The following is a 56,120-nucleotide window of genomic DNA, read 5'->3' as shown; positions in this document are numbered from 1 at the left end:
CGAGTACATCGCTCTGGTGCTCTCGCAGGGCGCCGCGGCGGTGCTGGTCGGCGTGCTCCTGCCGCCCACCGCGGCCTGGCTCTGGCGGCGCCTGGAGAAGGACCTGCGGATGCGCGTGGTGCAAGCCATCAGCGGCAGGCTCGCCGGCCTGGGCGCGACCTTCGAGAGCGCCACCCGCGACCTGATGAACCAGGCCTACGGCCTCGCCGCGCGCCGCCCGGACGTGCAGCGCAGCCTGCTGCGCTGGATGTTCCTGGTGCTGGAAGTGGGCCACTCGATCATCGAGCTGCGCGAAGAGCAGGAGCGGCTGCCCGACGAGCCCTGCTACGCCGAGGACATGCCCTGGCGCCAGGCCATCCGCAGCATGGGCCGCGCGCTGATCCGCCTGTTCGTGCAGCCGGGCGAGGCCAACCGTGAGCGCGCCCTGGCCGCCGTGGAACATGCCATCCTCACCACCAAGGCCACCGAGGAGCCGTGCGCGCCGGACTTCGAGAGTTCGCCCCTGCGCCGGGTGGTCAGCTACCTGCACTTCATCCGCACCACGCTGCTCGACCCGCAGTCGCCGCTGCGTGATGCCAGCCAAGGAACCGCCAGCCATGCTGCTTGACGACCTGCCGCGGGAAATCGCCTTCCACGGCGTCTACATGCCGACCCTCACCGTGCTCTTCGTGGTCGCGGCGGTGATCTGCTGGGGCATCGACCGCGTCTTCGCCTCCATCGGCCTGTACCGCTTCACCTGGCACCCGGCGCTGTTCCGCGTGTGCCTGTTCGCCTGCCTGTTCGGCGGCCTGTCCCTGACCGTCTACCGATAACGAGCCAGTTACCCATGACCTTGAAATCCGTCTTCAGCCTGCTGGCGACCCTGATCATCCTGGTGGTCGCCGTGTTCATCGGCCGCACCCTCTGGGTGAACTACATGGACACCCCCTGGACCCGCGACGGCCGCGTGCGTGCCGACATCATCAACGTCGCCCCGGACGTGTCCGGCGTGGTGGTCGAGGTGCCGGTGCGCGACAACCAGCAGGTGAAGAAGGGCGACCTGCTGATGCAGATCGACCCCGACCACTACCGCATCGCCGTGAAGCAGGCCGAGGCCCAGGTCGCCTCGCGCCTGGCCACGCTGAAGATGCGCCAGCTCAACGCCAGGCGCCGCGCCGCGATGGACAACGAAGTGGTGTCCCGCGAGAGCCTGGACGATGCCAGCAACACCGCCGCCGCCGCCGAGGCCGACTACCAGCAGGCCCTGGCCGCGCTGGACGCCGCCAAGCTGAACCTGGAGCGCACCCAGGTGCGCGCCTCGGTGGACGGTTACGTGACCAACCTCAACGTGCACCGCGGCGACTACGCCCGCGCCGGCGAGGCGAAGATGGCGGTGGTCGACGAGAATTCCTACTGGGTCTACGGCTACTTCGAGGAAACCAAGCTGCCGCACATCGCCGTGGGCGACCCGGCCGAGCTGCAGCTGATGAGCGGCCAGCGCCTGAAGGGCCACGTGGAAAGCATCGCCCGCGCCATCTACGACCGCGACAACCCGGAAAGCCGCGAGCTGGTCGCCGACGTCAACCCGACCTTCAACTGGGTGCGCCTGGCCCAGCGCGTGCCGGTGCGCATCCACATCGACGAAGTGCCGGAAGGTGTGCTGCTGGCGGCGGGCATCACCACCACGGTGATCGTCAACCCAGGCAGCCAGGACGCGACGGCGCAGTGAGCGCAATGCGCGTCAGGTAAAAAAACGGGGGCTTCGGCCCCCGTTCGTTTTTCCCGGCGCAGGGTGCGAAATGGTGCGGGTGGACAGCGTATAGGCGCGGATCTTATCCGCGAACCGCGCCGGGACGTCCGGCTATCGCGGACAAGGTCCGCTACGGGGGAGGAATGCCGTGCTTCCCGGCAACCTGTAGGAGCGGGCCCTGCCCGCGAAATCGCGCGCAGGGCGCGCTCCTACAATGGGAATGGCGCGGGTGGGGCGGCGGATCTCATCCGCGAACCGCGCCGGGACGTCCGGCCATCGCGGACAAGGTCCGCGGGGGAGGAATACCGTGCTTCCCGGCAACCTGTAGGAGCGGGCCCTGCCCGCGAAATCGCGCGCAGGGCGCGCTCCTACAATGGGAATGGCGTGGGTGGGGCAGCGTAGGAGCGGATCTTATCCGCGAACCGCGGCGGGACGTCCGGCTATCGCGGACAAGGTCCGCTCCTACGGGGAGGAATACCGTGTTTCCCGGCAACCCGTAGGAGCGGGCCCTGCCCGCGAAATCGCGCGCAGGGCGCGCTCCTACAATGGGAATGGCGTGGGTGGGGCGGCGTAGGAGCGGATCTTATCCGCGAACCGCGCCGGAACCTCCGGCCATCGCGGAGAAGCCCGTAGGATGGGTTGAGCGAAGCGATACCCATCACCATGACCGCATGGGTATCGCAAGCTCAACCCATCCTACGAAAAGCGCCTCAGCGCTTGGCCAGGGTGGCGCTGCGCCCCAGGTTCTGCGCCTTGGCCACGCTGCAGCTGGCGCCGGCGAGGAATTGCGAGTTGCTCAGCCATTCCTGCTGCGGGTAATAGGCGAACACGTAGCTGCCTTTTTGCAGGGTGTCGATCAGCTTCTGCGCCACTTGCGGGCGCACCGCCGGGCAGCCCTGGCTGCGGCCCAGGCGGCCGAGGCCGGGGACCACCCTGGGATCGGCGTAGGCTGCCGCGTGCATGACGATGGCGCGCTCTTCGCTGTTGTCGTTGAAGCCCGGCTCCAGGCCCAGCAGGCGCAGCGAGCGGCCGTGCTTGCCGCGGTAGGTCTGGCCGGTCTGGTACAGGCCGATGGACGACTGGTAGCTGTTCGGGCGGTTGGAGAAGGAGGTGGCGAGGTCGTCGCCGCTGTTCTTGCCGTGGGCCACCCACTCCTCGAACAGCAGCTTGCGCCGCTGCAGGTCGAACACCCACAGGCGCTTGTCGCGCGAGGCCTTGGAGTAGTCGATGACGGTCAGCAGTTCGTCGCGCCCGCCCAGTTGCGCGGCGTTGGCGCACTGGTAGGCGCTGAGCGCCAGGCGCAGGGCTTGCAGGTTGGTGGCCGGGGCCAGGCGGTGGAGTTCCTCGGCGCTGGGCAGCGCCGCTTGGGCGAGGCTGCTGCCGAGCGCGTAGAGCGCGCCCACGGCGAGCAGCGGCCGGAGTTTCCCCCAGACGGTGGATATGGACGGCATGGCGCCGTTCCCCCCTTTGTCACTTCCTAAGGTCTGTTTTCGATTGCGCATGCAAGTGCGCGAAATTAGGGGGGATTCTCGCTCATTTTTTGACCGGTGCCGGTACCGCTTGTCGGTCGTTGGTGGTGATCACCGTGAAGTCCGGGTTGCTGCGCGTCTCGCGGCTGGACGGCAGGTCGGTGATGACCAGGGTGCTGCCGACGTCCATGGCCAGCAGCAGCGAGTGCAGGAAGTGCGCGTCCATGCTGAACTGGCCGAGCTGTTCGGCGGGGGTCAGGCCGGCCTGCGGGTTGCTCACCTGTACCGCGCTCCAGCGCAGGTTGGGGCTGGCGCTGGCCAGCTGTTCCGGGGTGGGCCGCTCCAGCAGCGAGAAGGCCGCCACGCCGGTGCGCGCGCCGGGGTTGTCGAGGGCCACCGGGGCGCTGCCGATCTGGGTGCCGCCGCGGTACACGTAGGCGCGGCGGTCGGCGCGGCTGATCAGCACCGAGATCGGCCCGAGGCTTTCGCCCGGGTCGCTCCAGTAGGGCTCCACCGCCGGACTGGCCGGGCCGCTGGCCTTGCCTTCGCTCACCTGCGGGGCGAGCAGGCCGGGGTGGTAGACCTCCACCGGCGAGCTCCTGGCGTCGGAGATGATCACCGTGGTGTTGCTGAAGCCGGTGACCTCGTAGAGCTTCTTGGCGAAGGCCATGGGCAGGCGGATGCAGCCGTGGGAGGCGGGGTAGCCGGGCAGGTTGCCGGCGTGCAGGGCGATGCCGTCCCAGGTCAGGCGCTGCATGTAGGGCATGGGCGCGCTGTCGTACAGGTCGGAGTGGTACTCCACCTTCTTCTGCAGGATGGTGAACACGCCGGTGGGGGTTTCCTTGCCGCGCTTGCCGGTGCTGACCGTGGCCACGCCGATGGCGATGCCGTTGCGGTACACGTAGGCGCGCTGTTCGGTGAGGCTGACCACCACCGTGACCGGGCCCTGCGGGGAAATCTCCGGGTACCAGAGGAACTGCCCGGGCTTGAGCTTCTTCAGCGCCGCCTGCAGGTCGTTGAGCGGCGAGGCGTGGCTGGAGTTGGCCTCGACGGGGAGGGCGACCAGGCTGAACAGCAGCAGGGCGAAAGACAGGATCTTCATCGTATTCCTTCGATGCGCGGGCGTCCTCGCAGCTTAGTCGGGGCCGAGCCGCCCCTGCAATTCGCGATGCCGGACGGCAGGCCTCAGCCCAGCGCGGCCAGCTCGGCGGCGCTCAGGGCTCGGTACTGGCCCGGCGCCAGCTGCGGGTCCAGGGCCAGGCCGCCCATGCGTTCGCGGTGCAGGCGGGTGACCTTGTTCTGGAAGTGCCCGAACATGCGCTTGACCTGGTGGTAGCGGCCTTCATGGAGGGTCAGGCGCGCCGCGCGCGGGGCGAGGATCTCCAGCTGCGCGGGGAGGGTGGTGAGGTCCTCGTAGCGGAAGTACAGGCCGCGGGCGAAGACTTCGGCGTAGTGCGCCTCGATCGGCTGCTCGGTCTCCACGTAGTAGACCTTGGGCAGTTTGCGCCCGGGCAGGGTCATGCGCCGCGACCACTGGCCGTCGTTGGTGATCAGCAGCAGGCCGGTGGTGTTGAAGTCCAGCCGCCCGCCGATGTGCAGTTCGTGCTTGTCCGGCTCGTCGAGCAGGTCGAGCACGGTGCGGTGCTCCGGGTCGCGGGTGGCGCTGACGCAGCCGGCGGGCTTGTGCAGCATGAAGTAGCGCGCCGGGCGGCCGGCCTGCAGCACCTCGCCATCCAGCTCCACGCGGCTGAACTCGCGCACCTCGTGGCGGCCGTCGCGGACCACTGCGCCGTCCACCGTCAGGCGTCCGGCGGCCAGCAGCAGGCGCGCGTCCTGGCGGCTGAAGCGGGGCAGGTTGGTGAGGAAGCGGTCCAGGCGCATCAGGCGGGTTCGTCGTCGGGCGGCAGGCTCTGCGCGCAGCGCGGGCACAGGCAGGCGCGGTCGAGCAGCTGCGGCGGGACGCGGGCCAGGGCGGCGGGGTCGATGCGCGTCTGGAAGCACCAGCAGAGCGTCCCGTCGGCGTCCGGGTCGGCCTGGCTGCAGCTGTTGCGCTGGCCGCAGAGGGGGCAACGGGTGGGATCGGGGGTGTCGGTCATGGTGCGGGTCGGTGCTTTGCCGGGGGCACAGGGTGCAGCGGGCGGCGCCGGGGTGCAAGGGGAATCGGATGCCTGGGGGTGTTCATGCCACCGGGGTGTCCGGCGTGGCCGGCAAGCACGAGACCCGTAGGATGGTGTTGAGCGAAGCGATACCCGTCAGCGCCACGGCATGGGTATCGCAAGCTCAACCCATCCTACGAAGAGCCCCCCGGCGCGGCTTGCAAGACAGTTGCTCCTACGCCCGCGATTCGGCAGATAACGCCATAGGCGCCTGGAGCCCAAATAAAAAATGCCGTTTCTCCCAGGGGAAGAAACGGCATTCTCTGCAAAGCCCCGCCTTGCAGGCCAGGGCTTTCCTCACGCCGAAAGGCTTAGGCTTGAACGACCGGAATCTTGGCGTTCGCAGCAGCTTCCTTGAACTCGGCGATCTGGTCGAAGCTCAGGTAGCGGTAGATATCGGCAGACATGCTGTCGATATCCTTCGCGTAGGCCATGTACTCCTCGACGGTCGGCAGCTTGCCGATGATCGAAGCCACGGCGGCCAGCTCCGCCGACGCCAGGAACACGTCGGTGGAATCGCCCAGGCGGTTCGGGAAGTTACGGGTGGAGGTGGAGACCACGGTGGAACCGGTCTGTACGCGCGCCTGGTTACCCATGCACAGCGAGCAGCCCGGCATTTCCATGCGCGCGCCAGCCTTGCCGTAGATGCCGTAGTAGCCTTCCTCGGTCAGCTGGTGGGCGTCCATCTTGGTCGGCGGGGCCAGCCACAGACGGGTCGGAATGCCACCCTTGACCTTGTCCAGCAGCTTGCCGGCAGCGCGGAAGTGACCGATGTTGGTCATGCACGAACCGATGAATACCTCGTCGATCTTGCGGCCTTGCACGCTGGACAGCAGGCGGGCGTCGTCCGGGTCGTTCGGGGCGCAGAGCACCGGCTCCTTGACGTCGGCCAGGTCGATCTCGATGACCGCGGCGTATTCGGCGTCCTTGTCGGCTTCCAGCAGTTGCGGGTTGGCCAGCCAGGCTTCCATCGCTTGCGCGCGGCGCTCCAGGGTGCGGGCGTCGCCGTAGCCTTCGCCGATCATCCAGCGCAGCAGGGTGATGTTCGACTTCAGGTATTCGGCGATGGCCTGTTCCGGCAGCTTGATGGTGCAACCGGCGGCGGAACGTTCGGCCGAGGCGTCGGACAGCTCGAAGGCTTGCTCGACGGTCAGGTCGTTGAGGCCTTCGATCTCGAGGATGCGGCCGGAGAAGATGTTCTTCTTGCCTTTCTTCTCGACGGTCAGCAGGCCCTGCTGGATGGCGTAGTAGGGGATGGCGTGGACCAGGTCACGCAGGGTGATGCCCGGTTGCAGCTTGCCCTTGAAGCGCACCAGGACCGATTCGGGCATGTCCAGCGGCATTACGCCGGTGGCGGCGGCGAAGGCCACCAGGCCGGAACCTGCCGGGAAGCTGATGCCGATCGGGAAGCGGGTGTGCGAGTCGCCGCCGGTGCCGACGGTGTCGGGCAGCAGCATGCGGTTCAGCCAGCTGTGGATGATGCCGTCGCCCGGACGCAGGGACACGCCGCCGCGGGTCATGATGAAGTCCGGCAGGGTGTGGTGGGTCTTGACGTCGATCGGCTTCGGATAGGCCGCGGTGTGGCAGAAGGACTGCATCACCAGGTCGGCGGAGAAGCCCAGGCAGGCCAGGTCCTTCAGCTCGTCGCGGGTCATCGGGCCGGTGGTGTCCTGGGAACCGACGGTGGTCATCTTCGGTTCGCAGTAGGTGCCCGGACGCACGCCTTTGCCTTCCGGCAGGCCGCAGGCGCGACCGACCATCTTCTGCGCCAGGGTGTAGCCCTTGCCGCTGTCGGCGGGGGCTTCGGGCTTCTTGAACAGCTCGGACGGGGCCAGGCCCAGTTCGGCGCGGGCCTTCTCGGTCAGGCCACGGCCGACGATCAGCGGGATACGGCCGCCGGCGCGGACTTCGTCCAGCAGCACGGGGGTCTTCAGCTCGAAGGTGGTGACCAGTTCGCCGCTGTCATGACGCACGACCTTGCCTTCGTAGGGGTACACGTCGATGACGTCGCCCATGGCCAGGTTGGTGCAGTCGAACTCGATCGGCAGGGCGCCGGCGTCTTCCATGGTGTTGTAGAAGATCGGGGCGATCTTGGTGCCGAAGCAGAAGCCGCCTGCGCGCTTGTTCGGCACGTAGGGGATGTCGTCGCCGAAGAACCACAGCACCGAGTTGGTGGCGGATTTACGCGAGGAGCCGGTGCCGACCACGTCGCCGACGTAGGCGACCGGGAAGCCCTTGGCCTTGACCGCTTCGATCTGCTTCAGCGGGCCGACGGCGCCGGGTTGTACCGGCTCGATGCCGTCGCGGGCCATCTTCAGCATGGCCAGGGCGTGCAGCGGGATGTCCGGGCGCGACCAGGCGTCGGGGGCCGGGGACAGGTCGTCGGTGTTGGTTTCGCCGGGCACCTTGAACACGGTCAGGGTGATCTTCTCGGCGACCGCCGGGCGGGCCTGGAACCACTCGCCGTCGGCCCAGGACTGCAGCACGGCCTTGGCGGCGGCGTTGCCTTTCTTGGCGCGTTCGGAAACGTCGTGGAAGGCGTCGAACATCAGCAGGGTGTGCTTCAGTTGCGCGGCGGCGACTTCGGCCAGCTCGGCGCTGTCCAGCAGTTCGACCAGGGTGGCGATGTTGTAGCCGCCCTGCATGGTGCCCAGCAGCTCGACGGCGCGGGCCTTGCTGATCAGCGGGGAGGTGGCTTCGCCCTTGGCGACGGCGGAGAGGAAGCCGGCCTTGACGTAGGCGGCCTCGTCCACGCCCGGCGGGACGCGGTTGGTGATCAGGTCGAGGAGGAATTCTTCTTCGCCGGCCGGCGGGTTCTTCAGGAGTTCGACCAGACCGGCGGTCTGTTCGGCGTTCAGCGGCTGGGGCACGACACCCTGGGCGGCACGCTCTTCTACGTGTTTGCGGTAGGCTTCAAGCACAGTATTTCCCTCATCAGTGGTCCCGTGGGACGCGTATCCAGGAGACCTCGCCGATCCATTCGTCAGGCATGGTGGACGGTAATCCACGGACCTACGACGGCACCGGCAGCCTCCAGACAGAAGCTGTTTTCAAAGTTTTACGCCGGAGGGCCTGGGACGAGGGGGACTGGGCGCTTGAGGGGGGCGCCCAGACCGCGCGGCTGCCGGAATCTGTGCTTCGTGACGCTTTGAAAACAGCTTCGAACGGGCATTGCGCCTTGTGAAAGGCGGGCTGATTCTACTGGAATTCATTGCCGAAAGTAAGCGGCAATGCTGGGCAGGCAAGGGTGATATTGCCTAGACAAAGGGCTAAGATGCCGCACTGCCTTATGCCTCAAGAAGCTGTTCCGCCCATGTCCTCCCAGCGCATCAAGACCCCCTGTGTCGGCCTCTGTTCCACCGTCTACGGCGACCTCGTGTGCCGTGGCTGCAAGCGTTTCCACCACGAGGTGGTGAACTGGAACCTGTACGGCGAGGAGGAGAAGCGCGCGGTGTGGAAGCGCCTGGAGGTGCTGCTGGTGCAGGTGATGGTGGCCAAGCTGGAGGTGTTCGACGCGCCGCGGCTGCGCGCCCAGCTGGAACAGCGGCAGATCCGCTTCGTCCCCGAGCAGTCGCCGTACTGCTGGGCCTACCAGTTGATCGCCCGCGGCTCGCGGCTGATCCAGAACCTCGATGCCTACGGCGTGGCCCTGCTGCCGGAGTTCCGCGAGCGGCCGCTGCCGGAGCTGCGCGACGCCATCGACCGCGAGTTCTTCCTGCTTTCCGAGGCCCATTACGACCGCTACATCGCCCCGCGCTTCCTCCGCGAGGGCATGGACCTGCGCGTCTGAACCGGCGCCCGCCGCGCGGGCGCCGTTCGTCGGCTCAGCGCCGCGCCTGCTTCAGCGTCTCGGCGATGAGGAAGGCCAGCTCCAGCGACTGGTCGGCGTTCAGCCGCGGGTCGCAGTGGGTGTGGTAGCGGTCGCTGAGCCCGGCCTCGGTGATCGGCCGCGCGCCGCCGATGCACTCGGTGACGTTCTGTCCGGTCATCTCGATGTGGATGCCGCCGGCGTGGCTGCCCTCGGCCTTGTGCACCTCGAAGAACTGCCGCACCTCGGCGAGGATGCGCGCGAAGTCGCGGGTCTTGTAGCCGCTGGAGGCCTTGATGGTGTTGCCGTGCATCGGGTCGCAGCTCCACAGCACCTGGCGGCCTTCGCGCTGCACGGTGCGGATCAGCCGCGGCAGGCCGTCGCCGACCTTGTCGGCGCCCATGCGCACGATCAGGTTGAGGCGGCCGGGGTCGTTGTCCGGGTTGAGGATGTCGATCAGCCGCAGCAGCTCCTCGTCGCCCATGCTCGGCCCGACCTTGACGCCGATGGGGTTGCCCACCCCGCGCAGCATCTCGACGTGGGCGCCGTCCAACTGGCGGGTGCGGTCGCCGATCCAGAGCATGTGCGCCGAGCAGTCGTACCAGCCGCCGGTCAGGCTGTCGCGGCGGATGAAGGCTTCCTCGTAGTTCAGCAGCAGCGCCTCGTGGGCGGTGAAGAAGCTCACCTCGCGCAGTTGCGGGGCCGTGTCCAGGCCGCAGGCGCGCATGAAGGCGAGGGTTTCGTCGATGCGCCCGGCGAGCTGGCTGTATTTTTCCGCCAGGGCCGAGTTGGCGATGAAGTCGAGGTTCCACTGGTGCACTTCGTGGAGGTCGGCGAAGCCGCCCTGGGCGAAGGCGCGCAGCAGGTTGAGGGTGGCGGTGGACTGGTGGTAGGCCTGCAGCAGGCGCTGCGGGTCCGGCACGCGGTTGGCCTCGTCGAAGCCGATGCCGTTGACGATGTCGCCGCGGTAGGCCGGCAGGGTCAGGTCGCCCACGGTTTCCTCGCCGCAGGAGCGCGGCTTGGCGAACTGCCCGGCCATGCGCCCGACCTTCACCACCGGGCAGCCGGCGGCGAAGGTCATGACAACCGCCATCTGCAGCAGCACCTTGAAGGTGTCGCGGATCTTCGCCGCGGAGAACTCGGCGAAGCTCTCGGCGCAGTCGCCGCCCTGCAGCAGGAAGGCGCGCCCGGCGGTGACCTCGGCGAACTGCCGGCGCAACTCGCGGGCCTCGCCGGCGAACACCAGCGGCGGGTAGCTGGCGAGCGTCTGCTCGACCTGCTGCAGGCGCGCGGCGTCGGGGTAGACGGGTTGCTGCTGGATGGGGCGGCTTCTCCAGCTGTCGGGGCTCCAGGTCTGGCTCATCGGGGGCTCGCGGGGCAATGGCGGGTAGTCGCCCATGGTAACACCGGGCGCGGCCACCTTCAGCGCGGCGGCCCTGGTATCCTTCGCCTTCCATGAGCCCGCGGCCGTCGCCGTCCTTGCCCTGCGGAGAGCCCGCGTGTACCAGAGCCTGCCTTCCAATACCCTTCCGCATCGCCGGCCGCGCGCTGGCGCCCTTCGCCGTGGCCGGGGGCGCCGGGCATGAGCGAGGACCTGCTGATAGCCGAGGAGCGCGACGCCTACGGGGTGATCCGCGTGGTGGAGCAGGGCGGCTACCGCTACCTGGAGTTCGGCGAGGAAGTGGAGCAGAGCTGCGTGCGCATCGGCGACCCGGCCTGGCTGGAGTACGACTATTCCCGCGCCATGCTGCTGGGCGCACTGTGCCATCCCGCGCCGCGCCGCGCGCTGTTCCTCGGCTTCGGCGCCGGCAGCCTGACCCAGGCCTGCCTGAAGCACCTGGCGCTGGACGAGGCGGAGGCCGTCGAACTGCGCCCGGCGATCCCGCGCCTGGCCCGCGAGCACCTGGGCCTGGTGGACGAGCCGCGCCTGCGGCTGCGCATCGGCGATGCTGTGGAGGAGCTGGGCAACTGCGCGCCGGCCGACCTGATCTTCCTCGACCTCTACACCGACACCGGGCCCGCGCCGGCGCACCTGGGCTGGGACTTCCTCGGCGCCTGCCGCGACAAGCTGCGCCCCGGCGGCTGGCTGATCATCAACCAGTGGAGCACCGACGACGGCCGCCCGCTGGGCGCGGCCCTGCTGCGCGGGCGCTTCCACCGCCACTACCTGGAATGCCCGGTGCCGGAGGGCAACGTTATCGTCTTCGTGCCCGCCGACGTCGAGCAGAGCCTGGAGCCGCGCGGGCTGAAAAAGCGCGCCAAGGCCCTGCAGGGCGACCTGGGCTACGACCTGGGCGTCTACATCGACGCGCTGCGCCCCGCGCAGTAGCGGCGGGGCGTCCTTTCAGGGGAGCTGGTAGCTGAGCGTCAGGTTCAGCCGCGGGCTGCGCTCGTCGTTGTCGATGGCGCGGTCGGCGAACGGCTTGGCCACTTCCACCCCCAGCACGTACTGCTTGCGGTTGGAGAAGCGCACCCCGACGGCGCCGGAACCGAGCTTGGCGCCGGGCTGGCCGTCGGCGTTGTAGTGGGTGCGCGCGCCATCCACCACCAGGTAGGGCTGCAACTGGTTCATCCACTTGTTCTGCCAGAGGAACGAGTAGTTCACCTCGTAGGAGGCGCCCCAGCCCTTGTCGCCGGTGGCCTGGTCGTCCGGGTAGCCGCGGCCGAAGTTGGCGCCGCCGTAGGTGATCTGCTCGGAGTCCGGCAGGCTGTCGTGGGCCCACTGGAAGCTGACGTTGGCCACGCCCTGCATGCGTTCGCCGAACTGGTTCTGCTGGGCGCCGAAGCCGAGCACGCGGGTGAAGTCCTTCTTCGCCGGCGCGGTGCTCTGCGCGTCGAAGGCGTTCAGGCCCTTGTAGACGGCCAGGCTGCCGGCGCGCGCCTGCTTCTCGGCGAACTGCTGGACCAGGGTGTCGACACCCACCACGCGCAACTTGCTGCGCAGCTTCACGCTGTAGGGCGTGGCCGGCGCCAGCAGGTCGTAGCGGCTGCTGTCGTCGACCGTGTAGGCGCGCAGGTTGACGTCCCAGGTGAGGTTGCGGCGCAGCAGCACGGGGATGCCCAGGCCGGCGCTGACCCTTTCGTTCTCGCGCTTGCGCGCGTACTGCAGCGGGCCGATCACCACGCGGTCTTCCAGGCTGGCGTTGTAGTGGCTGTAGCCGGCCATCAGTTGCAGGCCGTTGTCGCCCAGCAACTGGCTGTAGTTCCAGGCGCGGTAGTGCTCCTTGTCGTCGCCGGGCGGGTAGAGGTAGCTGAACTGCAGCTGTTCGCCATGGCCCAGCAGCGAGGCCAGGGTGGCGTTGAACAGCCCGCGCGGGTTGCCGTGGCGCGAGTCGAAGTCGGCGCCGGTGGTGACCATCTCGTGCCTGCCGAGCATCTCCAGCACGGCGCCGCCGTCGGTGGTGGTCGGCGGGTTGAGGACCATGTCCATCTTCAGGCCGGGGATGCGGCTCATGAGCACGCTGAAGCGCTCGAAGCTGGCGCGGGTCAGCGGCTGCTCGGCCTTCAGGCGCTCGATCCAGCGCTCCATGCGGGCCTGGTGCACGCCCAGGTCGCCGGCGCTGCGCACTTCGCGCAGGTGGCCTTCGATCAGCATGATGCGCCCGACGCCGCCGCGGAAATCCTGGTTGGGCACGTAGGCGAAGGAAATGAGGTAGCCGTCGTCCTGATAGCGCCGGGTGATGGCCTTGGCCGCCGCCACCAGTTCGCCGATCTTGATCTCGCGGCGGGTCAGCGGCTCCAGCAAGGGCTTCCAGGTGGCGATGGGGTAGTGGCCGCCGCCGGCGACTTCGATGCGCCGCAGACGGATGCGCCGTTCGAGCAACTGCTGCGGCTGCGCGGCCGCCGGGGTGCTGACCCGCGGCGCCTGGGGGCGCACGTCGCCGCCGGGCAGGTTGGGCCTGGGCAGGCTCTGTTCGATGTCGGAACCGGGCAGTTGGATGGGGCGGTCGGCCCAGGCGAGGGGGCTGGCTAACAACAGCGTTACTACGGTCAGCTTGCGCATGGCTTCTCCCTGAAGCCGTTAAATGAAAGGGCGAAGGGCCGTTGCCGACCCTTCGCCGTTCGCTTTGGCGGGCTTGCCGTCAGTTTCCGGACTTGCCGCCCAGGCTGCCGGTGACGCCGCCGAGCAGGCCGCCCACGGTGCCCAGGGTGCCGCCGAGCAGGCCGCCGTTGCTGGCCAGGCCGTTGCTGCCGACGCTGCCGGTGACGCCGCCCAGGGTGCCGGTGACGCCGGAGAGCAGGCCGCCGACCGGGCTGCTGCCGCCGGTGACGCCGCCCAGGGTGCCGGTAACGCCGGAGAGCAGGCCGCCGACCGGGCTGCTGCTGCCGGTGGCGCCGCCCAGGGTGCCGGTGACGCCGGAGAGCAGGCCGCCGACCGGGTTGCTGCCGCCGGTGACGCCGCCCAGGGTGCCGGTGACGCCGGAGAGCAGGCCGCCGACCGGATTGCTGCTGCTGGTGGCGCCGCCCAGGGCGCCGGTGACGCCCGAGAGCAGCCCGCCGATCGGGTTGCCGGGGCTGCTGCCGGCCGGTGCGTTGACCAGGCCGCCCGTCGCGCTCACGGCTTCGCCGACGTTGGTCACGACGCTGCCCACCGGCGCGAGGACCGGCGTGGCGCTGCCGAGCTGGGTGCCGACCTGGCCCACCAGGCCGCCGACCGTGGTCACCAGGTTGTTCACCGGCGCGCCCAGGCCGGTGGTGGCGCCGACCTGCTGGGTCACGCCTTCGACCTGGCCGACCAGGCCGGCGGTGGTGGCGCTGAGCTGCTTGGTCAGCGGGCTGAGCGGGCCGCTGGTGACGGCGCCGCTGATGGAATCGCCGAGCATGCTGATCTGCCCGCCGACGCCATCGACCACGCCGCCCAGGGTGGCGGTCACCGGTTTCAGCGGGGTGTTGGCGCCCACCGCGGCGACGGTGCCGCCCAGGTCGCTGACCGCGTTGCCGACGCTGCTCACCGTGCCGGTGGCGCCGGCGACCGTGGTGCCCAGGGCGTTGGGGTTGCTGCCGAGCTGGCCGATGCCGTTGGTGATGCCGCTGCCCAGGCTGTTCACGCCCTGGCCGACGTCCTGGATGACGTTGCCGGCGCCTTCGCTCACGCCGCTGCCGACCACCGGCAGGTCAATGCCCTTGACCACGCCGCCGACGCCGTTGACGGTGTTGCCCAGGGCGCTGACCGCTTCGCCGGTATTGCTGAGGATGGTGCTGGTGGTGCTGGGAGTGGTACCGCCGGTTCCGCCGCCATTGTTGCCGCCGTCGCCGCCACCGTTGTTGCCGCCGGTCCCGCCGTCGCCACCGCTGCCGTTGCCGCCAGTACCGCCGGAACCGCTGCCATCGCCACCGCTACCCGAGCCGCCGTCGCCGGCGCCCTGGCCGGAACCGCTCCCGGAACTGGCGACACTGCTGTGATGGCCGCCCTTGCTGCTGCACCCTTGCAGCGACATGGCAACGACCAGAAGAGACAATGCGAATACACGAATGGGACCAGACATCTTGTTGGGCTCCTCCCTGACGGGCTCTGGTGTTTCAGGGGAAGCCTCGATCCGCCAGCGGGAAGAGCGCCTCTCCTGATTTCCGGCACAGTCTTCGTGCTTTGTCGGGAGGGCGAAATTGCCTCTTGTAGATAGTCGTTTGGTCGTTTTCGCCCTGGCGATTCACCGGTGCTTTCAAGGCGATTGGCGGCCTTCGCGGGGCGATTTAATACTTTCGATATAGCGCTTTGCCGGGGTGCGGCGAAGGCGCGCGGGCGTCGTCGCGAAGGGCGGGGCGCCGGGGGCTAGTTGCCGGAGAAGTTGCCTTCGCGTCTTTCCAGCAGCGACTGCAGGCCTTCGCGGGCATCCTCGCTGGCCAGCAGGGCCTTGAGTTGCTGCGGCAACTCGCGGATGGCCTGCGCCGTTCCCTGTTCCTGGGCGCGCCGCGCCGAGGCCAGGGTGGCGCGCACGGCCAGCGGGGCGCGGCGGGCAATGCGCGCGGCCAGCTTCAGGGCTTCGGGCAGCAGCTCTTCCGGCGGGTGGATTTCCTGCACCAGGCCCAGGCGCCAGGCTTCGTGGGCATCGAACTCGTCCCCGCTGAGCAGCCAGCGCATGGCGTTGCCCCAGCCGGCCACCTGCGGCAGGCGCAGGGTGGCGCCGCCCAGGGGCAGCAGGCCGCGGCGCACCTCCATCTGGGCGAAGCGGGCGGTGCTGGCGCACAGGCAGATGTCCGCCGCCAGCATCAGCTCGATGCCGATGGTGTAGCAGTAGCCCTGCACGGCGACCACCAGCGGCTTGCTCAGCCGCGGCCCGCCGAGGGTGCCCCAGGGGTCGACCGCGCCGGCCGGCAGTTGCCAGCCGTCGTGCAGGCGCTGGCTGACGTCGGCCAGGTCGAGGCCGGCGCTGAAGTGTTCGCCGTGGGCGACGATCAGCGCGCAGCGCAGGTCGTCGTCGCGTTCGTAGTCGCCCAGGGCCAGCATCAGTTCGTCGAGCATGCGCTGGTCGAAGGCGTTGCGCTTCTGCGGCCGGTTCAGGCCCAGCAGCAGGAGGTGGCCGCGGCGCGTGACGGTGACGCGGGGTTCGCTGGTAGGGTTCACGGCGCGTGCTCCTGGCAGGTGGCCCTGCTCGGTATAGACGGCGGGTGGCCGATTGTGCAAGTCTTGACCGTTCGGCCAGCGACAGCGGAAAAGCCGCACATCGACGGCATTTTTCCGGTATGATACGCGCCGGCCTGTCACGGCCCTGTTCGGGACCGCATCTTTCGGAGCCTGCACGCTCTGGCTGTGCATCCGCATCCGCGGACTTCCTTGACGTATTCTTCCAACAGTTCAGTTCGCAAATCCCCGCTTCCAGCTGCCTGGGTGACTTCAGTGTCGTACAGGGCATGCGCAGCTCGGCCATTGGGTCTTTGCGGATGTATTTAGAGGCAAAACCCATGACCCAGGAAACCGGCGGCTTCGCCGCGCTCGGCATTCATTCCAATATCCTCGCTGCCATCGCCGCGGTCGGCTACGAAGAGCCATCGCCCATCCAGGCCCAGTCGATCCCGGTGATCCTCGAAGGCCACGACATGATCGGCCAGGCCCAGACCGGCACCGGCAAGACCGCCGCCTTCGCCCTGCCGCTGCTGTCGAAGATCGAACCGACCCGCCGCGAGCCCCAGATGCTGATCCTGGTGCCGACCCGCGAACTGGCCCTGCAGGTGGCCACCGCCTGCGAAACCTACTCCAAGCAGATGCCCGGCGTCGGCGTGGTCGCCGTCTACGGCGGCGCGCCCATGGGCCCGCAACTCAAGGCCCTGCGTCAGGGCGCCCAGGTGCTGGTGGCCACCCCCGGCCGCCTGTGCGACCACCTGCGCCGCGACGAGAACCTGCTGGGCACCGTCGAGCGCCTGGTCCTCGACGAGGCCGACGAGATGCTCAAGCTCGGCTTCATGGACGACCTGGAAGTGATCTTCGAGGCCATGCCGGCCAGCCGCCAGACCGTGCTGTTCTCCGCGACCCTGCCGGCCTCGATCCGCAGCATCGCCGAACGCCACCTGAAAGAACCCAAGCACGTCCGCATCGCCGCCAAGACCCAGACCGTGGCGCGCATCGAGCAGGTCCACCTGATGGTCCATGCCGACCAGAAGGCCGCCTCCATCCTGCGCCTGCTGGAAGTCGAGCAGTTCGACGCGCTGATCGGCTTCGTGCGCACCAAGCAGGCCACCCTGGACATCGCCGAGCTGCTCGAGCGCCAGGGCTACCGCGCCGCCGCGCTGAACGGCGATATCCCGCAGGCCCAGCGCGAGCGCGTCATCGAGTCGCTCAAGGACGGTTCGCTGGACATCGTCATCGCCACCGACGTGGCCGCCCGCGGCCTGGACGTGGCGCGCATCACCCACGTGCTGAACATCGACATGCCGTACGACCCCGAGTCCTACGTGCACCGCATCGGCCGGACCGGCCGCGCCGGCCGCGAAGGCCGCGCGCTGCTGCTGGTGACCCCGCGCGAGCGCCGCATGCTGCAGGTGATCGAGCGCGTCACCGGGCAGAAGGTCGGCGAAGTGCGCCTGCCCGACGCCGACACCGTGCTGGAAGCGCGCCTGGCGCGCCTGGCCGCCGGCCTGCAGCCGCTGCTGGAAACCGCCGTCGCCACCCGTGGCGCCGTGCGCGATGAGCTGTGCCGCCGCCTGGGCACCGATGCCGAAACCCTGTCCGCGGTGCTGCTGGCCAAGCTCACCGAAGGCAAGGCCCTGGACCTGGAATCGGTGCGCCGCGAACAACCGCTGACCCCGGCCGCCCCGCGCGAGCGCAGCGACCGCTACGAGCGTGGCGAACGCGGTGAGCGCAGTGACCGTGGCGAACGCTCCGGCGAGCGCCGCCCGATGGTCGCCCCGGCCGAAGGCAAGGCCCGTTGCCGCACCGCCCTGGGTGCGCGCGACGGCGTGGCGGCGAAGAACCTGCTGGGCGCCATCCTCAACGAGGGCGGCCTGTCCCGCGAGGCCATCGGCCGCATCCAGATCCGCGAGACCTTCAGCCTGATCGAACTGCCCGAAGACGGCCTGGAGCGCCTGCTCGGCAAGCTCAAGGACACCCGCGTCGCCGGCAAGGCCCTGCGCCTGCGCCGCTACCGCGAGGATTGATCCGCGCGCCACGCGCCGCGATCGAATGAAAACGCCGCATCCGGGTGACCGGGTGCGGCGTTTTTGTTTGGAGCAATTGTCTTGCCGGCCGCGCGAGGTGCTTTCGTGGGGTGGGTTGAGCTTGCGAAACCCATGCTGCCATTGGTGATGGGTATCGCTTCGCTCAACCCATCCTACGAAGGCTGTAGGAGGCATGGCGTTCCCACCCGCGCCATTCCCCTGTAGGAGCGCGCCCTGCGCGCGAAATCGCGGGCAGGGCCCGCTCCTACAGTTTGCTGGGAGGCATGGCGTTCTCGCCCGTAGCGGACCTTGTCCGCGATGGCCGGAGATTCCGGCGCGATTCGCGGATGAGATCCGCTACGCCGCTTCACCCGCGCCATTCCCCTGTAGGAGCGCGCCCTGCGCGCGAAATCGCGGGCAGGGCCCGCTCCTACAGTTTGCTGGGAGGCATGGCGTTCTCGCCCGTAGGAGCGGACCTTGTCCGCGATGGCCGGAGGTTCCGGTGCGATTCGCGGATGAGATCCGCTACGCCGCTTCACCCGCGCCATTCCCCTGTAGGAGCGCGCCCTGCGCGCGAAATCGCGGGCAGGGCCCGCTCCTACAGTTTGCTGGGAGGCATGGCGTTCCCCCCGTAGGATGGGTTGAGCGAAGCGATACCCATCGCCCCGCCCGTCTGCTCAGCTGTCTTCCAGCGGCCCCATCACCGTGGTGTTGAAGCCGCCGTCGACGTAGAGGATTTCGCCGCTGATGCCGCTGGCCAGGTCGGAGCAGAGGAAGGCCGCGGCGTTGCCGACTTCTTCGATGGTCACGTTGCGCCGCAGCGGGGTCTGGCGTTCGTTGGCGGCGAGCATCTTGCGGAAGCTCTTGATGCCGGAGGCGGCCAGGGTGCGGATCGGGCCGGCGGACACCGCGTTGACCCGCGTGCCCTCCGGGCCCAGGCTGCCGGCCAGGTAGCGCACGCCGGCTTCCAGGCTGGCCTTGGCCATGCCCATCACGTTGTAGTTGGGCAGGGTGCGTTCGGCGCCCAGGTAGGACAGTGTCAGCAGGCTGCCGTTGCGGCCTTTCATCATCTCGCGGCCGGCCTTGGCCAGGGCGACGAAGCTGTAGGCGCTGATGTCGTGGGCGATGCGGAAGCCGTCGCGGCTGGTGACGCTGGTGAAGTCGCCGTCCAACTGGTCGCCCGGGGCGAAGCCCACCGAGTGGACGATGATGTCCAGGCCGTCCCACTGCTTGCCCAGTTCGTGGAACACCGCTTCGATGTCGGCGTCGTTGGCGACGTCGCAGGGGAAGCACAGCTCGGCGCTGGAGCCCCAGCCGGCGGCGAATTCCTCGACGCGGCCCTTGAGCTTGTCGTTCTGGTAGGTGAAGGCGAGTTGCGCGCCTTCGCGGTGCATCGCCTCGGCGATGCCCGAGGCGATGGACAGCTTGCTGGCCACGCCGACGATCAGCGCGCGTTTACCGGCTAGAAAACCCATGTTCGTCCCTTCCTTGCAGGTCAGTCTTCAAGCGCCGCCGCCGGGGCCATGAAGGCGGCCTCCAGCAGTTGCTGGGTATAGGGGTGCTGCGGCGCGCTGAAGATTTCCTGCGCCGGGCCGCCTTCGACCACCTTGCCCTGGCGGATCACCAGCAACTGGTGGCTCAGGGCCTTGACCACCGCGAGGTCGTGGCTGATGAACAGGTAGGTGAGGTTGTACTTGGCCTGCAACTGGCGCAGCAGGTCGACCACCTGGCGCTGCACCGAGCGGTCCAGCGCCGAGGTCGGCTCGTCCAGCAGGATCAGCGCCGGCTTGAGCACCAGGGCGCGGGCGATGGCGATGCGCTGGCGCTGGCCGCCGGAGAATTCGTGGGGGTAGCGGTGCCGCGCCTGCGGGTCCAGGCCGACTTCCAGCAGCGCATCGATGATGCGCTGCTGCTGTTCCTTCTCGTCGCAGATGCCGTGGACTTCCAGGCCCTCGCCGACGATCTGGCCCACCGACAGGCGCGGGCTGAGGCTGCCGTACGGGTCCTGGAAGACCACCTGCATCTCGCGGCGCAGCGGGCGCACCTCGGCCTGGTTCATGGTGTCCAGGGCGTTGCCCTCGAAGCGAATGCCGCCGCGGCTGTCGATCAGCCGCAGGATGGCCAGGCCCAGGGTGGACTTGCCCGAGCCGCTTTCGCCGACGATGCCCAGGGTCTGCCCGCGGGGCAGGCTGAAGTCGATGCCGTCCACCGCCTTGATGTGGTCGACGGTGCGGCGGAACACGCCCTTCTTGATCGGGAACCACACGCGCAGGTCCTGCACGCTCAGCAGTTCCTCGCCCGGCGGGTTGGACGCCGGCGCGCCGCTGGGTTCGGCGCCGAGCAGTTCGCGGGTGTAGGGGTGCTGCGGGGCTTCGAACAACTGCTCGCAGTCGGCCTGCTCGACGATCTTGCCCTGCTGCATCACGCACACGCGGTGGGCGATGCGCCGCACCAGGTTGAGGTCGTGGGTGATCAGCAGCAAAGCCATGCCCAGGCGCGCCTGCAGTTCGGCCAGCAGGTCGAGGATCTTCAGCTGCACGGTGACGTCCAGCGCCGTGGTCGGCTCGTCGGCGATCAGCAGCTCCGGCTCGTTGGCCAGGGCCATGGCGATCATCACCCGCTGGCGTTGGCCGCCGGACAGCTCGTGGGGGTAGGACTTCAGCCGCGTGGCCGGGTCGGGGATGCCGACCAGGTCGAGCAGTTCGAGGATGCGCGCGCGCGCCGCCTGACCCTGCAGGCCCTTGTGCAGGGCGAGCACTTCGCCGATCTGCTTCTCCACGGTGTGCAGCGGGTTCAGCGAGGTCATGGGCTCCTGGAAGACCATGGCGATGCGGTTGCCGCGGATGCCGCGCAGCTTGCGTTCCGGCGCCTTGAGCAGGTCCAGCCCGGCGTAGCGGACGCTGCCGCCGGGATGGCTGGCCGTGGGGTAGGGCAGCAGGCGCAGGAGGGAAAGGGCGGTGACCGACTTGCCCGAGCCGCTTTCGCCGACCAGGGCCAGGGTCTCGCCGCGGCGGATGTCGAAGCTGACCTGGTCCACCGCGTGGATGGTGTCCTCGCCGCAGGCGAAGTCGACGCAAAGGTCGCGGATTTCCACCAGGTTGTCTTGGGCGCTCTGGCTCATCTCACTTCCTCGGGTCGAAGGCATCGCGGGCGGCCTCGCCGATGAACACCAGCAGGCTGAGCATCAGCGCCAGCACCACGAAGGCGCTGATCCCCAGCCACGGCGCCTGCAGGTTGGACTTGCCCTGGGCGACCAGCTCGCCGAGGGACGGCGAGCCGGCCGGCAGGCCGAAGCCGAGGAAGTCCAGGGAGGTCAGGGTGGCGATGGCGCCGGTGAGGATGAACGGCATGAAGGTCAGGGTGGAGATCATCGCGTTGGGCAGGATGTGGCGGAACATGATCTTGCCGTTCTTCATGCCCAGGGCGCGGGCCGCGCGCACGTATTCCAGGTTGCGCCCGCGAAGGAACTCGGCGCGCACCACGTCCACCAGGCTCATCCAGGAGAACAGCAGCATGATGCCCAGCAGCCACCAGAAGTTCGGCTGCACGAAGCTGGCGAGGATGATCAGCAGGTAGAGCACCGGCAGGCCCGACCAGATTTCCAGGAAGCGCTGGCCGAGCAGGTCGACCCAGCCGCCGTAGAAGCCCTGCAGGGCGCCGACCAATACGCCGATCAGCGAGCTGAGCAGGGTCAGCACCAGGGCGAACAGCACCGAGATGCGGAAGCCGTAGATCACCCGCGCCAGCACGTCGCGGGCCTGGTCGTCGGTGCCCAGCAGGTTCTCCGCGCTGGGTGCCGAGGGCACCGGCACGCGCAGGTCGTAGTTGATGCTGTCGTAGCTGTAGGCGATCGGCGGCCAGAGCACCCAGGCGTCCTTGTCGGCCAGCAGCTGGCGCATGTAGGGCGCCTTGTAGTTGCCCTCCAGGGGGAACTCGCCGCCGAACACGGTCTCCGGGTAGCGCTTGAGCACCGGGAAGTACCACTGGCCGTCGTAGCGCACCGCCAGCGGCTTGTCGTTGGCGATCAGCTCGGCGCCCAGGCTCAGCCCGAACAGCGCGAGGAACAGCCACAGCGACCACCAGCCGCGCTTGTTGGCCTTGAAGCGCGCCCAGCGGCGCTGGTTCATCGGGGACAGGCGCATCGGATCACTCCCGGTTCTCGAAGTCGATGCGCGGATCGACGAGGGTGTAGAGGACGTCGCTGACCAGCTTCATGATCAAACCGAACAGGGTGAAGATGAACAGGGTGCCGAACACCACCGGGTAGTCGCGGTTGAGCGCCGACTCGAAGCTGAGCAGGCCCAGGCCGTCGAGGGAGAAGATCACCTCGATCAGCAGCGAGCCGGTGAAGAACACCCCCAGCAGCGCCGAGGGCAGGCCGGCGATGATCAGCAGCATGGCGTTGCGGAACACGTGGCCGTAGAGCACCTGGCGCTCGGTCAGGCCCTTGGCGCGGGCGGTGACCACGTACTGCTTGCCGATCTCGTCGAGGAAGCTGTTCTTGGTCAGCAGGGTGATGGTGGCGAAGTTGCCGATGACCAGGGCGGTGATCGGCAGGGCCAGGTGCCAGAAGTAGTCCTTTACCTTGCCGAAGGTGCTCAGCTCGTCGAAGTCGTTGGAGGTCAGCCCGCGCAGGGGGAACCAGTCCCAGTAGCTGCCGCCGGCGAACAGCACCACCAGCAGGATGGCGAAGAGGAAGGCGGGGATGGCGTAGCCGATGATGATCGCCGAGCTGGTCCAGATGTCGAACTGGCTGCCGTTGCGCACCGCCTTGGCGATGCCCAGGGGGATGGACACCAGGTACATGATCAGGGTGCTCCACAGCCCCAGGGAGATGGACACCGGCAGCTTCTCGATGATCAGGTCGGTGACCTTGGCGTCGCGGAAGAAGCTGCTGCCGAAGTCCAGGTGCACGTAGTTCTTGAGCATGATCCAGAAGCGCTCGGGCGCCGGCTTGTCGAAGCCGTACATGCGCTCGATCTCCTTCACCAGCTCCGGGTCCAGGCCCTGGCCGCCGCGGTAGTGCGAGCCGCCGGAGGAGGCCAGCTCGCCGCCGGAGCCGGCGATGCGCCCGGTGGCCCCGCCGGCGGCGGCGTTGACGCCTTCGAGCTTGGCGATCATCTGGTCCACCGGCCCGCCGGGGGCGGCCTGGATGATGATGAAGTTGATCAGCAGGATGCCGAACAGCGTCGGCACTATCAGCAGCAGGCGGCGCAGGATGTAGGCGAGCATCAGCGGGTCTCCTGCGCCTGGGCCGCGGCCTGGGTCGGCTCGGCCTTGTCGCGGGCCTGCCACCAGGTCATCAGCGCGTAGCTGTAGGGCGGCAGCTTGGCGGGGTGGGCGATGCGGTTCCAGTAGGCCAGGCGCCAGGTGTCCAGGTACCAGTTGGGCACCACGTAGTGGCCCCACTGCAGGGCGCGGTCCAGGGCGCGGGCGTGGCGCACCAGGGATTCGCGCGAGTCGGCCTTGATCAGGCCGTCCACCAGCTCGTCGATGGCCGGGTCGCGCAGGCCTATGAAGTTGCGGCTGCCGGGGTTGTCGGCGCTGGCCGAATGCCAGAACTCGCGCTGCTCGTTGCCCGGCGAGTTGGACTGCGGCCAGCTGGCGACCATCATGTCGAAGTCCCGCGAGCGCAGGCGGTTGATGTACTGGGAGATGTCCACCACGCGGATCTGCATGTCGATGCCCAGTTCGGCGAGGTTGCGCTTGTAGGGCAGCAGCACGCGCAGGAAGTCGGCCTGCACCAGCATGAATTCGAAGCTCAGCGGCTTGCCGTCGGGGCCGACCATGCGGTCGTCGACGATCTTGTAGCCGGCGTCCAGCAGCAGTTTGTAGGCCTTGCGCTTCTGCTCGCGGATGATGCCGCTGCCGTCGCTGACCGGCGGCTCGTAGACGCTGTCGAAGACCTGTGGCGGCAACTTGCCGCGCAGCGGTTCGAGGATCGCCAGCTCCTGCGCGTCGGGCAGTTCGTGGGCGGCCATCTCGGAGTTCTCGAAGTAGCTGCGGTCGCGCTTGTAGGAGCCGAAGAACAGCTGCTTGTTGGTCCACTCGAAGTCGAACAGCAGGCTGATGGCCTCGCGCACCCGCACGTCCTGGAACACCGGGCGGCGGAGGTTGAAGGCGAAGCCCTGCATGCCCCAGGGGTTGTCGTTGTGCAGCTCCTGGCGGACGATGCGGCCGTCGCGTATCGCCGGCGAGTCGTAGGCGGTGGCCCAGTTCTTCGCGATGCGCTCCTCGTTGAAGTCGAACTGCCCGGCCTTGAAGGCTTCCAGGGCCACGGTCAGGTCGCGGTAGGAGTCCACCACCACGGCGTCGAAGTTGTTGAAGCCACGGTTCACCGGCAGGTCTTTGGCCCAGTAGTCCTTGACCCGCTCGTAGCGGATCGAGCGGCCCGGGTCGACCTTGGCGACGCGGTAGGGGCCGCTGCCCAGCGGCGGCTCCAGGCTGGTCTTGGCGAAGTCGCGGCTGGCCCACCAGTGCCTGGGCAGTATCTGCAACTGGCCGAGGATCAGCGGCAGCTCGCGGTTGCCCGGGCGCTTGAAGTCGAAGCGCACGCGCAGCTTGTCCTCGGCCACCACCTTGTCGACGTCCGCGTAGTAGTTGCGGTACATGGGGTCGCCCTGCTTGATCAGCGTCTGGAAGGTGAAGGCCACGTCGTCGGCGGTGACCGGGGTGCCGTCGTTGAAGCGCGCCTGGGGGCGCAGGTAGAAGCGCACGAAGCGCTGCTCGGGGTCCTTCTCGATCTTCTCGGCGAGCAGGCCGTATTCGGTGAAGGGCTCGTCGAGGGAGTGGAAGGTGAGGGTGTCGTAGATGAGGCTGATCTGCGAGGCCGGGTTGCCCTTGGGGATGAACGGGTTGAGGCTGTCGAAGCCGCCGGTGTCGGAGAGCCGCAGGGTGCCGCCCTTGGGCGCGTCGGGGTTGACGAAGTCGAAGTGGCGGTAGCCGGCCGGGTATTTCGGCGCCTCGTCGTAGAGGGTGATGGCATGTTGCGGCGCGGCCTGCAGGCCGGCGCCCAGGCCGAGCAGGCCGAGCAGGAGGAGGGCGCGGAGCTTCATCGACGGCGCTCCGCCGCCGATCCGGTGGTGGGCGCGGGTGCGGGGCGAGGGGCGCTGGTCGGCATTCTGGGCATGGTCTGCTCGTAGGTGCGTTCGGGCTGGCATCGTTTGTACTGGTTGGGGCCCGTCCCGTGCAAGGGGCGGCAGCGGACGCACGACGCGGCGGGCGACGGCGCGCCGGCGTTTGCACGGGCGTCCCGAGAGGGCCACGGTAACAGCTTGTATTGCGGGGAAAAAGCTCGGGCCGGATGCTTAGGCCGTGCTTTCGGGGAAAAAGTTGCCGGGGGCGGGCGGCTCCGTGCTCGGCGCCGAGGGAGCTGTGGCCAAGGTCAAACGGCGGATAACGCCGTAGGCGTTATGCGCCCTACGCCAGGCCCACCCTGGGCGTAGGGCGAATAACCGTTCGCGGTTATCCGCCGTTACACCGCGCCTGCCGCCAACGCCATGGCTGGGCCGGGCGGAAAATCAACGACTCGCGGTATCGAGATAAAGCGTCAGCGTCTGCCCAGGCTTGAGCGCGTGGGCGCTGCTGCGCGGGTTCCAGCGCTTGATGTGCTGCATCTCGACGTTGAAGCGCTTGGCGATCAGGTACATGGAATCGCCCTGCTTGACCTTGTAGTAGGTCGCCGCTTCCTGCTGCTGCTTGGCCTTGCCGCTGGCGCCGCTGCGCGATGCCAGCTGGGTGGCGCCTTGCAGCTTGAGCACCTGGCCGGGCTTGACGCCGTGGCTGTCCAGGCCGTTCCAGCGCTTCAGGTCGTCGACGCCGACGCCGGTGGCGCGGGCGATCTGCCAGAGGTTGTCGCCGCTCTTGACCTTGTAGCTGCGGGTGGCGTTGGCCAGGCTGGGCGCCTTGGTCGCGCCGGCCTTGGCCACCTGGCGCGCGGGCTCCAGTTCCGGCATGCGGCTGCCCTTGGCCGGGATCAGCAGCGCCTGGCCGTTGCGCACGCGGTTGGAGCTCAGGCGGTTGCTGCTCTTGAGCTCGGCCACGCTGATGCCGTGCTTGGCCGCGATGCTGCGCAGGCTGTCGCCGCGGCGCACCTTGTACTGCTTCCAGCTCACCAGGTCCTGGGGCTGCAGGGAGGCGAGGCCGGCCTTGAGCCGTTCCACCTTCTCCTTGGGCACCAGCAGCTGCTGCGGGCCGTCCATGGTGATGCGGCGCTTGAAGGCCGGGTTGAGCAGGTACAGCTCGTCCTCGTCGAGTTCGGCCAGCGCCGCGACGCGCGACAGGTCCAGGCCGGGCTTGACCTTCACCGCGGCGAAGTAGGATTCGTTGGCGATGGGGTTGAGGTTGATGCCGTAGGCTTCCGGCGACATCACCAGCTGCGACAGGGCCAGCAGCTTGGGCACGTAGTCCTGGGTTTCCTGGGGCAGCGGCAGGTTCCAGTAGTCGGTCGGCAGGCCGAGTTTCTGGTTGCGCTCGATGGCGCGGCTGACGGTACCTTCGCCGGCGTTGTAGGCGGCCAGGGCGAGCAGCCAGTCGCCGTTGAACATGTCGTGCAGGCGGTTCAGGTAGGTCAGCGCCGCGTTGGTCGAGGCCTTGATGTCGCGGCGGCCGTCGTACCAGCTGGTCTGGCGCAGGTTGAAATGGGTGCCGGTGGTGGGGATGAACTGCCACAGGCCCACCGCCTGGGCGCGGGACACGGCCAGGGGGTTGTAGGCGCTCTCGATCATCGGCAGCAGCGCCAGTTCCAGCGGCATCTGCCGCTCTTCCAGGCGCTCCACCACGTAGTGCATGTAGGGGCTGCCGCGCTCGGAGGCCTGCTCGATGAAGGCCTGGTTGCTGACGAACCACAGGCGCTGGCGTTCGATGCGCGGGTTGGTGTCGGTGGCGTCGGCCTGCAGCTGGAAGCCGTGGCGCATGCGCTGCCAGATGTCGCTGTCGGCGTAGGCCGGGTTGAACTGTACGTCCACCGCGCGGCTGGCGGGGCGGTAGGTCAGGGTGTCCTGGTCGGTGCCGCTGTGCTGGCTGGTCTGGCAGCCGGCGAGGGCGCCGGCGCCGAGCAGGACGGAGACTCGTATGGCACGAGCCAATGCGTCTAGATCGCTGGTCTTACTGGTCTTTGGCGGCATTGGCGGATGACTTTGTCCAGGGTAAAAATTTCGGGGATTCTAGAAACCGCGCCGGACGTGGTCAAGATTTCGCCAGACCTCAGAATTTATCTTTCCATTGCCGAATGACCGCAAAAACCTCTGCGGGGCTGGCTACCGGCCCGCCGTTCCGCTCGTCGGCGGCTTTTTTCACGCTGTTTTCCGAGGTGCGCAAAAAGGGGTTGGTGGCCCGTTCCAGGGCGATGCTGGAGGGCAGGCTGATCCGGCCCTGCTCGCGCCAGGCGCTGACCTCGTCGAAGCGCGCGGCCAGCTCGGCGTTGCCGGGCTCCACCGCGCGGGCGAAGCGCAGGTTGCTCAGGGTGTATTCGTGGGCGCAGTACACGCCGGTGGCGCCCGGCAGCGCGGCGAGTCGGCCCAGGGAGGCGTGCATCTGCGCCGGGGTGCCCTCGAACAGGCGGCCGCAGCCGCCGGCGAACAGGGTGTCGCCGCAGAACAGCAGGGGCGCGTCGGCGTCCGCATGGTAGTAGGCGATGTGCCCGAGGGTGTGGCCGGGCACTTCGATGACCTCGAAGCCCAGTCCCAGCACTTCGACCTGCTCGCCGTCGCGCAGCGCCAGGTCGATGGCCGGGATACGCTCGCCGGCCGGGCCCAGCACGCGGGCGCCGCTGGTCTGTTTCAGGCGCGCCACGCCGCCGACGTGGTCCTGGTGGTGGTGGGTGACCAGGATGTCGGCCAGGCGCCAGCCCGGGTGCGCGGCCAGCCAGGCCTCCACCGGCGCGGCGTCGCCCGGGTCGACCACCGCGCAGGTCCGGGTGGTCACATCCTGCAACAGCCAGATGTAGTTGTCGGAAAAGGCGGGTAGCACGTCGATCTGTATCATGGCCGGATGTCGCTAAGCGGAATAGGTTGGCGCATAGTAGTGCGAATGTGCCGTCCTGTGTTCGCCGAACGGCGTCGACCGCCCTCCCGGCGGCGACAGCCAACCTGTTTCAGGGGGTGGTGAGAATGGAACGAGAACCCTTCGCCCAGGCCGATGCCGACTGGCTGGAGCTGATCGCCGAGGCGCGCGACTGGTTCGCCGGGCCGCTGGGCGCCATGATGCTGGCCGAGGAGCAGCGCCTGCTCTGCGACGAGCTGCAGCGCTACTTCGGCGGTTACCTGGTGCACTACGGCCCGCACGCCGAGTTGCCGGAGAGCACCGGCAACATCCAGCGCGGCGTGCGCCTGGGGCCGCCGCTGCCGGGCGTGGAGATCGCCTGCGACGAATGCGCCTGGCCGCTGGGCGAGCACGCCGCCGACGTGGTGCTGCTGCAGCACGGCCTGGACTTCTGCCTGTCGCCGCACCGCCTGCTGCGTGAAGCCGCGCGCAGCGTGCGCCCCGGCGGGCACCTGCTGGTGATCGGCGTCAACCCGCGCAGCGCCTGGGGCCTGCGGCATTATTTCGCCTCCGACGGCCTGGGCCGGGCGCGCTGCATTTCCCCCGGGCGCGTCTGCGACTGGCTCAACCTGCTGGGCTTCGCGCTGGAGAAACGCCGCTTCGGGTGCTATCGTCCGCCGCTTGCCTCGGCTGCCTGGCAGACGCGCCTGGCGCGCATGGAAGGCTGGGGCGCGGGCCTGAAGGGCACCGGCGCCGGCTTCTACCTGCTGGTGGCGCGCAAGCTGGTGGTCGGCCTGCGGCCATTGCGCCAGGCCCGCCGCGAGGCCCGCGGCCAACTGGTGCCGCTGCCGGTGGCCAAGGTCAGCCGGCGCGATTCCGAAATCTAGCGACGGCCTTCGCCAGTCCCTCGTGCCACCATCCCGGGGCGGGACGCCGTGGGCCGTACTGAAGGTGATATGAGCGAAGAAGAGAAGGTCGTCATCTATACCGACGGCGCCTGCAAGGGCAACCCCGGCCGCGGTGGCTGGGGCGCGGTGCTGTTCTACAAGGGCGCCGAGCGCGAACTCTGGGGCGGCGAGCTGGAGACCACCAACAACCGCATGGAGCTGACGGCGGCCATCATGGCCCTGGCGGCGCTCAAGCGGTCCTGCGAGATCCGCCTGGTCACCGACTCCGAGTACGTGATGAAAGGCATCAAGGAATGGCTGCCGAACTGGAAGAAGCGCGGCTGGAAGACCGCCGCCAAGCAGCCGGTGAAGAATGCCGACCTGTGGCAGGCGCTGGACGAGCAGGTCAACCGGCATAATGTCGAATGGCAGTGGGTGCGCGGCCACACCGGGCACCCCGGCAACGAGCGCGCCGACATGCTCGCCAACCGCGGCGTCGCCGAACTGCCACGCTGAATATTGCAACGGGCGCCCTCGGGCGCCCTCCCTGGTCAAAGCAACAAGGTCCCGAAATGCGCAGCGTCGTACTGGATACCGAAACCACCGGCATGCCGGTCACCGATGGCCACCGGATCATCGAGATCGGCTGCGTCGAGCTGGAAGGCCGCCGCCTCACCGGCCGCCACTTCCACGTCTACCTGCAGCCCGATCGCGAGATCGACGAGGGCGCCATCGCCGTTCACGGCATCACCAACGAGTTCGTCAAGGACAAGCCGCGCTTCCGCGAGGTGGCCGACGAGTTCTACGAGTTCATCCACGGCGCCCAGCTGATCATCCACAACGCGGCGTTCGACATCGGCTTCATCAACAACGAGTTCGCTCTGCTGGGGCAGAGCGAGCGCGCCGAGGTCAGCGACTACTGCTCGGTGCTCGACACTCTGATGATGGCCCGCGAGCGCCACCCGGGGCAGCGCAACAACCTCGACGCCCTGTGCAAGCGTTACGGCGTCGACAACTCCGGCCGCGACCTGCACGGCGCACTGCTCGACGCCGAGATCCTCGCCGACGTCTACCTGGCGATGACCGGTGGCCAGACCAGCCTGTCGCTGGCCGGCCAGGGCGCCGAGGGCGACGGCAGCGGCCGCCCGCAGCCCAGCGCGATCCGCCGCCTGGCGGCCGGCCGCGCGCTGACCCGGGTGATCCGCGCCAGCGACGAGGAACTGGCGGCCCACGCCGCGCGCCTGGCCGCGGTGGAAAAATCCGCCGGCGGCCCCTCGCTATGGGCGCAGATGGACGCCCCCGCCGCACAGGAATAACCGACAGACGTAGGGCGTATAACCGTTCGCGGTTATCCGCCGTTTCACCTTAGCCCCAGGCCACTGCGGAGCCAAACCCGAAGCCCCTGTCCGGACCACTCCGACCCTGACCGTCAAGCCGGGCATGGGCTCGGGCACATCGGCGTACAACCGTTCGCGGTTATACGCCCTACGGCTCCGCCCAGCCCCTGGTCCGCTCCACCGCCTTCTTCCACCCCGCATATAGCCGCTCCCGCTCGGCCGCCTCGCAGTTGGGCTGGAACACCCGCTCGATCACCGCCTTGCCCTTCAACTCGTCCAGGCCCTGCCAGAAGCCACTGGCCAGCCCCGCCAGCACGGCGGCGCCCAGCGCCGTGGTCTCGCGCATCTGCGGGCGTTCCACCGGCGTGCCGAGGATGTCGGCCTGGAACTGCATGAGGAAGTTGTTGGCCACCGCGCCGCCGTCCACGCGCAGGGCGCGCAAGGGCTCGCCGGCGTCCTGCTGCATGGCGTCGAGCACGTCGCGGGTCTGGTAGGCGATGGATTCCAGGGTGGCGCGGATCAGGTGGTCGGCCTTCACCCCGCGGGTCAGGCCGAACAGCGCGCCGCGGGCGTACGGGTCCCAGTAGGGCGCGCCCAGGCCGGTGAAGGCCGGCACCAGGTAGACGCCGTTGCTGTCCTTGACCTTGCTGGCGAAGTACTCGGAATCGTGGGCGTCGTTGATCACCTTCAGCTCGTCGCGCAGCCACTGCACCGTGGAGCCGCCGTTGAACACCGCGCCTTCCAGGGCGTACTGCGGCTCGCCGCGGGGCCCGCAGGCGATGGTGGTGAGCAGGCCGTGGGTGGACTTCACCGCCTTGGCGCCGGTGTGCATCAGCAGGAAGCAGCCGGTGCCGTAGGTGTTCTTCGCCTGGCCGGGCTCCACACAGAGCTGGCCGAACAGCGCGGCCTGCTGGTCGCCGGCGATCCCGGCGATGGGCGTGCGGTGCACGCCCAGGCCGCCGACCCGCGCCTGGCCGAACACCCCGGAGGAGGCCTGGACCTTCGGCAGCATGGCCCGGGGAATGTCCAGGGCCGCCAGCAGGCGATCGTCCCAGTCGAGCTTGTGGATGTCGAACAGCAGCGTGCGCGAGGCGTTGCTGTAGTCGGTGACGTGCACCTCGCCCTCGGTGAGCTTCCACACCAGCCAGCTGTCCACGGTGCCGAACAGCAGCTCGCCGCGGCGGGCGCGCTCGCGGGCGCCGTCGACGTTGTCGAGGATCCACTTCAGCTTGGTGCCGGAGAAATAGGGGTCGATGACCAGCCCGGTGGTGTCGCGGATGTAGGGCTCCAGGCCGTCGGCGCGCAGTTGCTCGCAGATGCCCGCGCTGCGCCGGCATTGCCAGACGATGGCGTTGTGGATCGGCCGGCCCGTGGCCTTGTCCCACACCACCGTGGTCTCGCGCTGGTTGGTGATGCCGATGGTCGCCACCTCGCCGAAGCCGATGCTGGCCTGGGCCAGGGCCTCGACCAGGGTCGAGCTCTGGGTGGCCCAGATTTCCATGGGGTCGTGCTCGACCCAGCCGGCCTGGGGATAGATCTGCGCGAATTCGCGCTGGGCCACGCTGACCACGTTGGCGTCGCGGTCGAAAATGATGGCGCGGGAACTGGTGGTGCCCTGGTCGAGGGCGACGAGGTATTTCTTGTGCTGGCTGTCGGTCATGACGTTGGCCTTGTGCTGCATCCGGCAGAGCCCGGGTCGTCTGCGACCTTAGGCCATTCCGCGCGCCGGGTGAAGGGCCGCGCGCGCAGGCGGCGGTGGCGGATTCGGCCGCCGGCCCTTGCTATGCTTGGGCATCGTTCACGGACAGACCCCGGACCGCCATGACCCCCGCCATCGACCTGCTGAAGAAGGCCCGCGCCGAGCACCGCGTGCTGAGCTACGAACACGATCCCAAGGCGCCGTCCTACGGCCTGGAGGCCGCCGAGAAGCTCGGCCTGGAGCCGGCGCGGGTGTTCAAGACGCTGCTCGCCGCCACCGAGAAGGGCGAGCTGCTGGTGGCCGTGGTGCCGGTGGCCGGCAGCCTCGACCTGAAGGCCCTGGCCCATGCCGCCGGGGCGAAGAAGGCCGACATGGCCGACCCTGCCGCCGCGCAGCGGGCCACCGGCTACCTGGTCGGCGGTATCAGCCCGCTGGGGCAGAAGAAGCGCCTGCGCACCTTCATCGACGAGTCCGCCCGGCAGTACCCGAGCATCCACGTCAGCGCCGGGCGCCGCGGCCTGGAGGTGGAGCTGAGCGCCGAGACCCTGGCCGGGCTGACCTCGGCCAGTTTTGCCGCCATCGGCCGGGCCTGAGGGCGCGACTGTGCCGATGCGAAAGTCGCACACTGTATAGCAGCGCCGAACGCGCGGGACGGCATGCTGGAGCCCCATTCAGAGGAGAACGCCATGCAGCTCGAATTCCACCAGGTCGATGCCTTCACCCATCGTCCGTTCGCCGGCAACCCGGCCATGGTCTATCGCCTGGACGCCTGGCTGGCCGACGAGCTGATGCAGAACATCGCCGCCGAGCACAACCTGTCGGAGACCGCCTTTCTGGTCCGCGAGGCCGATGGCTGGCGCATCCGCTGGTTCACCCCGACCGCCGAGGTGCCGCTGTGTGGCCACGCCACCCTGGCCAGCGCCCATGTGCTGTTCGAAGTGTTCGGCGAGCCGGGCGAGCGCCTGGAGCTGAACTCGCTGTCCGGCCCGCTGCGGGTGTACCGCGAGGACCAGCGCCTGGCCCTGGACTTCCCGGCGCAGCCGCCCCACGAGGCGGGCAGCACCGTGGAGCTGGAGCAGGCCCTGGGCCTGCCGGTGGTCGATGCGCTGAGCACCACGGCGCACCTGATGGTGCTGCTGGAATCGGAAGAGGCGGTGCGCGCCTGCAAGCCGGACTTCGTCGCCCTGGCGAAGCTGCCGTACCTGGGCGTGATCGTCACCGCGCGGGGGGAGGGCGAGCACGACTTCGTCTCGCGCTTCTTCGCCCCGGCCATCGGCATCAACGAAGACCCGGTCACCGGCGCCGCCCACTGCTGCCTGATCCCCTACTGGTCGCAGCGCCTGAGCAAGCTGCAGTTGCGCGCCTTGCAGTGCTCGGCCCGCGGCGGCGAGCTCTGGTGCCGGCTGGAAGGCGACCGCGTGCGTATTGCCGGCCAGGCGCGGCTGGTGGCGAGTGGGCGGCTGGTGATTTGACGGTGGGCTTGGGTGTGGCGGCGTATAACCGCGAACGGTTATACGCCCTACGGTGGGCTTGGCGTAGGGCGCAAACGCCTACGGCGTTATCCGCCGTTTGGCCTTGGTTCCAGGCGGCTCCGGGGCTGACCTGGGCACGGCTGGGGGCTTGGGTGTGGCGGCGGATAACCGCGAACGGTTATTCGCCCTACATTTCCGGCGGTAATTCGATGATGAGGCGTGTCCAGCCGTCTGCGGATTCGGCGCGGATGCGGCCGCCGTGGGCCTGGACGATGGAGCGGCAGATTGCCAGGCCGAGGCCGGCGTGCACGCCCTGGCCCTCGCGCTGGGCCGCCTCGCGGTGGTGGAAGCGGTCGAACAGCCTTGGCAACTGCTCGGCGGGGATCGCCGGGCCCTGGTTCTCCACGCTGACCTGGCCGGGCCGCAGGCGCACGCGGACGGCGCCGCCTGCGGGGGTGAAGCGCAGGGCGTTGTCCAGCAGGTTGGCCAGCGTCCGGCGCAGCATGCCGCGGTCGCCGCGCACCTGCGCCTGGCCCTCGCGCGCCAGGTGGACGCCCTGGTCCTCGGCCAGCGGCGCGTAGAACTCCAGCAGGGCGTCCACTTCCGCGGCCAGGTCCAGGCTGTCGCGCCCGGGGGCCAGCAGGCCGTGGTCGGCCTTGGCCAGCAGCAACATGTCGTTGACCATGGCGGTCAGCCGCTGCAGTTCCTCCAGGTTGCCGTGCAACGCCTCGCGGTAGTCGTCCTCGCCGCGCGGGCGCGACAGCACCACCTGGGTCTGCGTCAGCAGCGCGGTGAGCGGCGTGCGCAGCTCGTGGGCGATGTCCGCGGAGAACGCCGACAGGCGCTGGAAGGCCTCCTCCAGGCGCGCCAGCATGGCGTTCAGCTCGCTGGCCAGGCCGCGCAATTCCGCCGGCAGGCGCGCGGCGTCCAGGCGCGTGGTCAGCGACTGCGCCGACACCTGCGCCGCCACTTCGCGCATGCGCCGCAGCGGGCGCAGGCTGGCGCGGGTGGCCCAGGCGCCGAGCAGCGCGGTGGCCAGGGCGGAGAGGCCCATGGTCAGCCAGATCAGCTGTTGCATGCGGCCAAGGAAGTGCTGGTGGTGGGTGATGTCCAGCACCAGGGTCAGCTGGCGCCCGGCGGGCTCGGCCGGGTCCAGCGGCACGCGCATCTCGCGGTAGGCGGGCGGTTCGCCCATGCCCTCCATGCCGCTGCTCATGCGCGGCGGCTCGTCCAGCCAGCGCTGGCCGTCGGCGCCCTCCAGGCGCAGGCCCAGGTCCGGGTGGCGCGTCAGTTCGTGCTCCAGCGTCCCGCGTTGAGTGGCCAGGCCGGCGGGGTCGCGCACCGGGCCGAGCAGTTCGCGGAAGAAGGGCAGGCGGCCGGCCATCGCCTGGCGGTCCAGCTCGACGAAGTGCGCCTCGCTGGCGCGGCTGAACACCACCCCGGCGATCAGCGACACGGCCGCGGTGCAGGCGGCGAACAGCAGGCTCAGGCGGACGCCCAGCGAAACCCGCGCGGCGGCGCTCACGGCGCGCGCTCTTCGAGCACGTAGCCCATGCCGCGCACGGTGTGGATCAGGCGCTGCGGGAAGTCGTCGTCGACCTTGGCGCGCAGGCGGCGGATGGCCACCTCGATGACGTTGGTGTCGCTGTCGAAGTTCATGTCCCACACCTGGGAGGCGATCAGCGACTTGGGCAGCACCTCGCCGTGGCGGCGCAGCAGCAGTTCCAGCAGGGCGAACTCCTTGGCGGTCAGCTCGATGCGCCGGCCGCCGCGCTGCACCCGGCGGCGCAGCAGGTCCAGCTCCAGGTCGGCCAGTTGCAGCACGGTCTCCTGCAACTGCTGGCCGCCGCGGCGCAGCAGGGTGCGCACGCGGGCCAGCAGCTCGACGAAGGCGAAGGGCTTGACCAGGTAGTCGTCGGCGCCCTGTTCCAGGCCGCGCACGCGGTCCTCCACGGCGTCGCGCGCGGTGAGGAACAGCACCGGCAGGGCCAGGCCGGCCTGGCGCACCGACTGGAGGATCTGCCAGCCATCGCGGCCGGGCAGCATGACGTCGAGGATCGCCAGGTCGTAGCCGCCGGACAGCGCCAGTTGTTCGCCCTCGGCGCCGTCGCCGCAGAGGTCCACGGCATAGCCGGCCTCGCTCAGGCCTTGGCGCAGGTACTGGCCGATGCGGGGTTCGTCTTCGACGATCAGCAGTTTCAAGGTGGATGGCCTCCGTGGCGGGAATGCCGGTCATTGTATCCAGCGCTGCCGATGGCGCCGCCAAGCTGACACAACTGTAATCTTCCCGACAGCCAACCGGCAGGTGGCCGGCGGCAACATGGGGGCAATCATCTGCAAGAGGTCCGCATCATGCGTACACGCCAACTGTTCAATGCCGCCATCCTCGGCCTCGCCGCCGCCTTCGCCCTGCCGGCCCTGGCCGACGCCGGCCACGGCCATGGGTACGACTTCGGCAAGCCGGCCGCGGCCGCCCAGGCCACCCGCAGCGTCGAGGTCACCCTGGGCGAGATGTACTTCGAGCCCGAGTCGCTGCAGGTGAAGGCCGGCGAGACGGTGCGCTTCGTCATCCACAACAAGGGCAGCCTGCTGCACGAATTCAACCTGGGCAACGCCGCCCTGCACGCCGAGCACCAGAAGGAAATGCAGCAGATGCAGGCGATGGGCATGCTCACGCCCACCGGCATGGGGCACGGCATGGACCATTCGAAGATGATGAAGCACGACGACCCCAACAGCGTGCTGGTGGAGCCGGGCAAGACCGCCGAGCTGACCTGGACCTTCACCCGGGCCACTGAGCTGGAATTCGCCTGCAACATCCCCGGCCACTACCAGGCCGGCATGGTCGGCCGCCTGACCGTCGAGCCCTGAGCGTCGGCGCAATCGCGGATGAATCCGCTCCTACGCCTCCAGGGAAGCACGGCTTTTCGTAGGATGGCGTTGAGCGAAGCGATACCCATCAGCGCAACCGCATGGGTTTCGCAAGCTCAACCCATCCTACGAAAGGCGCTCCGAGGCCGCCAACCGTCACCCAGGCATCCCGCGCCTGCTGAAACCACCGGGGCATTTGTATACACTTGCCCGGCCTGCCACCCCGGCGGGCGCCGACACGATTTCCGCAGGTCCATTGCATGCAGCATCCCGCCGAACACTCGCCGCTGGGCAAATCCAGCGAATACGTCTCCACCTACGCGCCCGAGCTGCTGTTCCCCATCAGCCGCGCCACCAAGTGGGCCGAGCTGGGCCTGGACGGCGCCAACCTGCCATACTGCGGCGTGGACATCTGGAACTGCTACGAACTGTCCTGGCTGACCCCCGGCGGCAAGCCGGTGGTGGCCATCGGCGAATTCGCCATTCCGGCGCAGTCGCCGAACATCATCGAGTCGAAGTCCTTCAAGCTCTACCTCAACTCGCTGAACCAGAGCCCGTTCGACAGCCGCGAGGCGCTGCGGGCGGTGCTGGAGCGCGACCTGTCCGCCGCCGCAGGCGCCCCGGTGGGCGTGCGCCTGCGCAGCCTGGACGAAGTGGCCGAGGAGGGCGTGGCGAAACTGCCCGGCCGCTGCATCGACGACCTCGACATCGCCGTGGACAGCTACGACCATCCGCGCCCGGAGCTGCTGCGCTGCGACGATGCCCGGCGGGTGGACGAAGTGCTCTACAGCCACCTGCTGAAATCCAACTGCCCGGTTACCGGCCAGCCGGACTGGGGCACCCTGGTGGTGGACTACGCCGGCCCGGCGCTCGACCCCGCCAGCCTGCTGGCCTACGTGGTTTCCTTCCGCCAGCACCAGGATTTCCACGAGCAGTGCGTGGAGCGCATTTTCCTCGACCTGCAGCGTCTGCTGCAGCCCAGCCGGCTGACCGTTTATGCACGCTATGTGCGTCGTGGCGGGCTGGATATCAATCCCTACCGCAGCAGCGGTGAGATCGCGCCGGACAACCGTCGGTTGGTGCGGCAGTAACGACGGCTTCATCGCGGACGGAGATTCCGGCGCGATTCGCGGATGAGATCCGCTCCTACGCTGCGCCACCCGCGCCATTCCCCTGTAGGAGCGCGCCCTGCGCGCGATATCGCGCGCAGAGCCCCTCCGGTTCCAGGAAGCACGGCTTTTCGTAGGATGGCGTTGAGCGAAGCGATACCCATCACCACGGCAGCATGGGTATCGCAAGCTCAACCCATCCTACGAAGAGCTCATCGGCGCAAGACAGTTGCTCCTACAGTTGTCGTGAGGCATGGAGTTTCCTCGTAGGAGCGGACTCCGGCCGCGCGATCGTAATCCCCTCGCGTCATTCCCGCCGAATGCCTTTCCCGATACTGAATGGCATTCTGATTCTACGCCTTCCTGCCCTTGCCCTGGGGAAAGAGCGCGCGGCCAATGAAGCTGGCGGTATCGCGCAAACTGCTGCCGATGCTTTCCAGTTCATCGCGGCGATGTTGGGCGCTGATGCCGATGGCGGAGATGATGAAGCGCGGCTGCCGGTCGCGGTCGGTGACCGCGCTGGCGACCATGCTCATGCCGCGGTACAGGTGGTCCTGGTCCATGGCCCAGCCGCGTTCCAGGGCTTCGTGGGCGTCGGCCTGGTACTGCTCGAAGGCCGGCGGGTTCTCCCAGCGCACCCGCGACAGGCGCCGGCGCAGTTCGTCCTCCGGCAGCTGGCGCAGGCCGGCGATGCAGCGCCCGGCGGCGCCCACCAGTTCCGGCAGGCGCGTGCCCATGGCCACGTTGACGTGGGCGATCTGCGGCTCGGAGCGGGCGATCACGCGGATGTGCGCGTCGTCCGTGACCTGCCAGAGGGCGACGAGTATCCGGTGGGCCAGGCTCAGGCGCTCCAGTTCCGGCTGGATCAGGTCGGCGTAGCTGCGGCCGATGAAGCTCACCGCCAGTTCCGACAGGCCCAGGCCCAGCTGGTAGGTCTTGGTCTCGTTGTCGAACGACGCCAGCTGCTCGTTGTGCAGCGTGCGCAGGATATTGAAGGCGCTGCTCGGGCTGATGCCGGTGGCGCGGGCGATGGCGGCCACGCCTTCGGGGGCTTCGGCGTGGGCCAGGTGGCGGAGGATCTGAATGGCGTTCACCACGGCCCCTACATCCTTGGTGCTGGCGCTCTTGGTACTGGCTTCCGGTGCGGTTTCGTTATTTTTCATATTCAGTATTCGGGTTGACATTCAGCGGGGTGAATATATGCTGGCTTCACGGAGCGCACAACCGCTGCCCTGAAGTCGCCGGTTGGTGCGTCCACGTCGTTGCACTTTGCAGCAAAGGTCGAACAAGAATAAAGGAGGACCTACGTGGCAGATCTCCCCGAGTGCGTCGTTCCGGGCCCTGAGGCCCAGTACCTCGCCTTCCTGGCCCAGGGCCGCTTCATGCTGCAGCGCAGCCGTTCCACCGGGCGCTACGTCTTCTACCCGCGCAACCTGGTGCCGGGCAGCGGCGAGACGGACCTGGAATGGGTGCCGGCCAGCGGCCTGGGTACCCTCTATGCGATCACCGTGAACCGCGCCCGAGGCGGCGACTACAACGTCGCCCTGGTCGATCTGGACGAGGGCGTGCGCATGATGTCGCGCATAGAAGGCCATCTCGAACTGCCCATCGGCGCCCGCCTGAAGGCGCGCATCGTCGAGCAGGAAGGCACCCCCGTGGTGGTGTTCGACGCGCTTGCGCAGGTGCAGCCATGAGCCAGGTCCTGCGCGGCAAGACCGCCATCGTCGGCATCGGCAGCGCCGGCATCGGCGAGGCCCCCGGCCACAGCGCCATCGAACTGCTCGGCCAGGCCTCGGTGAAGGCCATCGCCGACGCCGGGCTGAAGCTGTCCGACATCGACGCGGTGTTCGCCGCCACCAGTTCCCACGCCTTCCCGACGCTGTCGGTCTGCGAATACCTGGGCATCCGCCCGAAGTTCGTCGACGGCACCAATATCGGCGGCTCCAGCTTCGAACTGCACCTGCTGCAGGCCACCCTGGCCCTGGAAGCCGGGCTGTGCGACGCGGCGCTGATCTGCTACGGCTCCAACCAGCGCACCGCCGGCGGCAAACTGGTGTCGATGAGCGAGCCGCAGTGGCACGAGACGCCCTACAAGCCGCGCCACCCGATCACCGCCTACGCCCTGGCCGCCAGCCGCCACATGCACCAGTACGGCACCACCCGCGCGCAGCTGGCGGAGGTGGCGGTGGCCGCGCGGGGCTGGGCCAATCTCAACCCCGAGGCCTTCGCCCGCGGCCCGCTGACCGTCGAAGAGGTGCTCGCCGCGCGTATGGTTAGCGACCCGCTGAGCAAGGCCGACTGCTGCCTGGTCACCGACGGCGGCGGCGCCTGCGTGCTGGTGCGCGCCGAGCGCGCCCGCGACCTGCCGAATGCGCCGGTGTACTTCCTCGGCGCCGCCGGCGCGCAGTGGCACCGCTCCATCGTGGCGATGCCCGACCTCACCGTCACCGCCGCCAGCGAAAGCGGCCCGCGCGCCATGCAGATGGCCGGGGTGACGCACGCCGACATCGACCTGGTGATGCTCTACGACGCCTTCACCATCAACACCCTGCTGTTCCTCGAAGACCTCGGCTTCTGCCCGAAGGGCGAGGGCGGGCGCTTCGTCGAGGGCGGGCGTATCGCCCCCGGCGGCGAGCTGGCGGTGAATACCAACGGCGGCGGGCTGTCCTGCGTGCATCCGGGCATGTACGGCATGTTCCTGATCATCGAGGCGGTGACGCAGTTGCGCCGCCAGGCCGGCGAGCGCCAGTTGCGCAAGGCCGACGTCGCCCTGCTGCACGGCAACGGCGGCACCCTGTCCAGCCAGGTCACGGCCCTGCTCGGCACCCAGTCGGTGCTCTGAAACCCCCGGGTTCGGCGCCCCAGCGGTGGCCGCTTCGGCGGCCCGCCGTGGACGCGCTCGCCCTCGCGCCGGGACGCACGCTCCGGCAACCGTCAACAGTTCAGGTGGAAAGCCATGTCAGTGAGTCACTCGCAACACCCTGGCAACGCCTCGCGCTTCGCCAGCCTCACGCCCCTGCTGCAACCGCGTTCCGTGGCCGTGGTCGGCGCCTCCAGCGACCCGCACCGCATCGGCGGCCGGCCCATCGCCTACATGCTGCGCAACGGCTTCGGCGGCCGCATCCTGCCGGTGAACCCCAACCGCAGCGAAATCCAGGGCCTGCCGGCCTTCGCCAGCGTCGAGGCGCTGCCCGAGGCGCCCGACGTGGCCATAGTCGCGCTGCCAGCGCCGCAGGTGCTGGAGACCATCCAGGCCCTGGGCCGCAAGGGCGCGCGCAGCGCCATCGTGTTCTCCTCCGGCTTCAGCGAGGTGGGCGGCGAGGGCGTGCTGATGCAGGAAGCCATGGTCGAGGCCGCCCGCGCGGCGAACATGCGCCTGCTGGGCCCCAACGCCCTGGGCGTGTTCAACGCCAACCTGGGCTACTACGCCTTCTTCTCCACCAGCCTGGAGCGCGGCATCCCGCTGGCCGGGCGCGTCGGCATCGCCACCCAGTCCGGCGCCTACGGCGCGCACCTGCTGGGCCTGGCGCGGCAGCGCGGGCTGGGCACGCCGATCTGCGTGGCCACCGGCAACGAGGCCGACGTCACCCTGGGCGACGCCATCGGCTGGCTGGTGGAGTCGCCGGAAGTCGACGTGGTGATGGCCTACGCCGAATCCATCCGCAACGTCGACAGCTTCCTCGCCGCCCTGGCGGCCGCCCACCGCGCCGGCAAGCCGGTGATCCTGCACAAGGTCGGGCGCAGCGAGCTGGGCGGCCGCGCGGCCATGTCCCACACCGCTTCCCTGGCCGGCGACGACAAGGTGCTGGACGCGGTGCTGGCCGACTACGCGGTGGTCCGCGCGCGCAATACCGAGGAACTGATCGACATCGCCTACCTCGCCACCCAGCGCATCTACCCGGTGGCCAACAGCCTGGGGATGATCACCGTCAGCGGCGGCGCCGGGATCATCGTCAGCGACGCCGCCGAGGACGTCGGCCTGCCGATGCCGCCCATGCCCGAGGCGGCCCAGGCGCGGCTGAAGCAGCGGCTGTCGTTCGCCTCGCCGATCAACCCGGTGGACTGCACCGCCCAGGCCCTGAACGACCTGAGCCTGGTCCACGACTTCACCGAATCCATGGTGGTGGACGGCGGCTACAAGTCGCTGATCGCCTTCTTCACCCAGGCCGGCACCGTCGCCTCCATCGGCCCGAAGCTGGCCGAGCAGTTCGGCCGGATCAAGGCCGACCACCCGGACCGGCTGTTCGTGGTCTCGGTGATGGGCGAGGGCGAGGAACTGGAACCCTACCGCAAGGCCGGCTTCGCCCTGTTCGAGGACCCGACCCGCGCGGTGCACGCCATCCAGGCCATGGGCCGGCTCGGCGAGGCCTTCGCCAAACCGTTGCGCCAGGTGCCGGCGCCCGGCGGAGTGGAGTTGCCGCCGCGCACGCCGGGGGAGGCCGAGGCCAAACAGTTGCTGGCCCGCGCCGGTATCGAGTCGGCGCCGGAGCGGGTGCTGGTGAGCGCCGCGGAGGCCGCTGCTTTCGCCGAGCAGATCGGCTTCCCGGTGGTGCTGAAGATCGCCTCGGCGGACATCCTGCACAAGTCGGAGATCGGCGGCGTGCTGCTGGGCGTGGACAGCGCGGCGGCGGTGCGCGAAGGCTTCGACCTGCTGCTGCAGCGCGCCGCCGAACATGCCCCGCAGGCGCGCATCGACGGCGTGCTGGTGGCGCGCCAGCTGCAGGGCGGCGTGGAGTGCTTCATGGGCATCCAGCGCGACCCGCTGTTCGGCCCGGTGGCGGTGTTTGGCCTGGGCGGCATCTTCGTCGAAGTGCTGAAGGACGTGGTGTTCCGCCGCTGCCCGTTCGGTGCGGAGGAGGCCGAGGCGATGATCCGCAGCATCAAGGGCGCGCCGCTGCTGCTCGGCGCACGCGGCCGCCCGGTGACCGACGTGAAGGCGTTGGCGCAGGTGCTCTCGCGGCTCTCGCAGTTCGCCGCGCAGGCCGGCCCGCGGCTGCGCTCGGTGGACCTCAACCCGGTGTTCGCCATGCCCGAGGGGCAGGGCGCCTGGGCCGCCGACGCGGTGCTGGAAGTGCAGGAGGTGGCCCATGGCGCTGAATCCTGAGCACCTGCTGAACTACCGCATCCCCGAGGTGCGCCAGCGCTACAGCCGCGAGGACAGCGCCTTCTACGCGCTGTCGGTGGGCCTGGGCGCCGACCCTATGGACGAGCACCAACTGGCCTTCGTCGATGCCAACCGCGATATCCAGGCGCTGCCGTGCATGGCCGTGGTGCTGGGCCACCCGGGCTTCTGGCTGGGCAACCCGGACACCGGCGTCGACGCCCTGCGCCTGGTGCACGGCGAGCAGAGCGTGGAGTGGCTCAAGCCGCTGCCGCCCGAAGGCGAGGTGATCGGCCGTACCCGCGTCACCGGCCTGGTGGACAAGGGCGCCGGCAAGGGCGCGCTGCTGTACAGCGAGAAGGTGCTCAGCGACGCCGCCAGTGGCGAGGTGCTGGCCATCGCCCGCGGCACCACCTTCCTGCGCGGCGACGGCGGCTTCGGCGGCGACAGCCAGTCGCTGGGCCAGCCGCACCGCCTGCCCGAGCGCGCGCCGGACCTGGCCATCGACCTGCCGACGCGCCCGGAGCAGGCCCTGTACTACCGCCTCAACGGCGACGACAACCCGCTCCACGCCAGCCCGGCGGCCGCGGCCCGCGGCGGCTTCCCCCGGCCGATCCTGCATGGCCTGTGCACCCTGGGCGTGGCCTTCCATGCGCTGCTGCGCGGCTTCGCCGACTACCGCGCGGAGCGCTTCGGGCAGTTGCAGGTGCGTTTCTCCGCGCCGGTATTCCCCGGCGAGACCCTGCGCACGGAAATCTGGAGCGACGGCTCCTTCCGCACCCGCGTGGTCGAGCGCGATCGGGTGGTGCTGGACAACGGCCACGTGCGCCTGACGCCGGAGGCGAACAGCTGAGCCGGGCGGCATGGCGACAACCCCCTCAACCAACCTGCGAGAACAAGAACAATGAGCGCATCCATGAGTCCTCCCCAGGACGCCGGGTTCCCCCGGCGGACCCTGGTCATCGCCTTCTTCTTCTGCTTCCTCGGGCTGCTCGCCGACGGCGTCGACCTGATGTTCCTCGCCTACAGCCTGAACAGCCTCAAGGCCGAGTTCGGCCTGAGCAACTTCGAGGCCGGCTCGCTGGGCAGCATCACCCTGGCCGGCATGGCCATCGGCGGCATCTACGGCGGCTGGTGCTGCGACCGCTTCGGCCGGGTGCGGGTGGTGACCTGGACCATCGTGATCTTCTCGCTCGGCACCGCGCTGCTGGGGCTCACGCACAACTACTGGCAGTTCGCGCTGATCCGCTTCCTGTCCTCGCTGGGCCTGGGTTCGCTGTTCGTCGCCTGCAACATCCTGATGTCCGAGTTCGTTACCACCAAGTACCGCACCACCATCCTGGCGACCATGCAGGCCGGCTGGACCGTGGGCTACCTGGTGGCGACCATCCTCGCCGGGCAGATCATTCCGGAGTTCGGCTGGCGCACGCTGTTCTTCACCGCCCTGGCGCCGGCGCTGATCTGCCTGGCGCTGCGCCCCTGGGTGCCGGAGTCGCCGTCGTGGCTGGCGGCCCGCGCCCAGCGCCGCCAGCAGCCGGCCGGCGTGCGTGCCGCACCCGCCGCCCGTGGCGGCGTGCAGGGCCTGCTGGCCGATGCGGGCACGCGGCGCATGTTCCTGCTGTGGACGCTGACCTCGTGCTTCCTGCTGTTCGGCTACTACGGCACCAACAACTGGATGCCCTCGTACCTGGAAAGCGAGCTGGGCATGAACTTCAAGTCCATGACCGGCTACATGGTCGGCACCTACACCGCGATGATCCTCGGCAAGGTGGCCGCCGGGGTCGCCTCGGACCGCTTCGGCCGCCGCGCCACCTTCGCCGCCGGCGCCATCGGCAGCGCCATCTTCATGCCGCTGATCGTGTTCTGGCACACGCCGGAGAACATCGTCTGGATTCTCACCCTGTTCGGCTTCATCTACGGCGTGCCGGTGGGCGTGCTGGCCACCTACATGACCGAGAGCTTCTCCACCCGGGTGCGCGGCGCCGCGGTGGGCACCGCCTACAACCTCGGCCGCGTCGGCGCGGCGGTGGCGCCGGCGGCCATCGGCCTCTTGGCCTCGCACATCTCCATCGGCGCCGGCTTCCTGGTGATGGGCATCACCTACGTGATCACCGGCCTGATCCCGGCGCTGTTCATCCCCGACCGCCTGTACGACCCGAACCGCGCATCGAGCGACGCCGATGCCGGCGCCGAGCCGGTCGCCCCGGCGCGCGCCGATGCCACCGAGCCGCGGCCGCTGAAGGCCTGAGCCCATGACGGAGCCCCTTGCGATGAACGATTCACCCATGGCGGCCAGCCTGGCCGAGCCCGCGACGGTGTTCCCCGCCGGCCGCTTCACCTTCCAGGAGTTCATCGGCCTGGAACGCTGGGCCGAGGGCGAGCTGGCGCGCATCCGCCTGAAGCACCGCGCGGAGCTGATGAACTACCTCGGCCACTTCCACGGCGGGGTGCTGATGACCGTGCTCGACGCCGCCATGGCCGGGGCCATCCGCATCTGCTCGCCGGGCTGCTCGATGGTCACCATCGACATGGCCACGCACTTCATGGGCACCGCCCGCGGCGAGCTCAACGCCGTCGGCCGGGTGCTGCGGCGCACGCGCAACCTGTGCTTCTGCGCAGCCGAGATCCACAACGAGGACGGCGAACTGGTCGCCAGCGCCTCGGGCAGCTTCAAGTACCGGGCCGCCGAGGCCGGGAGCCGTTCCACCGACACGAGTACGACGACATGACCGACACCGCCGAACTGGCCCGCGAGCGCGAGGAGCGCTTGCGCATGATCCGTGACAGCGCCGCTTCCCTGGTCCCGCCCGACGGCGACCTGGGCCGGGTGCGCCGCCTGCGCTTCAGCGAGCCGGGCGTCGACCGCGCAGCCTGGGCCGAAGTCTGCGCCATGGGCTGGCCGGGCCTGCGCCTGGGAGAAGAGTTGGGTGGCAGCGGCCTGGGCATGGCCGAATACGCCGCGCTGCTGGAGGAACTGGGGCGCGGCCTGCTGCCGGAACCGCTGATCGAAGCGAGCCTGGTGGCGCCGCTGCTGCCGGACGCGGAGCGCGAAGCGCTGCTGGCCGGAGAAAAGCTGGTGTTGCCGGCGGGCATCGCCTACGACGAAGGCGCCATGCTGCCGCAACTGCGCGACGGCAAGCTGCATGGCGAGGTCGGCCATGTCGCCCTGGGCGCCGCCGCCGACGCCTGGCTGGTGGCCTGCGACGGCGGCCTGGCGCTGGTGGAGCGCGGCGCCGAAGGATTGCGCCTGAGCCAGGAACCGACCCAGGACGGCGGCCATCTGGCGCGCCTGCGTTTCGACGCCACTCCGGCCCGCGCTCTGGCGGCACCGCCCGCCGCGCTGGACGAAGCCGCGCTGGCTTGCGCCGCCTACCTGGTGGGGCTGATGGATGCCGCCTTCGAGCGCACCCGCGACTACCTCGGCGTGCGCAGCCAGTTCGGCCGCGCCATCGGCAGCTTCCAGGCCCTGCAGCACCGCATGGTCGACCTGAAGATCCAGATCGAACTGGCGCGCGCCGTGGTCGCCCAGGCCGCCGACGCCATCGACGCCCGGGCGCCGCTGGCCGAGGTCCGGCGCCTGGTATCCACCGCCAAGGTGCGCGCCGCCGAGGCCGCGCTGCTGGTCACCCGCCAGGCGATCCAGCTGCACGGCGGCATCGGCTTCACCGACGAGGCCGACATCGGCCTGTTCCTGCGCCGCGCCATGGTGCTGCTCAACGCCCAGGGTTCGCTGGCCTTTCACAAGGCGCGCTATATCGCGCTGCTGCAACGGGAGGTGGCCTGATGAGCGGGATGCTGCTGCAAGAAACCCACGGCAGCGTGCGCCTGCTGCGCTTCAACAACCCGGCGCGGCGCAACGCGCTGGCCCCGGCGCTGCGCCAGGAACTGCTGCAGGCCCTGCGCGAGGCCGACGCCGACGCGCAGGTGCGCAGCGTGGTGATCACCGGCAGCGCGGAGGTGTTCTGCGCCGGCGGCGACCTCAGCGACATGAACGTCGCCGGGCTCGGCGCCGGCCGCGCGCGCATGCACGACAACGCCGCCCTGGTGCGGCAGATGGTGGGCATGGGCAAGCCGCTGATCGCCGCCATCGAAGGCTGGGCGGTGGGCGCCGGGCTGTCCGTGGCGCTGGCCTGCGACAGCCTGGTGTGCGGCGGCACGGCGCGCTTCGCCGCCGGCTTCGGCAAGGTCGGCCTGCTCGCCGACCTCGGCCTGCTGCATACCCTGCCGGCGCGGGTGGGGCATGGCCGGGCCCGGCAGATCCTGATGTTCGGCCAGGTGCTGGAAGCCGAGGAGGCGCTGCGCATCGGCCTGGTGGACCAGCTTTGCGCACCCGGCGCGGCGCTGGACGCGGCCATGGCCCGCGCCGCCCTGGTCGAGCAACAGGCGCCGCTGCCGCTGGCCATGACCAAGGCCCTGCTCGCCGATGGCCTGGACCTACTGCTGGAGCGCGAGGGCGAGCTGCAGAGCCAGTTGTTCCTCAGCGCCGACCATGCCGAAGGCAAGGCGGCCTTCCTGGCCAAGCGCACCCCCGCATTCACCGGACAATGAGCCGAGGGCACTGAAATGACCGACTACAACGCCATGGGCGATGGCGAGTTCCGCCTGATGGTGCGCGAGTGGATCGCTGCCAACTACCCGCAACGCATCCGCAACCCGGCCCACCGCCTGGGCCGCGACGACACCTGGGAGTGGTACCAGGCGCTGTCGCGCCAGGGCTGGCTGTGCCCCGGCTGGCCGGTGCGCTACGGCGGCATGGGCCTCTCCGCCGGCAAGCAGCTGATCATGATCGAGGAAATGGAAGGCTACGGCTGCGCGCGCCTGCCCGACAGCGGCATCACCATGCTCGGCCCGCTGCTGATCCGCTACGGCAGCGACGCCCAGCGCGAGCGCTTCCTGCCGCGCATCCTCAGCGGCGAGGACATCTGGTGCCAGGGCTACAGCGAGCCCAACGCCGGCTCCGACCTGGCCAGCCTGCGCACCGAGGCGGTACTGGAAGGTGGCCAGTGGGTGATCAACGGGCAGAAGACCTGGACCACCATGGGCAGCGAGGCCAACTGGATCTTCGTGCTGGCGCGCACCGAGCGCGGCGGCAAGCCGCAGCAGGGCATCAGCTTCCTGCTGGTGCCGATGGACAGCCCCGGCGTCGAGGTGCGGCCGATCCTCAACCTGGAGCTGCAGGGCGAGTTCTGCGAGGTGTTCTTCAACGACGTGCGGGTACCGGCCGAGCACCTGGTGGGCGAGGTCAACCAGGGCTGGAGCATGGCCAAGGCGCTGCTGGGCTTCGAGCGCATCTTCCTCGGCTCGCCCAAGCAGGCCACCTTCGCCTTCGAGCGCCTGGCGCGTCTGGCCCGGCGCCAGGGCCTGTGGGACGACCCGGCGTTCGCCCAGCGCTTCGCCGCGCTGAGCATGGACCTGGACTGCCACAAGGCGCTGTACGGGCACTTCGCCGAGCGCCTGCGGCGCGGCGAGAACCTGGGCCCGGAGGTGTCGATGCTGAAAATCCACCAGTCCGAGCTGTACCAGCGCATCAGCGAACTGGGCCTGGAGATCGCCGGCCCCGATTCGGCGCTGCTGCAACCCCTGGCCGACGACCCCGAGCTGCACCCGGCGGGCATTTTCATCCAGTCGCGGCCCACCACCATCTACGGCGGCACCAACGAAATCCAGCGCAACATTCTGGCCAAGAGCCTGCTCGGCCTGCCGGGTTGAAGGCCGCAGCCGAATCCATACGAGAGGAAAGAGCGATGACCGAACGACTGAACGAAGGCAAGGTAGCGATCGTCACCGGCGCCGGTGGCGGCATCGGCCGCGAGATCGCCCTGGCCCTGGCCGACAGCGGGGCGAAGGTGCTGATCAACGACATCGGCGTGTCGCTGGGTGGCGAGGGCGGCTCGGCCTCGCCGGCCGAGGAAACCCTCGGGCTGATCCGCCAGCGCGGCGGCGAGGGGGCGATCAACACCGACAGCGTGTCGGACTGGGACAGCGCCCGGCGCATCGTCGCCAGCGCCCTGGACGCCTTCGGCCAGCTGGACATAGTAGTCAACAACGCCGGCATCCTGCGCGACGCCATCTTCCACAAGATGAGCGCCGAGGACTGGCTGTCGGTGATCAACGTGCACCTCAACGGCAGCTTCTTCGTCAGCCGCGCCGCCGCCGAGCGCTTCCGCGAACAGGGCAGCGGCGCCTTCGTGCACATGACCAGCACCTCGGGGCTGATCGGCAACTTCGGCCAGGCCAACTACTCGGCGGCCAAGCTGGGCATAGTCGCGCTGTCCAAGTCCATCGCCCTCGACATGCAGCGCTACAACGTGCGTTCCAACTGCATCGCGCCCTTCGCCTGGAGCCGCATGACCGACTCCATCCCGGCCGATACCCCGGAACAGAAGGCGCGGGTGGAGAAGCTGCAGCGCATGACCCCCGACAAGAACGCGCCGCTGGCCGTGTACCTGGCCTCCGACGCCGCCCGCGAGGTCAACGGCCAGGTGTTCGCCGCGCGCAACCACGAGCTGTTCCTGATGAGCCAGAGCCGCCCGCTGCGCAGCGTGCACAGCGAGCACGGCTGGACGCCGCAGAGCATCGCCGAGCACGGCATGCCGGCGCTGCGCGGCAGCTTCATGGACCTGGCGCGCAGCCCGGACGTGTTCTCCTGGGACCCGATCTGACCACGGAGGCGTCATGGGTATCTTCAACACCCGTTTCACCGAGACCTTCGGCGTCGAGCACCCGATCATGCAGGGCGGCATGCAGTGGGTGGGGCGCGCCGAGCTGGCCGCGGCGGTGGCCAACGCCGGCGGCCTGGCGACGCTGTCGGCGCTGACGCAGCCGAGCCCGGAAGCGCTGGCCGGGGAGATCGCGCGCTGCCGCGAGCTGACCGACAAGCCCTTCGGCGTCAACCTGACGCTGCTGCCGACGCAGAAGCCGGTGCCCTATGCCGAGTACCGCGCGGCGATCATCGAGGCCGGCATCGGCGTGGTCGAGACCGCCGGCAACAACCCCGGCGAGCACATCGCCGAGCTGCGCCGGCATGGCGTCAAGGTGATCCACAAGTGCACCTCGCTGCGCCATGCGCTCAAGGCCGAGCAACTGGGCGTGGATGCGGTGTCCATCGACGGCTTCGAGTGCGCCGGCCACCCCGGCGAGGACGATATCCCCGGGCTGGTGCTGATCCCGGTCGCGGCCAACCGCCTGGGGGTGCCGATCATCGCCTCCGGCGGTTTCGCCGACGGCCGCGGGCTGGTGGCGGCGCTGGCCCTGGGGGCGGACGCGATCAACATGGGCACGCGCTTCCTCAGCACCCGCGAATGCCCGATCCACCCGCAGGTGAAGGCGGCCATCCGCGCCGCCGACGAGCGTTCCACCGACCTCATCATGCGCAGCCTGCGCAACACCGCGCGGGTGGCGCGCAACGCAGTGAGCCAGGAAGTGCGGGCGATCGAGGCGCGCGGCGGCGCCACCTACGCCGATATCGCCGCGCTGGTCAGCGGCCAGCGCGGGCGCGGCGTCTACGAGCAGGGCGACACCGACCTGGGCATCTGGTCGGCCGGCATGGTCCAGGGCCTGATCTTTGATGAGCCGGATTGTGCCGAGCTGCTGCGCGATATCGTCGAGCAGGCCCGCGCCCTGGTGCGCCAGCGCCTGGAGGGCATGCTCGCCGACTGACCGCCATCCCCCACGCGGCGCCGCAGGAGGGCGCCGCCTCACCTCACCGAACGAAGAGACAACAACAATGAAAAATCTTCCCGCACGGGCGCTGGCCTCGGTCGCCGCCTGCCTGCCGTTCTGCGCCCAGGCCGACTTCATCGGCGACAGCAAGACCAGCCTGGAACTGCGCAACTTCTACTTCAACCGCGACTACCGCCAGGCCGGCGCCAGCCAGTCCTACTCGGAGGAGTGGGCCCAGGGCTTCCTGCTGCGCTACGAGTCCGGCTACACCGAGGGCAGCATCGGCGTGGGCCTGGACGCCCTGGGCCTGCTCGGGCTCAAGCTCGACTCCAGCCCGGACCGCTCCGGCTCCGGCCTGCTGCCGTATTCGGCCAGCGACCGCCGCGCCGCCGACGATTATTCCGACCTGGGCCTGACCGCCAAGCTGCGCGCCGCCAACAGCACGCTGAAGATCGGCACCCTGACGCCCAAGCTGCCGGTGGTGCAGTACAACGACACCCGCCTGCACCCGCAGGCCTTCCAGGGCGGCCTGGCAGAAATCAACGAGATCGACGGCCTGGCCGTGCAACTCGGCCAGTTGCGCCAGGTGAAGCAGCGCGACTCCACCAACGCCGAGGACCTGAGCATCACCCGCGGCAACAAGCGCAACATCCTGCCCGGGCGGCACAGCGCCAGCGACCGCTTCAACCTGGCCGGCGGCACTTACCGCTGGAACGAGAACCTGAGCACCAGCTACCACTACGGCAACCTGGAGGACTTCTACCGCCAGCACTACCTGGGCCTGGTGCACCTGTTACCGATCGCCAGGGACCAGTCGCTGAAGTCCGACATCCGCTGGGCGCGCTCCACCGACGAGGGCGGCAGCAACGTCGACAACCGCGCGCTCAACGCCCTGTTCACCTACCGGCTGGGCGGCCATGGCTTCGGCCTGGGCTACCAGCGCATGTCCGGCGACACCGGCTACGCCTACCTGGCCGGCACCGACCCGTATCTGACCAACTTCGTGCAGATCGGCGACTTCGCCAACAAGGACGAGCGTTCCTGGCAACTGCGCTACGACTTCGATTTCGCCGCCGTCGGCCTGCCCGGGCTGACCTTCATGACGCGCTACCTGCGCGGCGACAACATCGATTTGCTCGATGGCCAGGGCAACGGCAAGGAATGGGAACGCGACACCGACATCGGCTACGTGGTGCAGAGCGGGGCGCTGAAGAACCTGGGCCTGAAGGTGCGCAACGGCAGTTTCCGCAGCGACTTCGGCAACGACGTGGACGAAACCCGCGTCATCATTAGTTACACATTGCCGCTCTGGTAAAGACGATGCGGCCCGCGCCAAGAGGGGCGGGCCGCCGGGGGAAGGGTTCAGATGCCCATGTTGGCCAGGCTCTGCATGATCGAGCGCAGGGTGCCGGCGAGGGTCGGGTGGCTGACCTCGAAGCGCTCCACCGCCAGGTTGACGCCATCCAGCAGGCTGTCGTCGGCGAGGGCTTCCTCGTTGGCCAGTTGCAGTTCGATGTCTTCTATCAGCGTCTCCAGCTCCCCGCGCTGCTCTTCGCTCAGCGGCGGCTGCTGTTCCAGCTGGTCGCGCAGTCGCTGCAGTTCTTCACGCAGTTGACGTGTCGGCATGGTGGTTTCCTTCTGCGGTGGCTACCCAGGATGGACCGCCGCGCGGCGGCGAAAAATCCATCTCCATGCCACACAGCTTAACTCGCCGAACGCAACCGTGTCTGATGCCCGTCAATGCGTAGCAGGCGTTCCAGCAGCGGGAAGAAGTGCGCAAGCTCCGGGGTGCGCATGGCCGGGTCCTTGCCCAGGTCGTCCAGGCGCCGCAGGGTGATGGCGTCCTGGGCGTAGGGGGCGCTGAGGAAGGCGCTGGCGCCGCGCTCGTCGAAGGGCCCGCCCTGTAGCGCCAGGCTGTGCCGCGAGGCCGGCGACAGGCCGGCGTGATAGGCCGCGTCCACCGCGCACAGGTAGCGCTTGGCGGCCACGTGCAGACGGACCGGCTGCCACACCGATTCGGGCAGCAGCTCGCGCAGCAGGTTGGCGCCGACTTCCTCGTGGCGCAGGTCGCGGGCCTCGATCTCGTCGGGGTTCTCGTAGAGGTGGCCGATGTCGTGCAGCAGCGCGGCGATCACCAGGGCGTCGGAGCAGCCGGCGCGCTCGGCCAGGGTGGCGCACTGCAGGGCATGCTCGGCCTGGCTCACCGATTCGCCGTAGGGCTCGGCGCCGTGGCTGGCGAAGCGTTCGGCCAGCTCGTCGAGGAAGGCGTGGCGGGCGCGGTTCATGGCTTTTCTCCTTTGGCGCGGCGGCTGGCGATGTCCAGCAGGCAGGAATCCAGCTCGCCCAGGTGGTCGATGACCGAGTGCACGCCCAGGCGGTACAGGCCGAAGGTCGCCTGGGCGCGGCGCAGGTCGCGCTGGGGGCTGTCCAGCGCCTCCCAGTCGCGCATCGACAGGCCGCACAGCGGGCCGCTGGCGGCCAGGCCGATGGTCCACAGCCCGGCATTGAGGCCGGCCTGGAGCAGCCGCGGCTGGCTGCTCACCAGCACGCAGCCGTCCAGCTGCGGGGTGCCCAGCTCCATCAGCGCGCGCCAGCAGGCGTCCGGCGCCGGCCAGGGCCGCCCGGCGTGGGCGATGCCGCTGTCCAGGGCGCCGTCGAGGGCGGCGGCCAGGCGTTCGCTGGCCGGCTCCGGCAGTTCCTCCAGCCAGGCGCAGGGCACGCCCTGGCGGTTCAGCTGGTGCAGGGCGGGCAGGGCCTCGGCGATGGGCTCGGCATGGGCGTCGGCGGCTTCGGCCAGGCGTTTGCGGAAGCGCGCGACCTCCTCGGCGCTGGGCAGGCGGCCGAGCACATGGCCCAGGGCCTGCTGCGGAGCCAGGGTGGCGGCCTCGGCGAGGCGTTCCTGCGGGCAGTCCGGGCAGCTCTGCTGCAGGGCGCGGGGCAGGGTGCGGGCGCCGAAATCCACCAGGTCGCCGGCGAGTCCGAAGAGCAGGGAGGTGAAGCGGGGCAGGTCGGCGGCAGTCGAGGCGGGCATGGCAGGGTGTCTGGACAATGGTCTAGGCCAGACTAGACGCGCATTGTGACGATCCGGTGAAGTCGGCCTGCGCGCGGGCCCGCTGCCTTTATAATGGCGCGCCTTTCGCTGGAGAGCCCGCCAGGGCGGCCTGGCCGCGAAGCTGCCGGGCGAGCCGGGGCTGTTCCTCGAACGCCCGTGCCTCCCTGTAACCGTAGGAGACTCTGCCCGCGATTCGGGCTTCCAGTAGCGTAGGGCGAATAACCGTTCGCGGTTATCCGCCGCCTCACCTTTCTCATCGACCCTGCCTCGGTCGGTCCGGGGGAATGCGTGACCCGCGCCAGGCTCGACACCGAGCGGGCCGGTAACCAAGGTCAAACGGCGGATAACGCCATAGGCGTTATGCGCCCTACGGATTTCCGGAAAACTTTGGGTGCTGGGCTCAAGAGCGCCCTCACCCCAGCCCTCTCCCGGAGGGAGAGGGGGCCATTCGTGCCACCGGGGCATCCGGCGTGGCCGGTGAGCCAATCGCGGACGAAGTCCGCTCCTACGCCGGTGCTTCCAGTAGCGTAGGGCGAATAACCGTTCGCGGTTATCCGCCGCCTCACCTTTCTCATCGACTCTGCCTCGGTCGGTCCGGGGGAATGCGCGACCAGCGCCAGGCTCGACACCGAGCGGGCCGGTAACCAAGGTCAAACGGCGGATAACGCCGTAGGCGTTATGCGCCCTACGGATTTCCAGGGAGCTTTGGGTGCTGGCCCAGCACCGCAGCCCCTGGCAAACACCGTTCGCGAGCAAGCTCGCTCCTACGAAGAGCCTTCCAACCCGGTCGGCAAGAGCGTCGCATCGGCACAAAAGCTGGCTCTTGGCTATCGTGAGGGGAGGGCGGCGCTTCCGGCCGCGCGCCGGGTGCGAAGGCGTTAGAAACAATCCGATGTCTGCAAATCGAACTTGGAACTATATACTGCGCAGCGGTTCGAGGCCGCGGCGGCGGCCTCATGAGACTTTCAAAGGAGAAACCCGATGCGCCCACACGGCGTCAACTGGATGCAGCGCACCGCTCGCCTGCTGGCCGGAGCCAGCCTGGTCATGCTCCCCTTCCTGGCCCAGGCCGCGAGCGAGGACGACCCCTGGGAGAGCGTCAACCGCCCGATCTTCGTGTTCAACGACACCCTCGACACCTATGCGCTCAAGCCCCTGGCGCAGGGTTACCAGAAGGTAACGCCGAATTTCGTGCAGGACGGCATCCACAACTTCTTCAGCAACATCGGCGACGTGCGCAACCTGGCCAACGACCTGCTGCAAGGCAAGCTCGAGCACGCCGGCGTCGACACCAGCCGCCTGCTGTTCAATACCACCTTCGGCCTGGCCGGCTTCATCGACGTGGCCACCCGCATGGGTCTGCAGCGCAACGACGAGGACTTCGGCCAGACCCTCGGCTACTGGGGCGTGGGCAGTGGCCCCTACGTGATGCTGCCGCTGCTGGGGCCGAGCACCCTGCGCGACGCGCCGTCGAAGATCCCGGACGCCTATACCGGCATGTACCCGTACATCGACGACGTGTCCGTGCGCAACAGCCTCCGCGCCGTGGACGTGGTCGACACCCGCGCCGACCTGCTCAGGTCCGAGAAGCTGATTTCCGGCGACAAGTACACCTTCATCCGCAACGCCTACCTGCAGAACCGCGAGTTCAAGGTCAAGGACGGCCAGGTCGAAGACGACTTCTGACACACCCGCCACCCATCCGCCCCGGGGCTGCCGCAAGCGCGCCGTGCCGCCGTCTTGAACCCTGGGGCGGATGGGAGTAGTGTCTGCGCCTTGTCGCACCCGACCCGCGCCGTTTTCATAGCCATGCGCGCCCACTTCACCACCTCCGGCGCCGTTTGCCTGGATAACCCATGCACAAACCCAGTGCCACGCTGCTGATCATCGATGACGACGAGGCCGTTCGCGAAAGCCTCGCGGCCTACCTGGAAGACAGTGGTTTCAAAGTCCTGCAGGCGACCAACGGCCAGCAGGGCCTGCAGGTCTTCCAGCACGAACTGCCCGACCTGGTCATCTGTGACCTGCGCATGCCGCAGATGGACGGCCTGGAGCTGATCCGCCGGGTCAGCGCGATGGCGGTGGAAACGCCGGTCATCGTGCTTTCCGGGGCCGGGGTGATGAGCGACGTGGTCGAGGCCCTGCGCCTGGGCGCCGCGGACTACCTGATCAAGCCCCTGGAAGACCTGGCCGTGCTGGAGCACTCGGTGCGCCGCGCCCTGGACCGCGCCTACCTGCGTTCGGAGAACCGCCGCTACCGCGAGAAGCTGGAAGCCGCCAACCGCGAGCTGCAGGCCAGCCTGAACCTGCTGCAGGAAGACCAGAACGCCGGGCGCCAGGTGCAGATGAACATGCTGCCGGTGACGCCCTGGGAAGCCGAGGGGCTGAAGTTCGCCCACCAGATCATCCCGTCGCTGTACCTGTCCGGCGACTTCGTCGACTACTTCCGCGTCGACGAGCGGCGCATCGGCTTCTACCTGGCCGACGTCTCCGGCCATGGCGCCTCATCGGCGTTCGTGACCGTGCTGCTGAAGTTCATGACCACCCGCCTGCTGTACGAGTCGCGGCGGGCGGGCACGCTGCCCGAGTTCAAGCCCTCCGAGGTGCTCGGGCACATCAACCGCGGGTTGATCAACACCAAGCTGGGCAAGCACGTGACCATGCTCGGCGGGGTGATCGACCTGGAAACCGATCGCCTGACCTACAGCATTGGTGGCCACCTGCCGCTGCCGGTACTCTACGTCGACGGCGAAGCACGCTACCTCGAAGGCCGCGGCCTGCCCGTGGGCCTGTTCGAGGACGCCACCTACGACGACCGGACCATGGACCTGCCCAGGTCCTTCAGCCTGTCGTTGTTCTCCGACGGCATACTGGATGTGCTGCCCGGGGCTACATTGAAAGAAAAGGAGACGGCCCTGCCCGAGCAGGTCGTCGCCGCCGGCGGGACGCTGGACGGCCTGCGCCAGGTCTTCGGGCTGGCCAAGTTGTCCGAGATGCCGGATGATATCGCCTTGCTGGTGTTGAGCAGGAACCTTGCATGAGTACCGGTAAAATCCAGTTCGCCGAGCAGGATGGCTCATTCGTCCTGAAGTTCGTGGGCGAAGTCCGACTGACCCTGTGTTCGGCGCTGGATGCCACCATTGAAAAAATCTTCGCCGCGTTGAATTTCACGGCGATCATCATCGATCTCACGGAAAC

General features: G+C 69.1%; 50 protein-coding genes and 1 pseudogene (2 of these 51 only partly in view). 28 read left to right on the top strand and 23 right to left on the bottom strand.

Annotated features, from left to right (window positions below):
* The 3 genes in view from FG99_RS02120 to FG99_RS02110 are tightly spaced (at most 14 nt apart) and all read left to right on the top strand, a layout consistent with a single transcriptional unit that may run on beyond the window.
* Positions 1–607, top strand: partial view of an FUSC family protein gene (locus tag FG99_RS02120; RefSeq protein WP_043266976.1) — the 3' end only. The gene continues 1,574 nt to the left of window position 1, outside the view; the window shows 607 of its 2,181 coding nt (coding positions 1,575–2,181); its start codon lies beyond the left edge, outside the window; its stop codon occupies positions 605–607.
* 4 nt (positions 608–611) lie between these two features.
* Positions 612–812, top strand: a complete 201-nt coding sequence (locus tag FG99_RS02115) for a DUF1656 domain-containing protein (protein WP_024128300.1) — start codon at positions 612–614, stop codon at positions 810–812.
* 14 nt (positions 813–826) lie between these two features.
* Positions 827–1,708 carry an efflux RND transporter periplasmic adaptor subunit gene (locus FG99_RS02110; RefSeq protein WP_009619086.1) on the top strand — a complete coding sequence of 294 codons (882 nt, stop codon included), beginning with the start codon at positions 827–829 and terminating at the stop codon, positions 1,706–1,708.
* 731 nt (positions 1,709–2,439) lie between these two features.
* Here FG99_RS02110 and FG99_RS02105 read toward each other — a convergent pair.
* The 5 genes from FG99_RS02105 to acnB all read right to left on the bottom strand — a co-directional run bounded on the left by FG99_RS02105 (position 2,440) and on the right by acnB (position 8,275).
* A complete protein-coding gene (locus tag FG99_RS02105; RefSeq protein ID WP_009619087.1) occupies positions 2,440–3,180 on the bottom strand; it encodes a murein L,D-transpeptidase catalytic domain family protein in 741 nt (246 codons plus the stop codon).
* Positions 3,181–3,262: 82 nt separating this feature from the next.
* Positions 3,263–4,300 (bottom strand): L,D-transpeptidase, encoded by a 1,038-nt coding sequence (locus tag FG99_RS02100; protein WP_009619088.1) that lies wholly within the window; start codon positions 4,298–4,300, stop codon positions 3,263–3,265.
* An 83-nt stretch (positions 4,301–4,383) separates the two neighbouring features.
* Positions 4,384–5,079 carry a pseudouridine synthase gene (locus FG99_RS02095; RefSeq protein WP_043266974.1) on the bottom strand — a complete coding sequence of 232 codons (696 nt, stop codon included), beginning with the start codon at positions 5,077–5,079 and terminating at the stop codon, positions 4,384–4,386.
* Positions 5,079–5,294 (bottom strand): cysteine-rich CWC family protein, encoded by a 216-nt coding sequence (locus FG99_RS02090; RefSeq protein ID WP_009619090.1) that lies wholly within the window; start codon positions 5,292–5,294, stop codon positions 5,079–5,081. The genes FG99_RS02095 and FG99_RS02090 overlap by 1 nt, the downstream gene beginning before the upstream one ends.
* 371 nt (positions 5,295–5,665) lie before the next feature.
* Positions 5,666–8,275 (bottom strand): bifunctional aconitate hydratase 2/2-methylisocitrate dehydratase, encoded by a 2,610-nt coding sequence (gene acnB, locus FG99_RS02085; protein WP_009619091.1) that lies wholly within the window; start codon positions 8,273–8,275, stop codon positions 5,666–5,668.
* A gap of 392 nt (positions 8,276–8,667) precedes the next feature.
* Between acnB and FG99_RS02080 the strand changes: the two genes are divergently transcribed.
* Positions 8,668–9,144, top strand: a complete 477-nt coding sequence (locus tag FG99_RS02080) for a DUF1289 domain-containing protein (RefSeq protein WP_009619092.1) — start codon at positions 8,668–8,670, stop codon at positions 9,142–9,144.
* A 34-nt stretch (positions 9,145–9,178) separates the two neighbouring features.
* Here FG99_RS02080 and FG99_RS02075 read toward each other — a convergent pair whose 3' ends face one another.
* A complete protein-coding gene (locus FG99_RS02075; RefSeq protein ID WP_043266971.1) occupies positions 9,179–10,525 on the bottom strand; it encodes a class II 3-deoxy-7-phosphoheptulonate synthase in 1,347 nt (448 codons plus the stop codon).
* A gap of 219 nt (positions 10,526–10,744) precedes the next feature.
* Here FG99_RS02075 and FG99_RS02070 point away from each other — a divergent pair, with 219 nt between their 5' ends.
* Positions 10,745–11,491: a spermidine synthase gene (locus FG99_RS02070; protein WP_009619094.1), complete on the top strand. Its 747-nt coding sequence runs from the start codon at positions 10,745–10,747 to the stop codon at positions 11,489–11,491.
* A 15-nt stretch (positions 11,492–11,506) separates the two neighbouring features.
* On the opposite strand, the gene FG99_RS02065 is transcribed toward FG99_RS02070, so the two are convergent.
* The 3 genes from FG99_RS02065 to FG99_RS02055 form a co-directional block, all read right to left on the bottom strand.
* Positions 11,507–13,165: a ShlB/FhaC/HecB family hemolysin secretion/activation protein gene (locus tag FG99_RS02065; RefSeq protein ID WP_043266969.1), complete on the bottom strand. Its 1,659-nt coding sequence runs from the start codon at positions 13,163–13,165 to the stop codon at positions 11,507–11,509.
* A gap of 79 nt (positions 13,166–13,244) precedes the next feature.
* Positions 13,245–14,600 (bottom strand): collagen-like triple helix repeat-containing protein, encoded by a 1,356-nt coding sequence (locus FG99_RS02060; protein WP_232244937.1) that lies wholly within the window; start codon positions 14,598–14,600, stop codon positions 13,245–13,247.
* Positions 14,601–14,932: 332 nt separating this feature from the next.
* Positions 14,933–15,724, bottom strand: a complete 792-nt coding sequence (locus FG99_RS02055) for a crotonase/enoyl-CoA hydratase family protein (RefSeq protein WP_009619097.1) — start codon at positions 15,722–15,724, stop codon at positions 14,933–14,935.
* 303 nt (positions 15,725–16,027) lie between these two features.
* On the opposite strand from FG99_RS02055, the pseudogene FG99_RS02050 reads away from it, so the two are divergent.
* Positions 16,028–17,751 (top strand): annotated as a pseudogene (locus FG99_RS02050) (DEAD/DEAH box helicase).
* A 677-nt stretch (positions 17,752–18,428) separates the two neighbouring features.
* Here the strand turns inward: FG99_RS02050 and fabI are convergent.
* The 7 genes from fabI to gloB all read right to left on the bottom strand — a co-directional run bounded on the left by fabI (position 18,429) and on the right by gloB (position 27,735).
* The gene (fabI, locus tag FG99_RS02045) at positions 18,429–19,226 is read right to left on the bottom strand and encodes an enoyl-ACP reductase FabI (RefSeq protein WP_043266965.1); all 798 of its coding nucleotides are present in this window, start codon (positions 19,224–19,226) and stop codon (positions 18,429–18,431) included.
* Between the two features lie 20 nt (positions 19,227–19,246).
* Entirely contained in the window at positions 19,247–20,872 is a 1,626-nt protein-coding gene (locus tag FG99_RS02040) for an ABC transporter ATP-binding protein (protein ID WP_043266963.1), read from the bottom strand.
* Between the two features lies 1 nt (position 20,873).
* Entirely contained in the window at positions 20,874–21,893 is a 1,020-nt protein-coding gene (locus FG99_RS02035) for an ABC transporter permease (RefSeq protein WP_009619102.1), read from the bottom strand.
* Positions 21,894–21,897: 4 nt separating this feature from the next.
* Positions 21,898–22,983 carry a microcin C ABC transporter permease YejB gene (locus FG99_RS02030; protein WP_009619104.1) on the bottom strand — a complete coding sequence of 362 codons (1,086 nt, stop codon included), beginning with the start codon at positions 22,981–22,983 and terminating at the stop codon, positions 21,898–21,900.
* The gene (locus FG99_RS02025) at positions 22,983–24,806 is read right to left on the bottom strand and encodes an extracellular solute-binding protein (protein ID WP_043266961.1); all 1,824 of its coding nucleotides are present in this window, start codon (positions 24,804–24,806) and stop codon (positions 22,983–22,985) included. The genes FG99_RS02030 and FG99_RS02025 overlap by 1 nt, the downstream gene beginning before the upstream one ends.
* 465 nt (positions 24,807–25,271) lie before the next feature.
* Positions 25,272–26,876, bottom strand: a complete 1,605-nt coding sequence (locus FG99_RS02020; protein WP_043266958.1) for a LysM peptidoglycan-binding domain-containing protein — start codon at positions 26,874–26,876, stop codon at positions 25,272–25,274.
* A 79-nt stretch (positions 26,877–26,955) separates the two neighbouring features.
* Positions 26,956–27,735: a hydroxyacylglutathione hydrolase gene (gene gloB / locus FG99_RS02015; RefSeq protein ID WP_043266956.1), complete on the bottom strand. Its 780-nt coding sequence runs from the start codon at positions 27,733–27,735 to the stop codon at positions 26,956–26,958.
* 125 nt (positions 27,736–27,860) lie between these two features.
* Between gloB and FG99_RS02010 the strand changes: the two genes are divergently transcribed.
* The 3 genes from FG99_RS02010 (at position 27,861) to dnaQ (ending at position 29,935) form a co-directional block, all read left to right on the top strand.
* Positions 27,861–28,619 carry a class I SAM-dependent methyltransferase gene (locus FG99_RS02010; RefSeq protein ID WP_009619115.1) on the top strand — a complete coding sequence of 253 codons (759 nt, stop codon included), beginning with the start codon at positions 27,861–27,863 and terminating at the stop codon, positions 28,617–28,619.
* Positions 28,620–28,688: 69 nt separating this feature from the next.
* The gene (rnhA, locus tag FG99_RS02005; RefSeq protein ID WP_009619116.1) at positions 28,689–29,135 is read left to right on the top strand and encodes a ribonuclease HI; all 447 of its coding nucleotides are present in this window, start codon (positions 28,689–28,691) and stop codon (positions 29,133–29,135) included.
* Between the two features lie 56 nt (positions 29,136–29,191).
* On the top strand, positions 29,192–29,935 hold the full coding sequence (gene dnaQ, locus FG99_RS02000; protein WP_043266954.1) for a DNA polymerase III subunit epsilon: 744 nt from the start codon (positions 29,192–29,194) through the stop codon (positions 29,933–29,935).
* A 169-nt stretch (positions 29,936–30,104) separates the two neighbouring features.
* Here the strand turns inward: dnaQ and glpK are convergent, their stop codons facing one another.
* Positions 30,105–31,616 carry a glycerol kinase GlpK gene (gene glpK, locus FG99_RS01995; RefSeq protein ID WP_043267902.1) on the bottom strand — a complete coding sequence of 504 codons (1,512 nt, stop codon included), beginning with the start codon at positions 31,614–31,616 and terminating at the stop codon, positions 30,105–30,107.
* A 161-nt stretch (positions 31,617–31,777) separates the two neighbouring features.
* On the opposite strand from glpK, the gene ybaK reads away from it, so the two are divergent.
* Both ybaK and FG99_RS01985 read left to right on the top strand, forming a co-directional pair.
* Positions 31,778–32,248, top strand: coding sequence for a Cys-tRNA(Pro) deacylase (ybaK, locus tag FG99_RS01990; protein WP_043266952.1), 471 nt, complete (start codon positions 31,778–31,780; stop codon positions 32,246–32,248).
* A 93-nt stretch (positions 32,249–32,341) separates the two neighbouring features.
* Positions 32,342–33,127 carry a PhzF family phenazine biosynthesis protein gene (locus tag FG99_RS01985; protein WP_043266950.1) on the top strand — a complete coding sequence of 262 codons (786 nt, stop codon included), beginning with the start codon at positions 32,342–32,344 and terminating at the stop codon, positions 33,125–33,127.
* 187 nt (positions 33,128–33,314) lie between these two features.
* On the opposite strand, the gene FG99_RS01980 is transcribed toward FG99_RS01985, so the two are convergent.
* A complete protein-coding gene (locus FG99_RS01980; RefSeq protein WP_043266948.1) occupies positions 33,315–34,652 on the bottom strand; it encodes a heavy metal sensor histidine kinase in 1,338 nt (445 codons plus the stop codon).
* On the bottom strand, positions 34,649–35,329 hold the full coding sequence (locus FG99_RS01975) for a heavy metal response regulator transcription factor (RefSeq protein ID WP_043266946.1): 681 nt from the start codon (positions 35,327–35,329) through the stop codon (positions 34,649–34,651). Before FG99_RS01975 ends, FG99_RS01980 begins: the two co-directional genes overlap by 4 nt.
* Before the next feature lie 150 nt (positions 35,330–35,479).
* On the opposite strand from FG99_RS01975, the gene FG99_RS01970 reads away from it, so the two are divergent.
* Complete coding sequence (locus FG99_RS01970; RefSeq protein WP_043266944.1) at positions 35,480–35,998, top strand: copper-resistant cuproprotein CopI; 519 nt, start codon at positions 35,480–35,482, stop codon at positions 35,996–35,998.
* A 260-nt stretch (positions 35,999–36,258) separates the two neighbouring features.
* Complete coding sequence (gene queF / locus FG99_RS01965) at positions 36,259–37,089, top strand: NADPH-dependent 7-cyano-7-deazaguanine reductase QueF (RefSeq protein WP_043266942.1); 831 nt, start codon at positions 36,259–36,261, stop codon at positions 37,087–37,089.
* 371 nt (positions 37,090–37,460) lie between these two features.
* Here the strand turns inward: queF and FG99_RS01960 are convergent, their stop codons facing one another.
* A complete protein-coding gene (locus FG99_RS01960) occupies positions 37,461–38,270 on the bottom strand; it encodes an IclR family transcriptional regulator (RefSeq protein ID WP_043266940.1) in 810 nt (269 codons plus the stop codon).
* 144 nt (positions 38,271–38,414) lie between these two features.
* Between FG99_RS01960 and FG99_RS01955 the strand changes: the two genes are divergently transcribed.
* The 12 genes from FG99_RS01955 to FG99_RS01900 all read left to right on the top strand — a co-directional run bounded on the left by FG99_RS01955 (position 38,415) and on the right by FG99_RS01900 (position 51,185).
* Complete coding sequence (locus FG99_RS01955; protein ID WP_009619130.1) at positions 38,415–38,801, top strand: Zn-ribbon domain-containing OB-fold protein; 387 nt, start codon at positions 38,415–38,417, stop codon at positions 38,799–38,801.
* A complete protein-coding gene (locus tag FG99_RS01950) occupies positions 38,798–39,949 on the top strand; it encodes a thiolase (RefSeq protein WP_043266938.1) in 1,152 nt (383 codons plus the stop codon). Before FG99_RS01955 ends, FG99_RS01950 begins: the two co-directional genes overlap by 4 nt.
* 114 nt (positions 39,950–40,063) lie before the next feature.
* Positions 40,064–42,211, top strand: a complete 2,148-nt coding sequence (locus FG99_RS01945) for an acetate--CoA ligase family protein (RefSeq protein ID WP_043266936.1) — start codon at positions 40,064–40,066, stop codon at positions 42,209–42,211.
* On the top strand, positions 42,195–43,061 hold the full coding sequence (locus tag FG99_RS01940) for a MaoC/PaaZ C-terminal domain-containing protein (RefSeq protein WP_043266934.1): 867 nt from the start codon (positions 42,195–42,197) through the stop codon (positions 43,059–43,061). Before FG99_RS01945 ends, FG99_RS01940 begins: the two co-directional genes overlap by 17 nt.
* Positions 43,062–43,112: 51 nt before the next feature.
* Positions 43,113–44,456 carry an MFS transporter gene (locus FG99_RS01935; protein ID WP_043266933.1) on the top strand — a complete coding sequence of 448 codons (1,344 nt, stop codon included), beginning with the start codon at positions 43,113–43,115 and terminating at the stop codon, positions 44,454–44,456.
* Between the two features lie 37 nt (positions 44,457–44,493).
* Entirely contained in the window at positions 44,494–44,937 is a 444-nt protein-coding gene (locus FG99_RS01930) for a PaaI family thioesterase (protein WP_051878357.1), read from the top strand.
* The gene (locus tag FG99_RS01925) at positions 44,934–45,992 is read left to right on the top strand and encodes an acyl-CoA dehydrogenase family protein (RefSeq protein ID WP_043266929.1); all 1,059 of its coding nucleotides are present in this window, start codon (positions 44,934–44,936) and stop codon (positions 45,990–45,992) included. Before FG99_RS01930 ends, FG99_RS01925 begins: the two co-directional genes overlap by 4 nt.
* Positions 45,992–46,756 carry an enoyl-CoA hydratase/isomerase family protein gene (locus tag FG99_RS01920; protein ID WP_043266927.1) on the top strand — a complete coding sequence of 255 codons (765 nt, stop codon included), beginning with the start codon at positions 45,992–45,994 and terminating at the stop codon, positions 46,754–46,756. The genes FG99_RS01925 and FG99_RS01920 overlap by 1 nt, the downstream gene beginning before the upstream one ends.
* Positions 46,757–46,771: 15 nt before the next feature.
* Positions 46,772–47,917 (top strand): acyl-CoA dehydrogenase family protein, encoded by a 1,146-nt coding sequence (locus tag FG99_RS01915; protein WP_043266924.1) that lies wholly within the window; start codon positions 46,772–46,774, stop codon positions 47,915–47,917.
* 35 nt (positions 47,918–47,952) lie between these two features.
* Complete coding sequence (locus tag FG99_RS01910) at positions 47,953–48,870, top strand: SDR family NAD(P)-dependent oxidoreductase (protein ID WP_043266922.1); 918 nt, start codon at positions 47,953–47,955, stop codon at positions 48,868–48,870.
* Between the two features lie 13 nt (positions 48,871–48,883).
* The gene (locus FG99_RS01905; RefSeq protein ID WP_043266921.1) at positions 48,884–49,867 is read left to right on the top strand and encodes an NADH:ubiquinone reductase; all 984 of its coding nucleotides are present in this window, start codon (positions 48,884–48,886) and stop codon (positions 49,865–49,867) included.
* Between the two features lie 67 nt (positions 49,868–49,934).
* On the top strand, positions 49,935–51,185 hold the full coding sequence (locus tag FG99_RS01900; protein WP_043266919.1) for an OprD family porin: 1,251 nt from the start codon (positions 49,935–49,937) through the stop codon (positions 51,183–51,185).
* A 47-nt stretch (positions 51,186–51,232) separates the two neighbouring features.
* On the opposite strand, the gene FG99_RS01895 is transcribed toward FG99_RS01900, so the two are convergent.
* From FG99_RS01895 to FG99_RS01885, 3 genes are all read right to left on the bottom strand, one after another.
* Positions 51,233–51,496, bottom strand: coding sequence for a DUF4404 family protein (locus FG99_RS01895; protein WP_009619150.1), 264 nt, complete (start codon positions 51,494–51,496; stop codon positions 51,233–51,235).
* 77 nt (positions 51,497–51,573) lie between these two features.
* Positions 51,574–52,155 carry a phosphonate degradation HD-domain oxygenase gene (locus tag FG99_RS01890; RefSeq protein ID WP_043266916.1) on the bottom strand — a complete coding sequence of 194 codons (582 nt, stop codon included), beginning with the start codon at positions 52,153–52,155 and terminating at the stop codon, positions 51,574–51,576.
* Complete coding sequence (locus FG99_RS01885) at positions 52,152–52,901, bottom strand: HAD superfamily inactivated hydrolase PcrP (RefSeq protein ID WP_043266914.1); 750 nt, start codon at positions 52,899–52,901, stop codon at positions 52,152–52,154. The genes FG99_RS01890 and FG99_RS01885 overlap by 4 nt, the downstream gene beginning before the upstream one ends.
* A 1,002-nt stretch (positions 52,902–53,903) precedes the next feature.
* Between FG99_RS01885 and FG99_RS01880 the strand changes: the two genes are divergently transcribed.
* From FG99_RS01880 to rssC, 3 genes are all read left to right on the top strand, one after another.
* Entirely contained in the window at positions 53,904–54,608 is a 705-nt protein-coding gene (locus FG99_RS01880; RefSeq protein ID WP_043266912.1) for an MlaA family lipoprotein, read from the top strand.
* 170 nt (positions 54,609–54,778) lie between these two features.
* Positions 54,779–55,963: a two-component system response regulator RssB gene (rssB, locus tag FG99_RS01875; protein WP_043266910.1), complete on the top strand. Its 1,185-nt coding sequence runs from the start codon at positions 54,779–54,781 to the stop codon at positions 55,961–55,963.
* Positions 55,960–56,120: the start of an anti-sigma factor antagonist RssC gene (gene rssC / locus FG99_RS01870; protein WP_043266908.1), read on the top strand. 322 nt of this gene lie beyond the right edge of the window; 161 of the gene's 483 nt are visible here — the first part of the coding sequence; it begins with the start codon at positions 55,960–55,962; its stop codon lies beyond the right edge, outside the window. Before rssB ends, rssC begins: the two co-directional genes overlap by 4 nt.

The sequence above is a fragment of the Pseudomonas sp. AAC genome (assembly GCF_000725445.1).
In the GTDB taxonomy this organism is placed as follows: Bacteria; Pseudomonadota; Gammaproteobacteria; order Pseudomonadales; family Pseudomonadaceae; genus Pseudomonas; species Pseudomonas citronellolis.
This window is presented reverse-complemented; position numbering and strand designations above follow the sequence as displayed.

Excerpts from the sequence above, each read along its gene's own strand:
- FG99_RS02075 (WP_043266971.1), bottom strand. The coding sequence starts at position 10,525 with ATGAGCCAGACCTGGAGCCCCGACAGCTGGAGAAGCCGCCCCATCCAG.
- FG99_RS01905 (WP_043266921.1), top strand. The coding sequence starts at position 48,884 with ATGGGTATCTTCAACACCCGTTTCACCGAGACCTTCGGCGTCGAGCAC.
- FG99_RS01900 (WP_043266919.1), top strand. The coding sequence starts at position 49,935 with ATGAAAAATCTTCCCGCACGGGCGCTGGCCTCGGTCGCCGCCTGCCTG.
- FG99_RS02035 (WP_009619102.1), bottom strand. The coding sequence starts at position 21,893 with ATGCGCCTGTCCCCGATGAACCAGCGCCGCTGGGCGCGCTTCAAGGCC.
- FG99_RS01970 (WP_043266944.1), top strand. The coding sequence starts at position 35,480 with ATGCGTACACGCCAACTGTTCAATGCCGCCATCCTCGGCCTCGCCGCC.
- FG99_RS01910 (WP_043266922.1), top strand. The coding sequence starts at position 47,953 with ATGACCGAACGACTGAACGAAGGCAAGGTAGCGATCGTCACCGGCGCC.
- FG99_RS02080 (WP_009619092.1), top strand. The coding sequence starts at position 8,668 with ATGTCCTCCCAGCGCATCAAGACCCCCTGTGTCGGCCTCTGTTCCACC.
- FG99_RS02100 (WP_009619088.1), bottom strand. The coding sequence starts at position 4,300 with ATGAAGATCCTGTCTTTCGCCCTGCTGCTGTTCAGCCTGGTCGCCCTC.
- FG99_RS01925 (WP_043266929.1), top strand. The coding sequence starts at position 44,934 with ATGACCGACACCGCCGAACTGGCCCGCGAGCGCGAGGAGCGCTTGCGC.
- FG99_RS02065 (WP_043266969.1), bottom strand. The coding sequence starts at position 13,165 with ATGCGCAAGCTGACCGTAGTAACGCTGTTGTTAGCCAGCCCCCTCGCC.
- FG99_RS02040 (WP_043266963.1), bottom strand. The coding sequence starts at position 20,872 with ATGAGCCAGAGCGCCCAAGACAACCTGGTGGAAATCCGCGACCTTTGC.
- FG99_RS02110 (WP_009619086.1), top strand. The coding sequence starts at position 827 with ATGACCTTGAAATCCGTCTTCAGCCTGCTGGCGACCCTGATCATCCTG.
- FG99_RS01940 (WP_043266934.1), top strand. The coding sequence starts at position 42,195 with ATGGCGCTGAATCCTGAGCACCTGCTGAACTACCGCATCCCCGAGGTG.
- glpK (WP_043267902.1), bottom strand. The coding sequence starts at position 31,616 with ATGACCGACAGCCAGCACAAGAAATACCTCGTCGCCCTCGACCAGGGC.
- queF (WP_043266942.1), top strand. The coding sequence starts at position 36,259 with ATGCAGCATCCCGCCGAACACTCGCCGCTGGGCAAATCCAGCGAATAC.
- FG99_RS02030 (WP_009619104.1), bottom strand. The coding sequence starts at position 22,983 with ATGCTCGCCTACATCCTGCGCCGCCTGCTGCTGATAGTGCCGACGCTG.
- FG99_RS01950 (WP_043266938.1), top strand. The coding sequence starts at position 38,798 with ATGAGCCAGGTCCTGCGCGGCAAGACCGCCATCGTCGGCATCGGCAGC.
- FG99_RS01985 (WP_043266950.1), top strand. The coding sequence starts at position 32,342 with ATGCAGCTCGAATTCCACCAGGTCGATGCCTTCACCCATCGTCCGTTC.
- FG99_RS01915 (WP_043266924.1), top strand. The coding sequence starts at position 46,772 with ATGACCGACTACAACGCCATGGGCGATGGCGAGTTCCGCCTGATGGTG.
- dnaQ (WP_043266954.1), top strand. The coding sequence starts at position 29,192 with ATGCGCAGCGTCGTACTGGATACCGAAACCACCGGCATGCCGGTCACC.
- FG99_RS01895 (WP_009619150.1), bottom strand. The coding sequence starts at position 51,496 with ATGCCGACACGTCAACTGCGTGAAGAACTGCAGCGACTGCGCGACCAG.
- FG99_RS01885 (WP_043266914.1), bottom strand. The coding sequence starts at position 52,901 with ATGCCCGCCTCGACTGCCGCCGACCTGCCCCGCTTCACCTCCCTGCTC.
- FG99_RS02090 (WP_009619090.1), bottom strand. The coding sequence starts at position 5,294 with ATGACCGACACCCCCGATCCCACCCGTTGCCCCCTCTGCGGCCAGCGC.
- FG99_RS02095 (WP_043266974.1), bottom strand. The coding sequence starts at position 5,079 with ATGCGCCTGGACCGCTTCCTCACCAACCTGCCCCGCTTCAGCCGCCAG.
- FG99_RS02020 (WP_043266958.1), bottom strand. The coding sequence starts at position 26,876 with ATGCCGCCAAAGACCAGTAAGACCAGCGATCTAGACGCATTGGCTCGT.
- ybaK (WP_043266952.1), top strand. The coding sequence starts at position 31,778 with ATGACCCCCGCCATCGACCTGCTGAAGAAGGCCCGCGCCGAGCACCGC.
- FG99_RS01930 (WP_051878357.1), top strand. The coding sequence starts at position 44,494 with ATGGCGGCCAGCCTGGCCGAGCCCGCGACGGTGTTCCCCGCCGGCCGC.
- FG99_RS01945 (WP_043266936.1), top strand. The coding sequence starts at position 40,064 with ATGTCAGTGAGTCACTCGCAACACCCTGGCAACGCCTCGCGCTTCGCC.
- FG99_RS02105 (WP_009619087.1), bottom strand. The coding sequence starts at position 3,180 with ATGCCGTCCATATCCACCGTCTGGGGGAAACTCCGGCCGCTGCTCGCC.
- FG99_RS02070 (WP_009619094.1), top strand. The coding sequence starts at position 10,745 with ATGAGCGAGGACCTGCTGATAGCCGAGGAGCGCGACGCCTACGGGGTG.
- FG99_RS01880 (WP_043266912.1), top strand. The coding sequence starts at position 53,904 with ATGCGCCCACACGGCGTCAACTGGATGCAGCGCACCGCTCGCCTGCTG.
- FG99_RS02060 (WP_232244937.1), bottom strand. The coding sequence starts at position 14,600 with ATGTCGCTGCAAGGGTGCAGCAGCAAGGGCGGCCATCACAGCAGTGTC.
- rnhA (WP_009619116.1), top strand. The coding sequence starts at position 28,689 with ATGAGCGAAGAAGAGAAGGTCGTCATCTATACCGACGGCGCCTGCAAG.
- rssB (WP_043266910.1), top strand. The coding sequence starts at position 54,779 with ATGCACAAACCCAGTGCCACGCTGCTGATCATCGATGACGACGAGGCC.
- FG99_RS01890 (WP_043266916.1), bottom strand. The coding sequence starts at position 52,155 with ATGAACCGCGCCCGCCACGCCTTCCTCGACGAGCTGGCCGAACGCTTC.
- FG99_RS01920 (WP_043266927.1), top strand. The coding sequence starts at position 45,992 with ATGAGCGGGATGCTGCTGCAAGAAACCCACGGCAGCGTGCGCCTGCTG.
- FG99_RS01960 (WP_043266940.1), bottom strand. The coding sequence starts at position 38,270 with ATGAAAAATAACGAAACCGCACCGGAAGCCAGTACCAAGAGCGCCAGC.
- gloB (WP_043266956.1), bottom strand. The coding sequence starts at position 27,735 with ATGATACAGATCGACGTGCTACCCGCCTTTTCCGACAACTACATCTGG.
- FG99_RS02010 (WP_009619115.1), top strand. The coding sequence starts at position 27,861 with ATGGAACGAGAACCCTTCGCCCAGGCCGATGCCGACTGGCTGGAGCTG.
- fabI (WP_043266965.1), bottom strand. The coding sequence starts at position 19,226 with ATGGGTTTTCTAGCCGGTAAACGCGCGCTGATCGTCGGCGTGGCCAGC.
- FG99_RS01935 (WP_043266933.1), top strand. The coding sequence starts at position 43,113 with ATGAGCGCATCCATGAGTCCTCCCCAGGACGCCGGGTTCCCCCGGCGG.
- FG99_RS02025 (WP_043266961.1), bottom strand. The coding sequence starts at position 24,806 with ATGAAGCTCCGCGCCCTCCTCCTGCTCGGCCTGCTCGGCCTGGGCGCC.